The following is a 55693-nucleotide window of genomic DNA, read 5'->3' as shown; positions in this document are numbered from 1 at the left end:
CGCGCCGGAACCGGCCTTGATCGCGTTCTGGAGCTTGGCGTACTCCTCCTTGTTCGTGCCCGCGTTGACGTAGTTGACCTTGACGTTCGGGTACTCCTTCTCGAACGCGGCGACCTGATCCTTGGCCGACGGCGTCCAGCTCCAGTACGTGATCGTCCCGCCCGCCTTGAGCGCGGCGTCGACGGAATCCTGGTTGCCGGTGGCGGGCGCGGGCCCGGTGGAGGCGCCGGACGAGCAGCCCGCAGCCAGCGCTGCGGCCAGTGCCACGGCGACGACCGCCTTGGCACGACTACGAATACGTGACATCGAATGTCCCTTCACGACAGTGTGACGGCTATTGTTTGACGCTGCCCGCGCTCAGTCCCGACTGCCAGAACCGTTGCATGAGCAGGAAAGCGATGACGAGCGGAACGATCGTGAGCAGCGAGCCGGTGAGCACCAGATGGAAGATCGGCCGGGCGCCGGCGCCGTTCGCCTGCGCGCTCCACTGGTTCAGCCCGACGGTGAGCGGATACCATTTCGGCTCGCTGAGCATGATCAGCGGCAGGAAGTAGTTGTTCCAAGTGGACACCATGGTGAACAGCGCGACCGTGACCACACCGGGCACCAGCTGGCGCAGGGTCACCGTGAGGAAGATGCGGATCTCCCCCGCGCCGTCGATCCTGGCCGCCTCGAGGAGTTCGTCCGGGATGGCGTCGGCGGCGTACACCCAGATCAGGTACAGGCCGAACGGGCTGATCAGCGACGGGATGATGATGGCCAGCGGTGTGTTGGTCAGCCCGAGCTTGCTGAACAGCAGGAACGTCGGGACCGCGAGCGCCGTCCCCGGAACGGCCACCGCGCCCAGCACGACCGCGAAAACCGCCCTGCGGCCGGGAAAACGGTACTTGGCGAGCCCGTAGCCCGCCGCGGTCGCGAGCAGCGTCGCGCCACCCGCGCCGACCACGACGTAGAGCAGCGTGTTGCCCAGCCAGCGCAGGAAGATCCCGTTGTCGTAGGTGAACGTCTCGCCGATGTTGTCGAACAGGGCGAACGAACCGCCGAACGACAGGCCAGAGCTGGAGAACAAGGCGGACTGGGTCTTGGTCGCGTTGATCACCAGCCACACCAGCGGCACCAGCGTGTAGATCAGGTACAGCGCCATCACCGCGGTGAGAGTGCGGGACTTTCGGGACTTTCGCACGGTCACATCCCCTTCCTGGCGCCGCGCAGCTGGACGGCATAGGCGATGACCGCGGTGATCACGCCCATCACGATCGCGACCGTGGCGGAGTAGTTGAACTGCTGCCCGCCGAAGGAGAGGTTGTAGGCGTACATGTTCGGTGTGTAGTACGTGCCGATCACGTTCGGCTCCAGCGTGCGCATGATGTTCGGCTCGTTGAACAGCTGGAAGCTGCCGATGATCGAGAAGATGGTGGCGATCACGATCGCGCCCCGCAGCGCGGGAAGCTTGATGCTCATGATGGTGCGGAACGCGCCCGCGCCGTCGATCGCTGCCGCCTCGAACAGCTCCTTGGGGATCACCTTCAGCGCCGAATAGAAGATCAGCATGTTGTAGCCGACGAACTCCCAGGTGACCACGTTGCCGATCGAGGCGAGCATCCAGTTGTCCGACAACGGTTTCACCACGTCGCGGCCGAGCAGGTGGTTCAGGTCCGCGGCGAGCCCGAAGTGGTCGCCGTAGATGAAGCCCCACATCAGCGCGGCGACGACGGCGGGCACGGCATACGGCAGGAAGATCACGATGCGGAAGAACCCGGCGGCGTGCAGCCGGGCGCTGTCGATCGCCAGCGCGGCGATCAGCGCGAGCACCAGCATGATCGGCACCTGGACCACGAGGAACCGCAGCACCCGCAGGAACGACTCCCAGAACTTCGGGTCGGCGAGCACCTGCGTGTAGTTGTCCACGCCGACGAACGTCGTGCCGCCGAAGAACGCCTGGTCACGGAAGAGGCTCAGGCCGACCGCGTATCCGATCGGCGCCAGGAAGGTCAGCGCGAAGACCAGCACGAACGGGGCGACGAAGATCCAGCCGCGCCACTGGCGACGGCGGCGCACAGGCTTCGCCCGGCTCGACCGAGCCTTGACGAGCGGTGCCGCTGTGGACGTCATCGTCCCTCCGGGGTTCCAACTGAATGTTTACGTTAACATTTGCGGGCCGACGGTAACGTGTTCACGTAAACATGTCCAGGACGATCGAGGAGCTCCCCTGTGAAACGGCAGACCAGGTCGCCGTCGATGGCCGACGTGGCCAAGGAGGCCGGCGTGTCCGGCCAGACCGTCTCCAGGGTCGCCAACGGCAAGACGAACGTCGACGACGTCACCCGCGAACGCGTCCTCGCCGCCATGCGCCGCGTCGGCTACCGCCCGAACGGCGCCGCGCGCGCACTGCGCAACGGCCGGTTCCGCAGCATCGGCGTGATCATCTCGGCGCTCTCGACCTTCGGCAACAGCCGCACCCTCGACGCCGTCGCCTCGGCGGCAGCGGCGGAAGGCTTCTCGATCGTCCTCATGCCGGTCGCCAAGCCATCACAGGGCGAGGTCGCGGGCGCCTTCAGCCGCCTCAACGAGCAAACGGTCGACGGCGTCATCATCCTCATCGAGCAGCACCAGCTCGACGAGAGCGAAATCGAGCTGCCCCAAGGACTTCCGGTCGTCGTCATCGACGCGGGCGGCCGCCGCGACCTCCCCGTGGTCGACTTCGACCAGGCCGAGGGAGCCGCGTCAGCCACCCGCCACCTGCTCGACCTCGGCCACCGCACGGTCTGGCACATCGCTGGCCCGCCCGAGTCCTACGCCGCCGAGCGCAGGCACGATTCCTGGCAGGCGACGCTGAAACAAGCCGGTCGCGAAGTGCCCCCGGCGCTCACCGGAGACTGGTCACCGGGGTCGGGCTACGACCACGGCCTGCGCCTCGCCGCCGACCTCTCGGTCACCGCCGTTTTCGCGGCCAACGACCAGATGGCACTCGGCCTGCTGCGCGCACTCCACGAGCACGGCCGGTCCGTACCCGGCGACGTGAGCGTCGTCGGCTTCGACGACATGGCCGAATCGGCCCACTTCTGGCCACCGCTGACCACGGTCCGCCAATCCTTCGACGAAGTCGGCAAGCGCACCGTCACGGCGCTGCTCGCCGAGATCTCCACCAGCCCGGCCAAACCGGTGGCGATCACCGTCCCCACCGAACTCGTGGTCCGGTCAAGCACCGGCCCGGCCCCAGCCCCAACCGCGTGAACGCCACTTTCACAACGTTGAGCGTTGCGGAAGTGGCGTTCACGTCGCACGAGCTGGGGGCAGGTCAGCCGAAGAAGCCGACGATCCGGGCGATCTTGTTGTCCGAGGTGAACTCCACGAAGTCGATGCCGGGCAGTTCCCGGCCGTAGTCCACGCCGTCGACGACCATGGGGGTGGGCGTCGTCATCACCCAGCTGAACCTGCCGACGTTGTGGTGGGTGTCCAGGTCGCTGGTGGGGCGCAGCGTGAAGCCGGGGTACTGGTGCGCCGTGCCGAGGATGAGCTGGACCATGCCCTCGACGCCCACGATGGTGTCGGTCACCGTGTCGGTGTAGGTGCTTTCGTCGGTCCAGCATCGGGCGAAGGCCGCCGTGATGGTCTCGGCGTCAGTTCCGCTCCATGCCGCCGCGTAGTCGGCGATCGCCTGCTGACGTTCCACGTCCACTCCTGACTAGTCCAGTCTTGAATATGCCTGAACCGTAAGCCGCGATTGGCACCCTAGTCAAGACTGGACTAGGGTGCTGCCCATGTCGGTCGGCGGCTACCTCGTACTGGGCCTGCTGCTGGACGGTCCCGCCTCGGGCTACGAACTCGGCGCGCGGGCGTCCAGGGCGGTGGCCTACTTCTGGCCGATCACGCGGTCGCACATCTATGCCGAACTGCCCAAGCTGGTCGACCGCGGACACGCCACGGTGGAGCACGTCGTCCAGGAAGCGGTGCCGGACAAGCGGGTCTACACCGCGACCGACGCCGGCCTGCACGCTTTCCGCGGCTGGCTGGACGGCTTCGACACGGTGACCGAACACGCGCGCCAGCCGTTGCAGATCCAGCTGCATTTCGCCCAGCACACCAGTTCCGAGCACCTGCTCGGTCAGCTCGACCGCTGGGAAACGGAACTGCGCCACACTCTCGTGGTGTGCCGCGACCTCCTGGCCGAGTATGCCGACCACGCCGGCCGCGGCCTGACCGCGCAGTTCGCGATCAATCGCGCCGAGGCCGATCTCGCGTGGATCGCCGAGGCGCGCGCGACTCTCGCCTGACCTCGTCTCTCGATACCACCCTCGCCGAAACATGCCCCTAGGCTGTCTGAAGTTTTCGGTGCGGGTCTCCTCCAAGACCTCGGGCTTCCGGCACGACTCGATCCCCGCCGGTATCGCGGCGATCCGGCAATTGGGCGCTGCCAACAACTTCGCGGTCGACGCGAAGGCACCGGCTATGAGATCGGCAGATGCGGGTAGTCCGGCGAGCGGTGCTGGAACGACAGGATCGCCGGGTTCCGGATGACCCCTTCGCGGATCTCGACGGCCCGCCTGATCGTCTCGTGCGAGTCCCACTCGCCGGTCATGACCCGGCGCAGGTAGGGAAGCAGCGCCTCGCTGATCTCCCAGGTCGCGGAGTCCCACAGATAGGACGGGCTGTGGTCGACGCCGTAGTAGCGCACGTTGTCGCCGACGAAGAACGTCGGCTCGGTGAACGTCGTCGGCCGTGCCCAGCTGAACCCCATGCCCTCGTCGCAGGACACGTCGACGATCAGGCTGCCCGGCTTGAACGCGGCGAGGTCGTCTTCGATCAGGAAGGTCAGCGGCGACTCGGTGTCCTGCAGCACGCAGTTGACGACGATGTCGTGCTCGGCGAGGAACTCGGCCAGCGGCAACCGGCCGTGATCCGAAGAGGCGTGACTGCGGCGCGGATCCTCGTTGTCGTGATCGAAGTGCACCATCCGTGCCGAGTGGATCGGTGAGCTGACGGCCGTGACACCGCGGTTGGTCAAGATGTGGACGTCATGCACGCCGTGCGCGCTCAACGCGGTCACCGCGCCGCGCGCGGTCGCCCCGAACCCGATCACGGCCGCACGCAGGCGCCTGCCGTACACCCCGGTCGATCCCGCGAGCTGCAAGGCGTGCAGAACCGACGAATAGCCGGCGAGTTCGTTGTTCTTGTGGAAAACATGCAGATTGAACGAGCCGTCGGAGGTCCAGTGGTTCATCGCCTCGAACGCGATCAAGCTGAGTTTGCGATCGATGGCGAGCTGGGTCAGTTTCTCGTCCTGCACGCAATGCGGCCAGCCCCACAGGATCTGCCCGTCCCTGAGCTCGGCGAGGTCTTCGGCGAGCGGCTTGGGCAGCACGATGATGTCGTTCTCGGCGATGAGCTCTTCACGTGTACGCAGACCGGCGACCTGGGTCGCCAGCTGTTCATCGGACACACCGAAGCGTTCGCCGTAACCGTATTCGAGGAAAATGGTCTTGCGCAGCGACGCGTCGATCCGCTCGAAATGCCGAGGGTGAATCGGCAGCCGGAATTCATTTTCCTTGCGAGAGCGCGAAAATATGCCGAGGCTGAGCTGATTCACAGTTGTCCTTCGCCCGGATCGCGAGAACCGGCATGGGGGATAGACGAGGACGACACAAGCCCGATTGCTCGCATACGAGATGCTCTCGACTCCCCCAGTCTACCCTGCGGCCAGTGCGGGCGAACCGGCTCCGGTTGTGAGAACGTATCCGAATGCGCGTATCGGTGATTTGGCGCACGACACGGTTCCGGGTCGCGGTCGCCGCCGCGGTGTCCTCCCTGATCGCGCTCGGCGCGGTCGGGACGTGGTTCGTCGTGCAGGCACAAGACAGGCTTGAGACGACCGCGGGCCAGATCGCCGAGCAGCAACTCGTTCAGATGCACCAGGCGATGCAATCCGATATCCCGCTCGCCGACTTGAGTAAGCGGCTACTGGGCATCATCTTCGAAGTCACCGATCGGCAGGGAAACCGGCTGGCGAATTGCCCGACCCTCAAGCCAGGGCATCCACTGAGACCGCCGGGCCCGATCAAGGAGTACACCGATTTCGTCATCACGTTCGACCAGAACGGGCTGGACCGGAATTCCCGGGCCGACTACAGCTGTCTGCACGGCTTCGGGCAGCTGGACGACTCGGGAAAGGTCTCGCTGCACCTCTTCGCGCGATTCGCCGTCGGCAAGCCCTACATCCTCTACACGGCGGCGGCTGTCGACCCGTATGGACAGGCCGCCGTGGACACGGCGAGAATGGGCCTGCTGATCGGCGTTCCGCTGGTGGCGCTGCTGATCGGGGCGATCGCCTGGCTGGCGGTGCGGCGGTCGCTGCGCCCGGTCGAGGCGATCCGCTCGGAGGTCGCCGCCATCAGCGCACACGACCTCGGCCGCCGGGTGCCGGTGCCCGGCAGCGCGGACGAGCTCAGCAGGCTCGCCGAGACCATGAACACCATGCTGACCAGGCTGGACACCGCGGTGACCAGGCAGGGCAGGTTCACCGCCGACGCCTCACACGAACTGCGCACCCCGCTCGCCTCGATGCGCAACCAGGTCGAAGTGCTGCTCACCTATCCGGATGAGATCGACTGGCGGCGGTCGTCGGAGAACGTGCTGCTGGACATCGCGCGCATGGAGGACCTGGTCACCGACCTCCTCCTGCTGAGCAAGCTCGACGGAGCGAATACCGCGCCGCTGGTCCCCGTCTCACTGGCCGAAATCGTCGACGCCTGTCTCAACGGCCGGGTGCCACGCGGAGGCGTCGTGATCACCTCCGCCGTCGACGGCGAACCCGTGGTCGCCGGCAACCGAACGCGGCTCACCCGGCTGCTCCGCAACCTCGTCGACAACGCCGAGCGCCATGCCGCACACCGGGTTCGCGTCACCGTGTCCTCTTCGGACACCGAGTGCGTGCTGACCGTCGCCGACGACGGTCCCGGCATCCCCGACGAGGACCGCGAACGCGTCTTCGACCGCTTCGTGCGCCTCGACGACGGCCGCGACCGTGACGACGGTGGCTCAGGACTCGGCCTCGCCATCGTCGCCGAGATAGCCCACGCCCACGGTGGCACCGTCACCGCGGACGGCGCCGTACTGACCGTCCGCCTGCCGAGCGCTGCTAGTCCGTGACGTCGGTCCCGCGGCTCACTTTCTCCCAGTTGCTCAGGTCCGTGGCGATCGCTTCGTGGTGAGCGCGAATGGCGTCGACGGCGTCGGCGCCGAGTGCCAGCCGCAACGGCCGGTTCGGGCAGCCGACCGCCCGCAGGATGGCGGCGGCTGCCTTCGCCGGGTCACCTGGCTGGGTGCCGTCCATGTTCTCGATCGCTTCGCGGCTGTCCGACGTGGACTCCGCGTAGGCGTCGATCGTGCGGGACCGCTGCACCCGGGCGCCGAACTCCGTGCGGAACGCCCCCGGCTCGACGATCAGCACGCGCACGCCGAAAGGCGCGACCTCCGCGGCGAGTGCCTCCGACAGGCCCTCCAAGGCGAACTTCGCCGCGCTGTAGGCGCCGAAGCCGGGCATCGACACCTGCCCGCCCGTCGAGCTGATCTGCACGATCGTCCCGCTCCCCTGCGCGCGCAGGTGCGGCAGCGCGGCCTTGGTCAGCTCGGCCGCACCGAAGAACATGACCTCCATGACCGTCCGCAGCTCGGCCATGGTGAACTCCTCGACCGCGCCGACCGAGCCGTATCCCGCGTTGTTGACGACGACGTCGATACGCCCGAACGTCTCGATCGCGGTCTTCACCGCGGCCGCCACCTGCGCGGCGTCGGTGACGTCGAGCGCCGCCGTCCGGACCCGGTCGCCGCCCCGCCCCTCGAGGTCAGCCAGCGTTTCCGGGCGCCGGGCGGTGGCCAGCACGCTGTCGCCTGCGGCCAGCGCGGCCAGCGCGATCTCCCTGCCGAAACCGGCCGAGCAGCCGGTGATGAGCCACACGCGGCCCTCGGTGTTCGCCATGAGCGCTTCCTCCCGGTTCGTCTCCGGCCTCCATCCTGGCGATCTGGCGCTGTCGGTCGCACCTTCAATCCGGCCCTATGCGGCGCGGTCAACGCCCCGTTCGCGACGGTGAGCGTTGTGAACGCCTCTTTCACAACGTTCGGGCCGGGCAGTAGCTTTCACTCACGATCGAGGGGAGCTGACGCCAGTGGCACGTCTGCATGTCGGTTGCGCGATGTGGACCCACAAAGCGTGGCCAGGACGTTTCCTGCCGCAGTCGTTGCCGGCCAAGGAGCGCCTGCGGGCTTACGCGGGCTGGTGCAACGCGGTCGAGGGCAACACCACCTTCTACGCGACCCCCGCCCGTGACACCGTCGAGGCTTGGGCGCAGCAGACCGGCCCCGGCTTCCGGTTCGTGCTCAAGCTGCCCAAGGTCGTCACGCACGAGCGCCGGTTCGCCGGTGTCGAGACCGAGATGCGGGCGTTCCTGGACGCGATCGAACCACTCGGCGACCGCGCGGTCCTGTGGACCCAGTTGCCCGGCTCGTTCGGCCCTTCGGACGTCGACGCGCTCGGCCGCTTCCTGCGCAGGCTCCCCGCCGACCGCCGTCGCGCCGTAGAGGTGCGCCACCCCGCGTTCTTCACCGACGCCGGCTCGACGTCGGTGCTGGAGTCCGCGCTCGCCGAAGCGAACGCCGAGTGGGTGCCGTTCGACACCACCGTCTTCTTCCAGAGCCCGCCGACCAGCGAGGCCGAGCAGGACGCCTGGGCCAAGAAACCGCGGCTGCCCCGGCGGACGCGAGCACTGACCGACCAGCCGATCGTCCGCTACCTGGGCCGCGACTCGGCCGAGGAGACGGTCGAAGGGTGGCAGCCATGGGCCGAGGTGGTCGCGGGCTGGCTGCGCGAGGGCCGGTCGCCGACGGTTTTCCTGCACACTCCCGACAACGACGACGCGCCGGCACTCGCCCGCCGGTTCCACGACGACGTGCGAACGCTGATGCCCGGCATCGAGGCGCTGCCCGAGCCGGAGCCGGTTGAGCCCGCGACCCTGTTCTGAACGACCAAGATCGGCCAGAGGAAGGGAAATGACCATGAGCAGGACGCCGCTGCGGCTCTACATGTCCATGTCGGTCGACGGCTACATCGCCGGGCCGGACGACCGGCCGGGCCAGGAACTCGGCCGCGACGGCGGGCGGCTGTTCAACTGGCTCGACGACCGGATGGCCGAGGGCGTCAACGGGCAGGTGTACGCCGAGGCAGGCGCGACCGGCGCCGTGATCTCCGGACGCCGCACGTTCGAACTGGCCGGTCGCTGGAACGGCGACCACCACGACGGCGTGCCGATCCACGTGCTCACCCACACCATCGACCCGGCCGACGAACCACCTGGCAGCGCGAAGTTCTACACCGACGTCACCGCGTGCGCCGAAGACGCACGGGAAGCGGCGGGAGATCGAGCCGTGCTGGTCCACGGCGCGGGTGCGGCGCAGGCGTTGCTGGCAGCGGGCCAGCTCGACGAACTCGAACTGCACCTCGTCCCCGTGCTGCTCGGTGACGGACGGCGGCTGTTCGAGCCGACCGGACTCGGCCACGTCGAACTGGAGCTCGTCCGCAGGCTCGAAGGCCGCGACGTCACCCATTTGCGTTACCGCATAGTCACGACCTCTTAGTCCCGTGTGGACAGTCGGCCGTCGAAGCCGAGTGGCATCGGGACCGGGCCGATCGCCATCGTCGGCATGACCGCCCGCGGCAGGTCGATCCGGTAGGTGGTGCACAGCAGGCGGCACAGCAGCACCAGCTGGCACAGGCCGAGCCCGGCGCCGACGCAGGCGGTCGGCGCCCAGCCGAACGGCACGTAGTGCCGGCCGCCCGCCGGGCCGTGTGGCGCGCCGGGCAGCCAGCGGTCGGGGTCGAACACCTCCGGGTCACGCCAGTGCCTCGGGTCCTGGTGGACCATCGCGGGGCTGAGCACGAAGTGCTGGCCGACCGCGAGATCGTTCCCCGCCACGCGCATGGGGGTGCGGACGCTGCGGGTCAGCATCGTCGGGGAGGTCCAGCGGCGCAGCACCTCCTTCACGAACCGGTGCGCCACCGGTGCGCACCGGGTACCGGACCGGTACAGCTCGGCGGGACTCACCGAAGCGAACTCGGCGGCAAGGCGGTCCGCCCAATCCGGGCGGTTGACCAGCTCGTACATCACGCAGCCCGCGGCCGCGCCAGGCGGGCCGGCGATCGCGGTGAGCACGGCGGTGACGGCGTCGACCGCGCGGTCCATGCCGAGCTCGTCAAGGAGGTCGGTGGCGATCGGCTGGGTGAGATCCGCGCGTGCCGCGCCGGTGTCACGGGCACGGCGGCGTAGTTCGCGGCGGACCACCAGCCCGGCCTTGACCTGGATCGACACGGGTCGCCACGACCGCCACCACGGCGGGTCCTCAGCGGCCTCGCCCAGCAGCCTGGCGAGTTTCGCGATCGCGTCCTCGCTGATCTTCGCGCTGTCCGATGGGGACAGTCCGCCGAGCACGATCGGGAGCAGGGAACGGAAACTGACCTCATGCGCGAGCCAGGGCAGGTTCACCGGCGAACCAGTCCGCGCGCGCAGCACCGAGTCCATCCTGGCGTCCAGCGCGGCCAAGCCCGCTTCATCCGAGAGGGTGCGCAGCTGGGCCATCCAGGCCGATCGCACGCGCTTCCAGGAAACCGGTGTGCTCGGACGGCGCAGCAGCAGGTCACGCAGGCGGTCTGGCAGCGTGAGGTCGGCGAAATTGTCGGCGTTGGCCTGCGCGGCAGCGTCGGCGTCGAACACCATGAGCTGCCGCTCGGTCTGCCAGAACACCCCGCCCGCGGCCGCGCTCGGCCCGCGCAGGTCGCGCAGCACATCCGTGTCCATCGATACTCCGGTCGCCGGGGCCGGGAGCCCGCCGGCTGCGGCAGGCTCCCAGCCGGTCGGTCAGATGTGGTGGTAGTAGTACCAGCGGTAGTGCCGGTCGGACTTGCGGATGTTCAGCGCGGACAGCGTGGCGCGGAAGATCTTCGACAAGGTGCTCACCTCCCCTCGGCCAGTGAAACCGGGTCCAGCCGCAGGTGGAACCGCGGGGGCGCGAGCGCCGCGGAGACCTGGGGCCGGGATGAAGTGGCGGCGACGCCGAGCCGGTAGGCCGAGGTGATCAGCCCGACGAGCGTCTCGGTCACCTGCGTCGCGACACCGGCGCCGGTGCAGGCGTGCGGACCCCAGCCGAACGGGATGAACGCCTCCTGCCCCGCGCCCGAAGCCCACCGGTCCGGGCGGAACTCGTCCGGTTCGCTCCAGTGCGCGGGATCCCGGTGCACGAGGTAGCTGCACACGACGACCTCGTCGGCGGGCTTCGCGGTGAGCGCGGCGAGCTGATGCTCCCGGCTGGGAGTCCGGCCGAACTGCCATGCCACGGGCCACAGCCGCAGTGCTTCGCGCACCACCCACGCGGGGTGTGCCTGCTCGGGTGCCGCCGTGCCGACGAGGTAGAGCGACCAGCCGAGCAGGAAACCGACCGAGCCGGCGACCGCGAACAGGCACGAGAGGAACACCTCGGCGAGGTCGGCGTCCCGGGTGCGCCCGGTCGCCGCGTGCGCGACAACGTCCAGCAGGTCGGCAGGCTCCCCCGTGGGCCGCGCTCGCCGGAGGGCGATCTCCGCGCACAGGACGCGCCGCACGCGGGCGCGGAACCGGTGGCGGGCGAGCCGGGAGTAGCGGTCGCGCGCCCCGGCCAGCACCGCCCGTTCGACGACCTGGTCCACCGTCTCGCGCAGTGCCGCCGGCGGGGCGTCCCCGATCAGCGCCGGGCGGAAGTGTTCATACACAAGGCGGTTTCCCGCGTCCGGCCAGTCACTGCCCGGCGCCAGCCCGGCGACGCGCGCGGGGAGTTCGTCCGCGTGGTCTTGGCTGTATCGGCGCAGCAGCACCCGTGCGGCCCGTCCGATTTCGACCTGCGTGGACCGCGGTCCGAACATTCCCGTCCTGATACGGAAGAAATCGGAATGGTCGCGGAAAAGGCCTTCGTTGTTCGCCAATATCTCTTTCGCGAGTGCCGGATCGGAAACATAGATCTCGCCTCGCCCCTTGGTGAACACCGAACCGTGATCGCCGCGAAGTTTTCTGAGTGCGTCGAGCGGATCAGCATCCGGACCGAGCGCCGTCATACGCACTCTCCTCGAAGACCCTGCGGGGAAAGAAAATAGACGCTCAGCTAACCTCCGCCGCGCGGAGACTGTCAATACCCGGTAAAGGTGGCGGCCGAATGGCCGCCGAACACTTTCCTGCTTTCAGTTGCGGTCATTCTCGGCCGAACGGCCTCACTTCGGTCGGCGCCCGAGTAATACGTATCGGATCTCGGGCCGGTGACAGACCGCGACCGAAAGCTCACGTCAGCGATGTTGACCGGTGGGGCAGGATGGCTCACCGGGGGGCTGGGGCGACTGGAGGGATTCCCATGCGCAAGATCCTGCTCATTCCACTGGTGGTGTCCTCGCTGCTGCTCGGCCTGTCGGGACCGGCGACGGCCGCGACCAAGGTGATCGTGCTTCCCGGCGCGACCTCGGCCGAGGGCATCACGGACGCCGGGGACGGCACGTTCTATACCGGCGACCTGATCGCGGGCACGATCTTCCGCGAGAACCTCAGGCGAGGCACCGCGGAGCGGTTCATCGAAGTACCGCCCCGCACCGGCGCGGCGGGCCTGGACCTCGACCGGCGCCACGACCTGCTGTTCGTCGCAGGCGGCAACGGGGGCAAGGCATACGTCTACAACACCCGCACCAAGGCGAAGGTCGCGGACTTCACCTTCGGCGACCCGCAGACGTCGTACGTCAACGACGTGGCGGTGACCCCGTACGGGGCCTGGTTCACCGACTCGTACCACCCGCAGCTGTTCTTCGTGCCCGTCGTGGCGGGCGCGCTCGGAGCGCCGCGCACGCTTCGGCTGAGCGGCCCCGGGGCAGGCGGCTCCCCCGGCGCCTTCTTCATGAACGACATCATCGCCACGCCGTCCGGGGACACCTTGCTGGTGGCCGCCACCACGCCGGGCAAGGTGTACACGATCAACCCGATCACCGGGGCCAGCAAGGAGATCGCGGGGGTCAACGCGCCGAGTGTGGTCAGTCTCGTGCTCGAAGGCAGGCGGCTCTGGGCGGTGCAGCTCGACGACACGATCAGCCGATGGCGCCTGGACGGCGACCTGAGTCACGGCGTCGCGGCGGGCACGATCAAGGACGACCTGTTCGATCAGCCGGTCTCGGCGGCCAAGGTCGGCGGCAAGCTCGCCGTAGTCAACTCGCACATCTTCAGCGGCTACCCGCCGACCAGCCCGACCTACGAAGTCCTCATGGTCGGCGCGTGACCGAGACACGCTGAGTCACCTGGATGGCGACGAGCATCGCCAGCCCGATCGCGATGATCGTCGCCGGAATGGTGAGCGGCGAAAGCACACCGACCGTCAGGCCGATCATGGCAGGCAGGACGGTGTTGCCCGCCGTCCCGGCGGTGAGCAGGATCGAGCCTGCCGTGTGCGACGTGGGCAGCGTGTTCGCCATCCACACGAACGTGGTCGGGAAGATCGGGCCGATCGCGAAGCCGGTGATCGCGAACCCGGCCGGGCCCAAACCGGGCAGCATGGTCAAGCCAAGGCCGCACATGCTCAGCACCACGCAGATCGTGACCAGCGGCTTGGGGCTCAGGCGCAGGCCGGCGAGCGGCATGACAATCCGGCCCGCTGTCAGTCCTGCCCAGTAGAGCGCCGTGAAAGCGGCGGCCTGGGCCTCGGGGTGACCGCTGGCCACCAGGTACGAAGACGCCCACGCTCCGGTACCGGTTTCCACTCCGGCATAAGAGAAGAACACCGCCGCGAACCCGACGATGATGGGTAGGTGCTTGCGGATCGACCCGTCCGCCACAGCCTGCCGGGATTCGATGAGCTGACCGGCATTACGGGCCACCAGTGCCGGCAGGCAGGCGACGGCGGCACTCGCGAACACGATGCCGAGCCCGGTGGTCTGCGCGGCGCCTGCCGCCAGGGGACCGATGATCGCGCCGATCCCGAATATCGCGTTGAGCAGGTTCAACACGAGTACGTCGTGCTTACCGAATCCCTTGGAGAACGCGGTGTTCAGGAACAGGACCAGGCCGCCGAAGCCCGCTCCGGCGACTCCGGCCGCCGCGAGGTAGAGAAACCACCCCGAGGCCAGGCCCAGGCCTGCCGAGCCGAGCGCGAACGCCGTGAGGCTTACCGTGATGGCCCAGGTCGGATTCACGCGCCGGCCCGCGATTCCGCACACGAGCACGGTGACCATCGACCCGGCGCTGTAGACACTCACCGGCAGCCCGGAGGCGGCCACCCCGATCTCGAAGCGGTGCGCGGTGAACGGGGCCGCGGCGCCGAGCAAGGCCGTGACCAGGCCCATCAGGAACATCGACACCGCCGCGCCCGCGAGCGCGAGGCGCATCCGGCCACGTGGGGGTCCGATCAGGCCGGCTGTGATGACGCACCTCCGAGCAGACGCTGGATCTGTGGATGCAACCCCGGAACGGCGGCGCAGACCGTGAAGTTCGCCTTGGCCGCGACGTCGAGTGGCGAGTAGCTGATCGGCTCCCCGAAGAAGCCCGTGTAGGGGATGCCGGCTTCCTCCAGGATCACGTGCGGCGCGACGCTGTCCCAGATCCGGGTCGTCCGGTTGAGTGAAGCGCCGTAGGCACCGGTCGCCAGCTGCATCAGATCGAAGACGCTGTTGCCCATGCGCAGGCCCCGGCAGCGGGTCGCCAGCTCCGCCGCGAACTCGAAGTCCTGGCGAGCCAGTTCGCTTTCGCCGTCGATCCCATAGGCGATCAGGGACGCGCTGAGGTCCGAGGCGGTGGGTGGCCGCAGTCTCTGCCCGTTCCGGAACGCGCCCGCGCCGCGTTCGGCGAGGTAGACCTCACCGAACGCGGGCAGCGCGACGCCGCCCGCCACCGGCACGCCGTCGACGAGCAGGCCAGCCATGATCCCGAACAGCGGGCTACCCGCCGCGTAGTTGCTCGTGCCGTCGATGGGATCGAGCACCCAGGTCGCGCGGGCGTTCATGCCGTGAAAACCGGTTTCCTCGCCGAGGATGTCGTGCTCGGGGTAGGCGGCGCGGATGCGCGCGGTCAGGAATTCCTCGATCTCGTGGTCGGCCTCGGTCACCACCTGATTCGGTTCGCCGGGCTTGGTCACCGCGCCGCCGCCTCCGGGAGGCAGCCGCTCGGCCGCCTCCCGGAGCACAGAGTCGAGGAACGCCAGCCGGGTCATGACGGACCGAACCGCTTCACGTAGTCGTCGACGATAGGGCGTTCGGGCCCGAGAATGTCGGACGGCAGCCTGTCCAGGTCGAAGAACTCGTAGCCGGAGATCTCCACGCCGTCGACCCGAACGGAGGTGCCGGCAACGGCGGCCGTGAACGCGGCGGTGACGTTGTGCACCTCGTCGCCGTGCGGATAGCGGTAGTAGTACTCGGGCCCGGAATAGACGCCGAACAGCTCCAGCGAATCCAGCACGATCCCGGTTTCCTCGCGCACCTCGCGCCTGCCCGCGTCCTCGAAGGATTCGCCGGGGTCCATGAAACCGCCCGGCAGGCCCCAGTCACCGGTCTCGGATCGGGTGAGCAGCAGCAACCTGTTCCGCTCGTCGGTGACGAGCACCGACGTGCCGGGCAGAATGAGTGGCCGGGTCCCGACCTGTTTGCGTAGCTCGGCGATGTAGCTCATCGGGGTACCGTCGCTCCTTTGCCGTCCTGTGCGGCAACACGCGCGATTTCCGGGGCGTGCCCGTGGATACGCTCGATCGCCGCACAGATCGTATCGACTTGTGAAGGCGCCATGTGTGAATACAACGGGAGCGTGATGGCTTGTGCGGACACCAGTTCCGTACGAGGCAGCGGCGTCGTCGCGAACGCGCGATAAGCGGTCTGCCCGTGCAATGGCGGATCGAAGTAGCGACGGGTCGGTATGTTCTCCTCGCGCAAGGCACGCACGAGCGCGTCCCGGCTCGTGCCGAATTCATCGGCTCGGACCCTGAAGGCGAAGTCTTTGTACGTACTCACCGCACCGGCCGGGATGCGCTGGAACCGCAGGCCGGGAATTTCGCTCAGCCGTGCGAGATACCGCGCCGCCGCTGCCCGGCGCGCGTCGAGCCAGCCTGGCAGCCGCTCGAGATTCCGGCGGCCGAGCAGTGCGTTCCACTCGGTCATCCGCCCGTTGAGGCCGGCGAACAGGCTGTCGTACGTGCCGGGATTGCCGTACTCGCGCGCGACCCGCAGTTCCGCCGCCAGCGCGTCGTCGTTCGTCGCCACCAAACCGCCTTCGCCGGAGACGAGGGTCTTGGTGGGGCTGAGGCTGAACACCTCGGCGAGGCCGCGGCAGCCCACTTTCCGGCCGTCGGGATACACCGCGCCGAAGCCGTGAGCCGCGTCGAACACGAGCGGGATCCCCGCTCGCCGGGTGACTTTTTCCAGCGCGTCCGCATCCGCCGGAGCGCCGAAGACATGCGTGGCGAGTACCGCGCCGGTCCGTGCCGTCAGCACGGCCTCGGCCGCGGCCGGGTCGAGATTCGCGGTGTCGACATCGATCTCGGCGAACACCGGGGTCAGGCCGTTCCACAGCGCGGCATGTCCGGACGCCATGAAAGTGAAGGAAGGCAATACGACTTCACCGGAAATGCCGAGTGAACGCAGGACCAGCATCAGGCCCGTAGTGCAGCTGCTGAGCGCGACAACGTGAGCGACACCGAGAAACTCCGCGGCGCGGTCCTCGAAAGCGGCGACCCGGGAGCTGTTGGTCAGCAGTCCGCACTCCAGGATTTCGCGGAGTTCCGCGAAAAGCTCGTCGTCGACCTGCAAGGTAGGGCGAATCAGCGGGATCGGAGTGTCGAAGAGTGCGGAGCCGCCGAGAAGCGCGGGTTTGCCGAGTGACATCTCGTATCCTTTCGAGGACAAGGCGCTGGTCAACTCGCCAACCTGGTCACGGTGGCGAGCAGGTCGCGCAGAATGAGGAAGTCGCTGTACCGCTTGTCGGCGAAGTCCCGGAATTCGCCTGCCCGGAGCGCGTCCCTGAGCTCGCGGACCCCATCGACCAGCCGGCGGCTCGGCCGATGGCCCAGCAGGCGTTCGGTGCGGGCGAACCCGACGCGGTAGTCGCGAGAATCCGTTGCCCCGTCGAGGATGTCGAGTTCGACATCGCCGACCTCGCGCTGGATGACGCGGCCGACTTCGGCGAGCGGGTAGTTCTCGGCGTCGGATCCGCAGTTGTAGATCTCGGCGGCACGGGCGGGCGCGGCCGCCAGCGCGACGGCGGCCGCGGTGGCGGCGTCACTCACATGCAGGAACGGGCGCCACTGTGTGCCGCCGTGGACCGTGATCCTCCTGTCCAGCACCGCTTTCGCGGTCATGATGTTGACCGCGAGGTCGAACCGCATCCGCGGCGACAGGCCGTAGACGGTGGCGAAGCGCAGGATACCGGGCAGAAGCCGCCCCCCGCGCCGGGAAAGCAGGTAGTGCTCGGCACGAACCTTCGACTCCGCGTACACCGATTGCGGGCTCAGCGGCGAGAACACGTCCGCGATCTCACCGCGCGAAACACCGTAGTTGCTGCACGTCGACGCGAACACGAGCCTGCGGACGCCCGCACGCGCGCACGCCTCGGCCACCCGGATGGTCCCGAGGTAGTTGGTGTCCCAGGTCAGGTCGTGGTCGAGTGCGCAGGCCGGATCACCGACGATGGCCGCGAGGTGCACCACGCCCGCAGCGCCGCGGAGCACCTGCTCCCAGTCATCGGGCTCGCGGACATCGCCTTGGACGTACTGGGTTTCCGCCGTGCTCGGCGGCCGTTCCCTGACCAGCTCGTTGTCCACCACGACGACCTCGTGCCCGCCGGCCGCCAATTGCCCGGCCAGTACCGAACCGATATACCCCAAGCCGCCGGTGACGACTATTTTGGACATGAATGATCCCCCCTGGGAATGCGTGGTGAACAATGTCGATCGGTGACAGGGGCGGGTTGCCTTGCGGCTGCGGAATCCCCCACCTCGAAAGTAGCCACCCGGTGACTCGTGGTGCAACCCCGCTTTCGCGATGGGCATTTTCAAAGATGGTTACACGGCCAATGACAGCTTCTCCGGCCCTCTATATAGCTGACGTCGACGGCGAACCAAGTTGCCATAAGCGCAGGTTGGCAATGCCGATACAATTCAATCGCCGAAATATCTTGAAACGATCATGATACCTTCACGCGCCCATCCGAGCCGCTCACGAGCACTGGACCCAACACCTCTCAGCAGGCCGCCTCGAAGCGGTCGCGTAGGTCGGCGAGGCGGTGCGCCGGCTCGTTCGCGAACACGAACCGGAGGTAGTGATCCCCGCTGGGTCCCCAGCCGTGCATGGGGGTGGCCGCCACTTTGCCCAGTCTCAGCAGCCGCTCGGAAAGCTCGGCCGGGGTGGTGCCGAGTGGCGTGGTGTCGAGCAGCAGTGACCAGCCACCGTGCGGCCGCACGACCGGGTAGCCCGCCAGTTGCCGGACGACTGTTTCGGCGCGGCGGCGCCATTCCGCCGTGGCCGCCGCGATGTCGGCGCCGGCGTCCGGTGCGGTGAGCGCCGCGGCCACGGCCCGCTGGGCCAGGCCGACCTGGCAGACCACATTGGTCAAGCCCACCAAGCGGATGTCGGCCATGATGTCGGCGGGGCCGACCACCCAGCCCACCCGCCAGCCGATCATGCGGAGCTCTTTGGACGCCGAGCCGACGGTGATCACCTTGCCCGCCAGGCCTTCGTGTGCGGCCGGATGGTCCGGCACACTGCCGTCGAAGCGGATGCGTTCCATGGCCGCGTCGTAGATGAGCCAGGCGCCGTGCCGCTCGCAGGCCGGAGCCAGCGCGGACCAATGCCGATGATCGAGCAGCAGGCCCGTCGGCATGGACGGGCTCATCATGAGCACCGCCGCGGTGGCGGGCCCGACGGCCGCCGCCAGGCGATCCGGGTCCACGCCCCAGCCGGCATCCCCATCAGGCTCGGCGGGAACGAAGCGTGGGACGCCGCCCGCGAGCCGGATGCGGTTGACCAGTCCCGCGTAGGCCGGGTCGGTGAGCACGACCTCCTGGCCGGGTTCCACTGTGGCCAGCAAGGTGTTCAGCACGCCGTTGAGCCCGCCTGCCACGCTCACGCACTCGGCGCCGGGATCGTAGGTGCGCCCGGCGATCCGGCCGACATGCGCGGCGGCGGCTTCCCGGAGGCCGCTGTGCCCTTGAAACGGGAGGTAGCTGTTCGCGGCGTCGTCGTCGATGGCGGCGCGGGTGGCGATGAGCGCCGCCGGTGGCGGGCGGAGGTCGGTGTCGAGGTTCTCCATCCGGAGCACGTCGGGGTCGGCGAGCGCGTCGGCGGCGTCGCCGATGATATCCACCCCAATGCCGGGAATGTGCCGTAAGCGGCTCACGGTCATCGAAAGCTCCTCCTTTTTGTCTGCCCTTCGGTCCGCGACGAGCGGCCGGTTTTCTCAGTAGCCTAAATGCTGTTTCAATCGAAGGGAGCGATTGTGGGAAGACGTTTTCTGTCCAGGGTAGCGACGGCGATCGGAGGTTTGGCACTGGTGGCCAGCACGGCGGCGCCCGCGTCGGCATCGGCGCTGTGCTGCATATTCTCGGACGATCCGTTCGCCGGATACGGCGTGTACCATGCGGCCGACGTACGGCAGGTGACCGCGACCTGGACGCAGCCCGCGGTCGATTGCGCCGGAGTACGCAGTGCGGTCGACTTCGAGGTGACCATCTACAACTACGCCACAACGAACCCTTACTTGTACGCCGGGGTCGGCACCGTCGCGGACTGTGCGTCCGGTCGTCCGGCCTACTCGGGTTGGTATGAGACCACCGGGTTCAGCAGCCGGGCCCGGTGGGCCGATCCGGTGGCACCCGGCGATGTTCTCCATGGCACCGTCGACTATCAGGGCGACAAGCTCTATCGATTCACGCTGGAGAACGTGACTCGCGGGTGGCGTAAGACCGCTCTGCTCGCCGGGCCGAACCAACCACAGGGCACCCAAGTGGGTGTCGAGCGCCCCAACGGCCGCTTCCCCAATTTCGGTTCGGTTCCGTTCACCAATGTGCTCCAGGACGGCCACCCGATAGGCGAATATGGTCCGGTGGCGGAGTCAGCCGCTTTCGGGATTGTCGATCCTCTTCAAGTCACTCCCGGCACACTGACGGAGAATAAGAACTTCAGTCCCACATTCGTGCACGCCTGACCCGATGACGGGTATGGCCCCGCCGCCGAGGCGGGGCCATACCCGTCATTTGACCGTGCGGATCACCACGTGTTGCGGCAAGTGGACAGCGAGACCGAGCCGTACCGACGCCCAGAGCAGGTACTGCCCACCGGTGCCCCTGCGCAGGCCGATCGCGGAGTCCATGGTGTCCATCAAGGTGAACGCCGCGCGGAAGTCGGCGAAGATCGCCTCGTCCGCGGCCAGCATCCTGGTGCGCGACACCCGGACACCGGCCTCGGTCAGCCGGGCGAGCTGCCCGAGGCGCACGAGTTCCCAATACACCCTGGGATGCGTCACGATGCCGTCGCACGAGCCGCCGGTTTCTTCGACGAGCGCACAGGTTTCGGCGGCCGCGCGGTCGATGCCGATCGGCTGCTCGATGCGACGCAGTGCCGGTAGCGCGCGAATTCCGGGCAGTACCCCGTCGTAACTCCCGTTGAGCAGCGCGTCGTTCTCCTGCGTGCACAAGCGGACGACCAGTCTGTGGTCGATCACCGTCGCCAGCATCGCCGGGTGCGCGGTGAGCTCGGCCGGGATCGACAGTGACGCGGTGACCGTCGTGATCCCCGCGGTCGCGAGTGAGGTCGTGAAGCGCGCCTCCGGGGTCGAGTCGTACGACGTGCCCGAGGTGTCCGAACCGTGGTGTTCCTCGCGCAGGTAAGCCGCCGGGCCTGACACCTCGCGTGTCTTGAGCAGATGCCGCACCGTGTATCTCGGACGGGTCTTGGCCAGCGGAAAGGTCGCGGGAAGCGCGACGCGCAAAGGCACTTCCAGGTCCGTGCCCGAGTCCGTCAGCGCGGCGGCGAAGGTTTCGCCTGGCGAGAGGGTGGCGGTCATCGTGCTCCTCCCGGCAGCCCGGCGATGACCTTGCGCACGGCGCGCACCACGTCGGCGCAGTCGTCGAGGGTCAGGTTGGCGGACAGCGGGATGTCCACGGCCTGGTCCAGGTATGCCGCGGACCTGGGCAGCGCGCGCTTCGCCGCCGCCGGGTCGGGGAAGCAGAATCGCCAGTTCCAGAACGCACGGACATTGTGGTCGACAGGGTCGCCGATGTTGCGCGCCGAGATCCCCTCGGCACACAGGGCGCGCGCGAACCGTGCGCCCGCGGCGCGACCGGGGTCGAGTACGCGGAACATCAGCGACTCGCCGAGCAACGCGCCGGGCGCGACAGGGGTCCGCACCGCGATCCGGGACTCCCCCGCCAGCGCCTCGGCGACCGCCGCGTGGTTGCGCTGATGCCGGGCGACGCGTTCGTCCAGCCGGGTGAGCATCGAGTTGGCCAATGCCGCGCGGATCTCGTCCAGCCGCCAGCCGAAGATCGGGTAGTCGAGGTCGCAGACGTCGCTCGGCGGCGCGTCAGCGGCGTCGAAGTGGCGGCCCATCCTGCCCTCATAGGCTCCACAGTGGACTGTCGCACGCGCGAACAGCTCGGTGGCGTCGGTGACCAGGAACCCGCCCTCCCCCGTGTTGATCGACTTGTCCGACTGGGTGGAGAAGGCACCCGCCGCGCCGATCGTGCCGAGCAACCTGCCACGCAGCCGGGCGCCGAGTGCCGGCACCGCGTCCTCGACGACCGGGATGCCGAGCGGGTCGGTCAGCTCGCGCACCGCGTCGACATCACTGGCGAAGCCCCGCATGTGCACCACCACGACCGCGCCGACGTCCGGGGTCAGCTTGGCCGCCAGGTCCGCGATGTCCAGGTTGAGGTCGGCGTCGCACTCGACGAGCACCGGGTGGTGCCCGGCGAGCCGGATCGCGGACGGCGTCGCCGCGAAGGTGAACGCGGGACACAGCACCGCCGAGCCGGGCGGCAGGCCGAGACCCAGCAACGCGAGCGTGATCGCGGTGGTGCCGCTGGTGCAGCCGAGCGCGTGTTTCGTGCCGAAGTAGTCGCACAGCGCGGTCTCGAACCGGCCGACGTCGGTCTCGCCGAACGGCCGGTGGTCGTACCGGAAGTACAGCCGCCGCCGGATGGCGTCGATACCCGCTTGCTCGTCGGCGCCGCTGATGAAGACGTCGCCGCGGTCGTAGGTCGGCCAGACGGCCGTCCGCACGGGGACGCCCCCGTCGATCGCGAGTGTCTCCACCGCGGGAATCGAAGCGGCCAAAGGATCAATCGAGACCACGGTGGGAACCCCCATCGACGAGTAGCACTTCACCGGTGACGAAACCGGCCTGGTCACCGGCGAGGAACGCGGCCACGGCGCCGAAGTCGGCCGCGTCACCGAGCCTGCCGAGCGGGATGTCCGCGATGAACTCGGCGAGCCTGTTCTCCGGGTCGGCGCCGAGCTGGCGCTCCACCGCGGGTGTGCGGTGATATCCGGGCGCGAGGACGTTCACCGTGACCCCGGCCGAGCCGAGCTCCCGCACGAGCGACTTGGCGAAGCCGACCAGCCCCACTCGCACCACATTGGACAGTCCATAGCGGGGAATCGGCTGCTTCACGGTCTCCGAAGCGATCATCAGCAGCCTGCCCCTGCCCGCCGCGCGCAGGTGCGGCAGCGTCGCCAGCGCCAGCCCGATGTGCGGCAGCAGGCTGGTCTCCAGCGCGGCTCGGTAGTCCGCCAGCCCGAACGCGGTCACCGGCCCAGGTGGCGGGCCTGCGCCGTTCGTCACGACGACCTGCACCCCGCCTAGTTCGGCCACGGTCGCGTCGACCCAGGCAGCGACGGCGGACTCGTCGGTGACGTCGACCGCCGACGCCAGCACCCGGCCCGTACCCGCGGCGTCCACCGTCGCGGCGGCCGCCGCCAGCCGGTCCGGGTCGCGTCCGCACAACGCCACGTTCGCGCCTTCACGCGCCAACGCCACCGCGGTGCCGAGCCCGAGCCCGCTGGTGCCCGCGGCCACCAGCGCGGCCTTGCCCGCCAGTCCCAGGTCCATCACGGCACCGACGCCCGGCGGAGTGGATAGCCGTAGCGGCCCAGCAGCGGCGACGCGAGCGCGGTGGCCGTCGAACCGGCCCGCTTCGGCAGATCCCGGCGCCACCGGTCATCCCGGCGGACCTGGACCCGGCCGTGCGCGAACCGGTCGGGATTGCCGGTCACCGTGTGGTTCACGCCGAGCGTGGCCGTCCCGTCCGCGCTGATCGGGGGTTCGGCTCGCAGGCCGAGCAGCCGCAGGATGTCCTCGACACCGCCACGCGGGTCGCGGGCGAAGTCCTCATAGCGCAGCCGCGCCGAGGTCGCCGGGTTCCGCTGGCACACCAGCTCGGACGCCGCGTTGAAGCCTGTCCAGTACCAGGTGCTGCGTGCCGCGCTCATCGCGGGGATGTAGTCCTTGGGACGCAGCCAGGAGTTGGCGACCGCGCGAGGGTCACGGACCACGTGCAGGACACGGAGATCCACCTCGCCCGTGGCGGCGAGCAGTGCCGCTTCGGCGGGGAACTTCGAACTGTCCACAATGGTGTGCGCGCCGGACACCTCCGCTACAGCGGCGTACAACCGGGTCATCCGCGCCGCCAGTTCGCGCGAAGCAGGCGACTGACGCGGCCGCAGTCTGCGTGCGGTGTGCCGGGTGCGCACCAGCAGGTCCTGCGCGCTCGCCCAGAGCCGGGCCGTGGCGAGCAGGTCGGCGCCGCCTGTCAACCCGAGCACTTTACTCCACAAAGGACAATCGAGTACCGGTTCGGCGCAGCCGCAGACCGTGTTGGTGCCGGTGCCGATGACTCCGTTGCGCCACAGGTAATGCAGCTCCCCGACGTGGACGACGCCGTCGAGTTCGTTGAGCAGGTTGCCGATCATGGTGGTCCCGCTGCGGCACCAGCCCGTGACGTACAGCACCCGCGGCCCGGTCATGATCAGTGACCTGTCGGGGCCGGCTGGCCGCTGGTCGCCTGGGCGAGCAGGCCCTTGGCATAGAGGTGATCGAGAATGGCGGCGTCCACGATGTCGCCCTGAAGCCGCGCGGCGGCCTTGTCGACGCCCTCGGTTTCGTAGCCGCAGTTCACCCAGCGCGAAGCGACCTTCTCCGGCTCGTACCCCGAAGTGACCGAACCCAGGTCGTATCCTGGCTGGCCCGCGGAGTGGTAGCAGCTGAACAGGCTGCCGTCGGAGTTCACCACGGCGCCGGTCGTGCCGCCGACCTCCTCGCAGAACTGGCAGTCGACCACACGGGGCGCGCCCACGGTGAAACCCGCGTCGATCGCCTGCCGGTGCAGATCGGCGAGCCGGTGCCCGAGGCTGACCGAGTGCTGCACGGTCTTCTCATAGCCGAGGCCGACGTCATAGACGAGGCCGAAGGTCATCATGAACTTGTCAGGCTCGAGCCGATCGGCGAGACGTCCGACCAGGCCGTCGACGCTGGTGATCGAGTCGCCATTGAGGATGACGCGCAGGTGCCATTTCAGCGCGGTCTCCGACGAGGCCTTCTCGACGTTGCGCAGGATCTTCTCGAACGTTCCCCGGCCGCCGATCGTGATCCGCGACCGGTCGTGCTCGGCCTTGTCACCGTCGAGCGTGATCTGCACCCATTGCAGGCCCGCGTTCTCCAGCGCGACCGCGGCGGGCGCGGTGAGCAGCGTCCCGTTCGAGATCATCGCGGCTCCGGCGAGCCCGATGTCGCGGCACCCGTCCAGCAGTTTCACGCAGGAGTCGAGGTACATCGTCGGCTCACCGCCGAAGAGCATCAGGTTCACCGAGGTCTTGTCCAGCTCGGCCATCCGCTTGCGCGTGAACGCCATGATGTCGGCGACCTTGGTGTCATCGACGGTCGCGCCGGGAATCCGGAGCGGACCGCCCGCGCCCGGTGTCGGCAGTTCGGCGTTCTGGAAGCAGTACGAGCACGCGAGGTTGCAGCGTGTCGTCACCAGCACCGTCAGCCCGAACACATCGGAGGCCGGTGCCCTGTCGTGGTCCCGCGCCTCGAGTGACGCGGTCAGCTCGGGCGTCGGGCGCCCGTCCGCACCGAGCCGGTCCGCCGGCACGCGCGCGACGAAGTTCTTGCCGACCGCCCAGTACTGGGATTCTCCTTGGATCAAGCGCATATCAGGACCGCCAGCTTTCCTCGCGAAGTCTTGGTCGTACCCGTACCGGGCGAGGGAGGGACTTGACCCGCCTCCCCCGCCCGGCGCTGTGACCGGTCGGCTTCCTGGCGCCGACCGGCTCACCTTCAGCTCCCCGCGATCCGGTCACAGGAGCAAGCTTCCTGCGACTCGAACTCGAAAACCTCGATTTCGTTCTCCATGGTCATTCCTCCTTTCGGGATCCGATTCCTTGTCCGGCCTGCTGTCCGGACCAGCTCTCTTCGCGCGGCCGCATGGTCGCGGCGGCGATCACCAACGCCAGCACCATCAATCCGGCGGCCACAGCGATTCCGTGACTCACCCCGGTCGCCAACGCCTTTTCCGCGCTCGGCGTGGCCGAGGCGGCCGTCGCCCAGGTGACCGTCCCCAGCACGGCCAGGCCGGTCGCGCCGCCGACCTGCTTCGCGGCGCCCAGCAGCCCTGATACCAGCCCTGATTCCTCGGTGGTCGTGCCGCGCAGCACCAGCACCGTCATCGGGACGCTGCCGACACTGAGCCCCGCGTAGGTCAGCAGCGCGGGGACGAGCATTCCCGTCAGGTAGCCGTCCGAGTCGCCGATCCAGGAAAGCCAGCTCATTCCGGCCGCCGCGACCACCAAACCGGAGATGATCAGCCGGAAGGGGTCGAACCTGGTCAGCAACCATGAGCCGCATCGAATTCCGGCCACCACCACACCGGTCAGCGGAAGGTACACCAACGCGGTTTGAAAGGGGCTGAACCGCCAGACATCCTGCACGAAAATGGTCAGAAAGAAATAGAGCCCGAATGTCGCGGCGGTGGTCAGTACCGACACCGCGAGAATACCCGATCTGAGGCGGTCGGCAAAGATCCGCAAAGGCACCAACGCGTGCCGGGTGCGATTCTCGATCACCACGAACGCGGCGAGCAGCGCGACCGCGAAAACCAACGCGGTCATGACCGTCCGATCCTGCCAATGCGCCACTCCCGAGTGATCGGTGGCTCCCGCGATCAGGCCGTACACCAGCAGAGTGAGGCCGAGTGTGCCGGTCAGCGCACCGGGCAGGTCGAACCGGCCGCGCGTGCCCTCGGTCTCCGTCAGCACACGCGGGCCGATCAGCAGGACGAGCACACCGACCGGAACGTTGACCCACATCACCCAGTGCCACGAAAGAGAGGTGCTGATCAGGCCGCCTGCCAGCAACCCGATGGCGCCGCCCGCGGTGACGACCGCCGAGTAGACGCCGATCGCGCGGGCGCGCGGCGCACCTTCCGTGAAGATCGACGCGATCAGCGCCAACGCGGCTGGCACCGCGGCCGCGCCTCCGATCCCTTGCAGCGCACGGCAGACGATGAGCCACCACTGTTCGGCCGCGAATCCGCCTGCCGCCGACGCCACTGTGAAGACGAGTATGCCGGACAGGAACACCCGCCGGTGCCCGAGGATGTCGCCTGCCCGGCCACCGAGGAGCAGAAGCCCGCCGAAACTCAGGGAGTACGCCGTGACGACCCATTCGAGCCCGGACCCGGAGAAGCCGAGCGCACGCTGAATAACGGGCAGCGCGACGTTGACGATCGTCGTGTCCACTTGGGACATCAGTGTCGCGACCGAGATCACCGCCAGCGCGACGCCAGGCTTCTGCGCCTGATCCGGTTCGAGTGTCTTCGTCATGAGCGTGGCGCCGCCGCGAGTTCGAGGCGTTCGCGCAATGGTTGCCGCAGCACCTTCCCCAGCGAGTTCTTGGGCAGGATGCCGACGAACTGCACACGGTCCGGCCAGAAAGCCTTCGCCACTCCTTCGCGCGCCAGGTAAGCGTGCAGCTCGTCAAGGGAGATCGCCGGGAACACCGGGACGACGACCGCGCACACCTTGCTTCCACCGGGAATCTCCGGGTGCGGGTAGCCGACCAGCACCACCTCGGTGATGGCAGGATGACGCTGCAGCAACGACTCGACCTCGAGCGTCGACACCTGCATGCCGTCCGGCCTGGTGATGATGTCGGCGCGGCGCCCTACGATCCGGATGCCGCCGCGGCCGTCCGGCCTGGCGAGGTCGCCGGTGTCGAACCAGCCCTCGGCGTCCACACAGGCGTCGTAGACGTCCCGCTGCCCCAGGTAGCCGAGGCACTGCGACGCGCCGCGCACCAGCAGTCGTCCCGCTTCCTCACCGGGTTCGGCGTCGATGCGGACCTCCATCCACGGTGTCGACCGGCCGTCGCTGTGCGCGGCCCAGCCCGCCGGGTCGTCCGGCCGGGTGACCGTGACGGCGCCGTTCTCGGTCATCCCCCACAACGCGTGCAGTTCCACGTCGAAGACTTCGCGCACCTGGGTGATCAGCTGCGGGTGAACCGGCGCCGAGCCCGTCACGATCTGCTTGAGACTGGACGTGTCGCGTGCTTCTTTTCGTTGTGCGGCAAGCAGGTTGACCAGGAAGACGGGCGGCGTGTACAGCCACGTCACGCTGTGCGCCTCGATCAGGTCACGCAGCAGGTCCATGTCGTTGGTGTGTTTCTGGACGACACCGGTGGCGCCGAGGAAAAGCGGCAGGTAGAGCGCGTAGGTCAGGCCCGCCATCGCGGTGCAGATGCCGGGAAGGGAGATGACATCGTCCCGCGTCAGCCGGTGCGGCTCGGACACCGCCCTGACCGCCGCGTAGAGGGTGTTCTGGCTGTGCACGACCAGCTTCATCTTTCCGGTCGTGCCGGAAGTGTGCATCAGCTGCGCGGGTTCGTCCGGGCCGAGCCGGTCCTCCTCGGGGACGGGCGTGCGGTTTTCCCATGGTGTGCGGACGAAGAACTCGTCGAAGTCGATCGCGCCGGTCGCCGCCGCGTCGCCCACCACGACCCGGTGCGCCAGAGTCTCCGGAGCCGCCTCGGCGAGCAAGGCCGCACAATGGTGTTCGCCGTTCCTCTCGACGGTCACACAGACTTTCGCCCCGGTCACCCGCAGGACATGGCCGAGTTCGCGGGTGCCGACAACCGGGAAGATCGGCGAGCTGACCGCGCCGATCCGGTGGCAGGCCAGGTAAAGCGGAGCCAGCAGCCACAGGTTCGGCAGGTAGCAGGCGACCACATCACCCCGCCCGACGCCGAGTTCGCGCAACGCCGACGCGAAGCGGGCGACAGCGTCCGAAAGCTCGACGTAGCTCAAGGTCCGGGGTTTTTCGTCGCCCTCATGGACAATCAGCGCGAGATGGTCGCCGCGGTCGCGGACCGCGTCGGCGAGATCGTCGAGAAAGGTCGAACTCCGCCACCAGCCCTGGTCCTGGAATCCGGCGGCCGGTACGGCACTCGTGTCCCCAGTGGTCACAGTCGGCTCCCCCCGGCGGCGTAGTGATTTGCCGACGAACTTTAAGCATCGCGAAGCGGATCGCGGTACCCCGATTCGTGGCAGGACCCGGTTTGCGGCCCTTTCGGGCAGCCGAAGGGGGAACGGTTCGGCCCTTTCGACCGGTGACAGCGGCGTGCCGGCCGGGGAAAGTCAGCGGATGTTCGCGCCGCTCGGCTGAGGAGGCCACTGGTGAAGATCGGAATTCTCGGCTGGGACGACGGTGTGCTGGGCCCGGCCACCCCGGGAGGCGAATACGATCCGGACGGCCCCGTGCTCGTCGAGCACGGCAGGCGCCGCGGCCACGAGACCACGTTGTTCACCCTTGAGACCGTCACCTACGCGCCGGGAGGCCGAAGCATGGAAGTCATGCTGGGCGGGCATCCCGCCAGCTCCTTCGACGCGATCATCTCCCGCGCCAGGCTTTTCGGGGACGACTGGCGTGACCGGGGACTCGACTGGCGCGACCGGGTAGAGCGGCTGACCATGATCAGCGAAACCCCGGGCCTGCACATGTTCGACTCCGCCGAGGTCTGGCAGACGTCCTACAGCAAGTTCCTGACCATGCGGAAGCTCGGTGAGGCAGGCCTGCCCGTGCCGCCGTGCCGATCGGCCACCACCCCGGCCGAGGTCGAACTCGCCTGCCGGGAATGGGACGACGTCATCGTCAAGCCGTCCTACGGCTATCGCGGCAAAGGCGTCACGCGTGTCACCGATTTCTCCGCCCGGAAAGCGGAAATCCAGGACCAGCTGGACGAACACGGCACCCTGGCGTGCATTCCGTACTATTCCACCCAATGGGGTGAGTATCGGGTCATGGTGGCCGGTGAGGCCGTGCCCGAGGTTTCACTCAAGCTGCCGGCGGTCGGGCAGTGGCGTCCCCACGTCAAGCTCGGCGGAAGCTTCGAGCGGATCGATCCGCCGCCGGGGCTGGAAGCTCTCGCGCTGCGAGCCGCGCGTGTGATGGGACTGACCATGACAGGCCTGGACATCATCCCGACGGCGGACGGTTTCGTCATCCTCGAGGCCAACAGCGTCACGGGAGGCTTGGACGTGTTCGGCGAGGAGACCCACCGCGCCATCCTGGACGGCGTCTACGACTGGGTAGAGAAGCGGGTCGCCTGAGATGGCCGACGGAAGGACAGTCCTGCTGACCGGCTTGCCGAGTGCGGGCAAGACGACCGTGGCAACGGCCGCACGTGAAGCGCTCCTGGCGGCGGGCCGCCGCGCCGAGGTACTGGACGGCGACGTCGTCCGCCGCGAACTCTGGCCAGAGCTAGGCCTGTCCCCTGCCGACCGTGAGAGCAACCTGGTGCGCATCGGAACGGTAGCGCTTCTGTTGGCGCGCAACGGGATCACCGCCATCGTGGCGGCCATCGCCCCGTACGGCCACAGCCGGGAAGCGCTGCGCACCAGGCACACTGACGCCGGTGTCCCGTTCTCCGAGGTGCACATCGCCACGCCGGTCGAGGTGTGCCGCCGTCGCGACGTCAAGGGTCTGTACGCCCGCCACGCTCGTGGTGAGATCACCGGGCTGACCGGGGTCGATGCCGTCTACGAGCGGCCACTCGCACCCGAGCTGCGCATCGACACCTCGCTCGAGACCGTCGACGAGACAGTGGCCAGGCTGGTGGACTTCATCGCACTCGGCCACCCGGCACCCAGGAGTTCTTTCTCCAGCCCCAGAACGGGTTGAACGCCGCCTTGAACCACAGTAAAACCTGCTCATTCCTTGGCGGCGACCAGAGAGATCGGCCGTTCCTTCGTGACGATGATCGCGGTGACGCCGCTCGTCGCCGCCACGATCACCACCGAGCCGAGCGCGACGGCCGCGAGCAGTGTCCATGGCACGTAGACCACGGTCACGCCGAGCGCCTGCCGGATGGCGCCGCCGATGCCGGTCAGGCCCGCACCGGCGACCACGCAGCCGAGCACCAGCCCGATGATCGCCACGGCGATGGCTTCGATCACCGCCGTCCTGACGACCTGAATGCGGGTCAGCCCTGTCACCCTGGCGACGGCGAGCTCGCGCCGTCGTTCGGTTCCGGCGATGACCACCGCGTTCACGACGGCCATCAGCGCGTACAGCCCGGCGAGGCCCATCAGCACGGTCAGGATCTTGACATTGCCGTCCTGGGCGGTCTCCGCGCGGGCGGCCGCCCAATCGGCCACCGTGCGCACCTCGAAGCCCGCCTGCCTGATCCGCGCGGCGACGACGTCGGGGTGGTGTCCCGGCTCGACCTGGACAACGGTTTCGGTCGGTGCGCCTGACCAGACCTCCCTGGGCAGGATGTCGCGCGGGACAAGGAAACTGTCGCCCGTTTCGACGGTCTCCGGCAAGCCGCCGACCGCCGTGAGCCGCAACGGCCTGCCCGCGGCTTCGGCCTCGAGCACCTGGCCGGGGCTGATCCGGTCGGCGTGCCGGGCCGGGCCGGTGACCACGGTGTCGCCGGTCAACGCCTCGAGGTCACCCGGCGGCAGGTTGTGCGTGCGCGCGTAGTCGGCCGCGTCCACCGCGATGATCCCGGTGTAGAAGGTTCTCCGCGCGGTGATCGTGATGTCCACGGTGTTCTGCCGGGAGGCGACGGCCACACCGTCGATCGCGGGCAACCGTTCGGCCTCCTCACCGGTGGATGTCACCACGAGGTGGGCGTTCACGGAGCGCTTCGCCTCTTCCCCACCGGCCGCGGCGAGCGAGCCGAAGGTGCCCGCCAAGCCGAGCAGCAACGAGACCAGCACGATCAACGGGGAGGCCGTGGCGGCGGCGCGCCGCACCCCGTCCCGCAGGTTTGCCTTCGCCAGTGCGCTTCCGGGCAGCGACCAGGCCACGAACGGCACGACCAAAGGACTCAGCATGCTCATGGCGACCGCGCCGGCCATCGAGATACCGAGTGCCGCCATCATCGCGCCGATGAGGTTGGCGCCTTGCGCCCAGACCACCATCGCGACGGTGCACCCGGCGAAGGACAACCCGAGCAGCCACCGCGAAGCGGTCATCACCCTCGCGGCCTTTCCCGTCTCCCGCAAGGCTTCCAGTGGCCGGATCTTCGCGGCCCGCAGCGATGCGGTGAACACACCCGCCACCGCGACGCCGACGCCGGCCACTCCGGCGGCGATCACGGCCCACGGCCGCCACGGGGCCGTGAAACCTTCCGGCAGCAGGCCGATTCCGCTGAGCAGCCGGAGCTGCGCGTATTTCGCGATCAGCCCGAACGGCACGCCCAGCGCCGATCCCACCAGCCCGAGCAGCAGGGATTCGGACAGCAGCAGCGCACGCAGCTGGCCGCGGCTTCCCCCGGTGAGGCGCAGCAGAGCGAGATCGCGGCGGCGTCGCGCGACGGTGAAGGCGAAGGTGGAACTCACGATGAAGACCGCGAGGAACATGGCGAGGAACGCGGTCATCCCCATGACGGTCGCGGCGCCGACGAAACCCTCGCGGATCCTGTCCTCGTCCTGCCGCGACGATCCTGGCGGGATGCTCGGAGTTCCCGTGGCCGCCAATACCAGCAGCGAGGCCTGCACGAGCGCGGCACCGACGGCCACGCTGAGAATGGCTCCGGCGAACAGTTCCCACCGCTCGCGGAACGTGCTGAACGACATCTGGAACACGGGCTCAGCTCTCCAGCCGCGCGAGCCGCCCGGCGACTTCGTGGATCGCGGGCCTGTCCACCCGGTCCACGATCCGGCCGTCGGCCAGGAAGACCACGGTGTCCGCACTCGCCGCGACCGCGGGGTCGTGGGTGACCATGACGATGGTCTGCCCCACCGTCCGCACCATCGCGCGCAGCAGCTCCAGCACCAGCTTCGTCGAAGCGGAGTCCAGCGCGCCGGTGGGCTCGTCGGCGAACAGCACGGCCGGACGGGCGATCATCGCGCGGGCGATGGCGACCCGCTGCTGCTGGCCACCGGAGAGTTCACGCGGCCGGTGCCCCGCCCGGCCGTCGAGCCCGACGCCGGCCAGCGCCTCGCGTATGTCGCTTTTGGACACCCGCACGCCCGCGAGTTTCGCCGGGAACGCGACATTCTGTTCGGCGGTCAGCGATCCGATCAGGTTGAAGCTCTGGAACACGAAGCCGACCGTGCGGCGGCGCAGTTCGGTGAGCGCGCTGTCCGGCGCCGCGGTGATGTCATGCCCCGCGAGCATGACGCGTCCGCTGGTGACCTGGTCCAAGCCCGCGGCGCACTGCAGCAGGGTGGATTTTCCGGACCCCGAGGGGCCCATGATGGCGGTCCAGCTGCCCGCCGGACAGCTCAGGCTGACGTCGTCGAGCGCGGCGACCCCGGTGTGCTTCGCTCCGTAGAGCCGGGTGACGTGGCGCAGTTCTACCGCTGCGCGGTGATGTGCTGATTCCATGGCCTCGCCAGCCAACCGCGGGTAGTGGGCCGCTGTCACTGACGTTGACTTCCCGATCGGGGGTAGAGAAACCTCTACCCCGGGTGTCATTGGCTACGGTGTGCGTAATGTCCGTTCGCACCATCTGGGGATCGCTCGCGCTTCGCCGGTTTCTGCTGACCCGCTGGCCGTGGCGTGGCTTGTCGTACGTGCTGAGCACACCGCTGGTGGCGGCGCTGGCCGCCATCCCGGTCGCCGCGGTGTGCCTGCCCTGGCCCTATCTGGTCTCCCGGCTGCTCGGGACCGAGCCGGTCACGCTGGGCGAGACTGTGCTGACGGGGCTCGGCGGGCTGCTGCTGATCGCGGCGGCGGGCCCGCTGGTGGCGCTGCCGGTGGCCCAGCTGGAACGGCTGCGGCTACGGCTGGTCCACAACGGACCGGCGCCCGCGCCGCGCCGGCCTGCTGGGGGCTGGACACGCCGGTACACCGCGCCATCGGCCTGGCGGGAATTCGGCTACCTGCTCGTGGTGCCGGTGGCGGCGGTGCCGAGCGTGGCGCTCGCACTGGTCATGACCATGATCGTCTCGCTGATCATCAGCCCGCTGGTGGTCGCCCCGGACCGTCCACTCGCGCTCGGACTCGGGCAGGCGAGCACGGTGGCCGAGGCGCTGCCGTATTCGCTCTTGGGCGTCGCGTTGTTCCCGGTCGCGTTGTACCTGTTCGCACTGCTGGCAGGCCTGCAGGCGACCGCGGCCAAGGCACTGCTGAGCGGAGCGGCCGGCGAACGGCTGAGGCTGGAGCTGGTGGAGGTCTCCCAGTCTCGGGAACGCCTGGTCACCGCCTTCGAGGCGGAACGGCGACGGATCGAGCGCGACCTGCACGACGGAGCGCAGGTGCGGCTTGTCAGCCTCATCCTGCAGCTGGGGATCGCAAAGGTGGAGATGCCGCCGGACTCGCCCGGCGCCGAATCAGTGGCCACCGCCCACACCCAGGCCAAGCAGCTGCTCACGGAACTACGCGAGTTCATCCACGGTATCCATCCGCAGGCGTTGTCGGACTTGGGGCTGCCCGCCGCGTTGCACGCGCTCGCGGATCGGTCGGCGACCCCGGTGACGGTGGACTGCGCCATCCCGGAGCGCCTGTCCACTGTGGTGGAAAGCGCGGCCTACTTCGTGGTAGCCGAGGCGTTGAGCAACGCGGGAAAACACAGTGAGGCCACCGAAATCCTGGTCGACGCGAAGGTCCGGCACGCCACACTCACGGTCGAGATCACCGACAACGGGCGGGGCGGCGCGGACGCACGCGGAGGCGGCGGGCTCACCGGCCTGGCCGACCGGACGGCGGCCATCGGCGGCAGCCTTTCCCTGTCCAGCCCGCCCGGCGGGCCCACCATCGTACGAGCGGAGTTCCCATGCGACCGGTGATCCGTGTGGTACTCGCCGAGGACGGCGCGCTGCTCCGCGAGGGCCTCGCCGCCTTGCTCGACCGTTTCGGGTTCGAGGTGGTCGCCGCGGTCGGCGACGCGGAAGCACTGGTCACGGCCGTCGCCGCGCATGACCCGGACCTCGTCGTCACCGACATCCGCATGCCGCCGGGGTTCTCCGACGAGGGGCTGCGCGCGATCGTGCGGCTGCGCCAAGACCGGCCGGAGCTGCGAGTGGTGGCGCTGAGCCAGTTCGTCGAGCCCGGCTATGCCTCGGACCTGCTGGATTCAGGCGGCGGAATCGGCGTCGGCTACCTGCTCAAGGACAGGGTCGGCGACGTGTCGGAGTTCGTCGCCGTGCTGCGCCGGGTGGCGGCGGGCGAGACGGTCGTCGATCCGCAGGTGGTCCGCAAGCTGCTCAAACGCAGCAGCACTCCACTGGCGGCACTGACGAACCGCGAACGCGAGGTACTCGCACTGATCGCGGAGGGATACTCCAACGCGGCCATCGCGGAGGACCTCGTCGTCTCCGAAGCCGCGGTGAACAAGCACATCGGCAACATCTTCACGAAACTCGGGCTCGCGCCCGGCGAGGATCGCAACCGGCGCGTGCTCGCGACACTCACCTACCTGCGGGACGGCGCCGGGCTGAATCCGCGGTAAGACAAGGCTCCACCCACAACCACTACTAGAATCCCCGCGAGGGGGTGATGCATGAGCACCGCACACCAGGTCAGCAAAATGCTGGACCAGTGGGAGCAGCTGATCGAGTTCGTCGAAGACAGCTACCACGACAACATCGACGAGTACCGCTACGACATCAGCGTCCGGACCGCGCTGGAGAACTCCGTCCTGTTGCCGGACGCGCCCGCCTGGACCAGGGAAAAGCTGGCCGAGCTCGACGCGCGTTTCCAGGCGCTGCTGCTGCCGGGGCGGGTGGACGACGATCCGGCGGTGCCGTGGTGGTACGCCAGGATTCCCCGGTACGCGGGTAGGCAACTCGCCGATGCCTTCGAGGTCTGGTACCAGGTCAGCGTGGAGATTCGCTGACGCTCCGGCGTTGTCCGGAGTCGCTCGTCGTGCGCCGGGCGTCAATCATCGGACAACCGGGCCACCCACGCGGCACTGCCGTTCCCCCGCGTTCGGTCGCCACCAGCGGCTAAGCGCCTTCGCGACCCGCCGCCGGTGCCGCCCGGTGCCGGCGGCGGGTGGGAGCGACGACGAGCTCGGCGCCGCTGGTGGTGAGGATCTCCGCGTCGGCCGCGTAGTGCTCGCGCACCGCGGGTGCGGTCAACACCTCGGCCGGGGTACCGGACGCCACCACCTCGCCCCTGTTCAGCAGCAGCAACCGATCCGCGTACTGCGCGGCGAAGGTCAGGTCGTGCACGGTGGCGACGACCGTCGTGCCGTCTTCGGCCCGCAACCGGTCCACGAGGTCCAGCAGTGCCTGGGCGTGCCCGATGTCAAGGCCGGTCGTCGGCTCGTCGAGCAGCAGGAGGCGGGGCTGCTGCGCCAGCACCCTGGCCAGCACCGCCCGTTGCCGTTCACCGCCGGACAGCGCGTGCAACGGCCTGGCGGCCAATGGGCCGAGATCGAGCCGCTCGAGTGCTTCGGTGACCAGCCGGCGATCCCGGCGGCCTTCCCTGGCAAGCAATCCGAGGTGCGGTGTCCGTCCTAACAGGACGTAGTCGGTGACCGAAAGCCCATCGGGCAGCTGGGGTGTCTGCGGGGCGTAGCCGATCAGCCTGGCGCGCTCGCGTGCGGGCAGTGCGCTCAACGGGCGCGCACCAGCCTGGATCTCGCCCACGTGCGGGAGCAGCCCGGCCACCGCCTTGAGCAGGGTCGACTTCCCCGCCCCGTTGGGACCGATGATGGTCAGCCAGCCGCCGTCCGGGACCTCGCCGTCGACGCCGCGGACCACGAGCTCGCCCGCGTAGCCCGCGCCGACGTCGCGCAGCACCAGGCCGGTCATCGCAGCTTCCCTCGGTTGCGGCGCAGCACCAGCACGAAGAACGGCGCGCCGGTGAACGCGGTGATCACGCCCAGCGGCAGTTCGGCGGGCGCGATCACGGTGCGCCCGATCTCGTCGGCGATCACCAGGAAGATCCCACCACCGACCAGCGACAACGGCACGATCACCCGGTAACTCGCGCCTGCCAGCAGCCGCACGAGATGCGGCACGACGATGCCGACGAACCCGATCAGCCCGCTGACCGACACCGCGGCGGCCGTCGCCAGCGAGGCCGCGCCGAGCACCGCCAGCCGCACCCGGCCAGGGCGTACGCCCAGCGAAACAGCCTCGTCGTCGCCCAGCGCGAGCACGTCCAGCAGCCGGGAGCACAGGCACAGCACGATCACCGACGGCACCAGATAGGGCAGCGTGATGAGCACGTCCTGCCAGCCCGACGTGTTCAGCCCGCCGAGCATCCAGGTGTAGACCTGCTTGATGGTGTTCGTGTCGAGCTGCTGGACGAACGTCTGCACCGCCGTCAGGAACGCCGCCACGGCGACACCCGCCAGCAGCAGGATCGCCGTGCCGCCGCCGGTGGCCGACCGGCCGAGCAACCAGGTCAGGCCGACCCCCGCCAGCGCGCCAGCGAAGGCGGCCAAGGGAATCGGGCCCACGATCCAGGTACGGGCCTCCGGCGCGAACACCACGGCGACGGTCGCGCCCAACCCGGCGCCCGCCGCCGCGCCCAGCAGGTACGGGTCGGCCAGCGGATTGCGGAAGACGCCCTGGTAGGCGGCACCCGCGACGGCGAGCGCCGCGCCGACCAGCCCGGCCAGCACGACCCGTGGCACGCGCAGCTGCCACAGGATGTCGGCCTCACGCTGATCGAGCGGCGACCTCGTCCCGCTCACCTGAGCCCACAGCTCGCCCAGCACCCGATCCCAGCCGAGATCCGCGGCGCCGACGCAGATCGCCGCGACGAGCACGACGCACAGCACCAGAACCGCTATGACGAGCCTTGCCGCGGTGAGCCTGGCGCGCCGCTCAGCGGCCACCCGGCGCCGCCTTGGCGACCGCGGCGGCGACGGCCTTGGCGAAGTCGAGCAGCCGCGGCCCCCACCGCGACGCGATGTCGTCGTCGAGTGCCACGACATCGCCGTTCTTGACCGCGCTGATCGCGGCCCAGCCCGGCCGCGCGGCCACGGCGGCCGCGTCCTGCTTACAGCACTTGGTGTCGGCGAGGAAGATCAGCTTGGGGTCCGCCTTCACCAGCGCCTCGGCCGACAGCTGCGGGTATCCGCTGCTCGAAGGCGCGCTGTCGGCGACGTTGACCAGCCCGAACAGGCCGTACACCTGGCCGACGAACGTGTGGGAGTTCGCGCTGTAGTAGTCCTGGCTCAGCTCGTGGTAGTAGCTCAGCGGAGCGGCGGGCTTCGGCGTGGCCGCGACCAGCGCCGCCAGCTCGCTCTTGATACCCGTCACCAGCCGATCCGCCTCGGGGCCGTGGCCGGTTTCCTTGCCCAGCGTCGTCATCTGGCCGTACGCCTCGTCCAGCGTGCCCGCCGACGGCAGGACCAGCGACTTGATCCCCAGCTTCCCGAGCGCGCCGACCAGGCCGCCGGTGTCGGCGGACGCGACCACCAGATCGGGCTTGTACGCGGCGATCGCCTCCGCGCTCGGCGTGAGGCCGGACAGCGCGGTACGCGGCGCGTTCGCCGGATAGTCGGACTGGTCGTCCACGGCGACCACGTGCGCGCCCGCACCGATCGCGAACAACGTCTCGGTGGTCGCCGGGCTCAGCGAAACGATGCGCTGCGGGCCGCCGGCCGCAGGCGTCGGACCGGCGGCCGGAGCGGGTTCCCGCCCGGCACAGCCGGCCAGCACGAGCAAGGAGAGCAGGAATACCGGCACAGCGAGCCGGGCGCGGGTCATCGGTAACCTCGGGTCTTCTCACCCGGCACACGAGGACAGCGCCCCGTGGGTCGCCGCTGCCTCTGTCCCGGAGGCGGATGGGCGTCGACGCGGCGGCGAGATCTGGCTCGGCCGGAGGCCTCACAGTTACGGCATAGCGCCGGATTCACACCGGACTTCACAACCGCGCACGTCGAGCGGACGCTATCACGCGCACCACGGCTCCACCGGGCTCAGCCGGTACCTCCTCGGACTGGGCGCGCGGCGCAGGCTAGTTTGCTCGGGTGAGTCTCCTCGATGATGTGGCCGAACGCGACGGCTGGCGCTGCTGGGTGTGCGACGAACCGGTCGACCCCGACATGTCGGTGAACGACTCCCGGGGGCCGAGCGTCGACAGCCGGACCGCCGACCGGAAGGCCAAGATCGCCGAGCGGCTCGCGCACCGCGGCTGCAACACCCGCAAGGGCGCGGTCAAGGTCGTCATCGCCTGGCCGGACAGTCTGCACGTGGTCGAGCCCGCGCCGCTGATCACCGTCGCCGGGCGGCTGGAACGCAAGGGCGGCCGCGAGATGGTGGCCCGCTGTCCGACCGAACAGGACGCTCAGGAAGCGGCTGACTGGCTGGTGGACCGATTCTCCCGGCTGGTGCCGGGGCTGCCGGTGAGCGCCAGCGTCGAACCGGGCGGCGGCCAGTTCCTCGTCATCTTGGCCACCGGCCGCCGTTAGGCAACCTAGCGGCCCCCTCCGGCGTGTGGGTGATCAGGAACGCGCCGAGAGCCGGTGCGGCTAGGGGGTTACACCGCTATGAAACGTACTGTCACCACGATGATGGCCACCGTCGGACTCGGGCTCGGGCTCGCGCCGGTGGCGTTGGCCGCGACCGCGCCCAGCCTGGAGGTCTATCCGGCCGAGGTGCGGCCGGGCGCCGTCTTCGGCACGGGGATCAAGGGCGGCTGCGACCACTTCTCGGCCGTCACCTCGCCCGGTTTCACGGCGCCGGTCAGCCTGGTCGCGGTCGGCGGCGATCGGAACAACCTGTGGGGCAACGGGAACGCCGTCACCACGCCGGGCACCTACACCGCGACCGCCACCTGCGACGGCAAGAAGCTGAGCACCAGGTTCACCGTGCTCCCCCACCCTGCGCCGTCCTGGTGGCTGAACCCGACCGAGGTCCAGCCGGGCGGAGAGATCACGGCTGGTTCGGACACCATCAACGCCTGCCCCGGCGGCCCGGCGGGCCCTGTCACCTCGCCAGGCTTCGCGGCACCGCTGGAGTTCACCATGGGCGGCAACTTCGGCCGGATCAGCGGCAAGACCACGGTGACCACCGTGCCGGGCAAGTACACGGCGACCTTGAAGTGCAAGGGAACCCCGGTCACGGGCACACTCCAGTTCACGGTCCTCGGCACGCCGCCGACGCCGAGGCCTACCAAGACGACCGCTCCTCCGGCGACGAAGAAGCAGCCGCAGGTCGTCGTGCCCAAGGGCGCGCCGGAAACCGGTGGCGGGCCGAACTGATCCCGGGTCAACCTCCGTGGCAGGCCAGGGCACTCCCCCGGTATGACGCCCTGGCCCGCACGGCTCGCTAGGCTCGGCCGATGGACGGCGCACGCGGGCTCATGACGCGCCCGGTACCCAGGTGGGCCGTCGACGCCGGGGTCGCCGTTCTCGTCTTCCTGATGATGAGCCTCGTCGCGGGCGGCTTCCGTGAGCAGCCGTGGCGCTGGTTCGACGGCTGGGCCTACCTGCTCACGGCCGCGATCTGCCTGCCGCTGGCCGCGCGCCGACGGGCGCCGCTGCTCGTGCTGGTCGTGATTTCGGCCGCCTATCTCGTTTATCTCGCGCGCGGCTACCTGCCTGGCCTGCACCTGTGGGGGCCGGTGCTGGCGCTGTACAGCGTCGCGGCCATGACGACGCCGCGCACCAGCCTCGCGTCCGTCGTGGTCGCCGGGCCGGTGCTCTACGCGGGCGCCGCCACGCTGCGGATCCCGCCGGTGGGCGCGATCGCGCAGACCGTCGTCATCTGCGGCGTCGCCGTCGTGCTCGGCGGGTTGTCGCGCCAGCTGGCCCAGCGCAACCGGCAACTCGCCGCCGCGACCGAGGAACTCCGGCGCGAGCACGAACAACAGCTCGAGCGCGCGATGGTCTCCGAACGGCTGCGCATCGCGAGGGAACTGCACGACGTCATCGCGCACCACATGTCCGTGATCTCGATGCAAGCGGGACTGGCCGCGTACGTGTTCGACAGCGATCCCGCGACAGCGCGCACGGCGGTCGGCACCGTCGGCGACATCAGCCGCGAGAGCCTCGACGACATGCGCCGCGTGCTCAATCTGCTGCGCCTGCCCGAAAACTCCGGTGAGGTCGAGTTCACCTCGGCGCCGGGCCTGAACCAGCTCCCCGAACTGGCCGAGCGGATCCGCGGGCTGGGCGTCGCCGTCGAGCTCGCGTTGACCGGCCCGTTCGGCGATCTGCCTTCGGCGTTGCAGCTCACGGTGTACCGCGTCGTGCAGGAAGCGATGACCAACGTGATGAAGCACGCCGGCGCGTGCCGCACGACGGTGACCGTGCGCCGGGAACCGGCCCGGATCATCGCCAGGGTGGAGAACGACGCTCCCGAGGTCGCCACGCCCGGCGGCGGCCCCGGCTACGGTTTACTGGGCATGCGGGAAAGAGCCAAGCTCTACGGCGGGCAGTTGACCGCGGCGGCGCGCCCGGACGGCGGTTTCGCCGTCGAACTGGTTCTGCCCACGGTCTGAAGGGTGCGCAGGGGAAGCAGGTCATGACCACTGTTCTCGTCGTTGACGACCAGCCACTGGTACGCGCGGGGCTGACCGCGCTGCTCACGGCCAGCCCCGACTGCGAGGTCGTGGGTGAAGCGGGCGACGGCGCCGAGGCCGTCGACCGCGCTCGCGAAACCCGGCCGGAGGTGATCCTGATGGACATCCGCATGCCGGGCGTCGACGGCGTCACCGCGACCCGCCGGATACTCGGCGACGAACTCGACCCCGAGCCGAAGATCCTCATGCTCACCACCTTCGACCTCGACGAGTACGTCTACGAAGGACTCCAAGCCGGCGCGTCGGGATTCCTCTTGAAGGAGGCCCAGCCCGCCAGCCTGCTCGCGGCGATCCAGTCCGTGGCGGCGGGCGACAAGCTCTTCGCGCCCACGGTGACCCGCAGGCTCATCGACGCGTTCGTCGACCGCTACCGTCCGCCGGCATTGCCCGCGGCACAGGAGGAACGACTCGAACCGCTGACCACGCGCGAGCGCGAGGTCCTCAGCCTGGTGGCCACCGGCATCACCAACGGCGACATCGCGCGCGACCTCATGATCTCCGAAGGCACGGTCAAGACGCATTTGTCCCGAGTGATGACGAAACTCGCGCTGAACAGCCGCGCGCAGGCGGTCGTACTCGCCTACGAGACAGGTCTCGTAGGCATGCCACGGCCGTGATCTACACCTCTGGTTGACCTCGCGCTCCGGCTACCCACTGCGTGGTAGCCATAAATCTGTTTCCCGGCTGACGACCGGCGCGCTCCCCCATCGATAGCTTTCCCTTGCCCGGAAACGGATATCGAAATGGCGAAGCAACGCCAGGCCCCGTGTCGGCGAAACGGAGACCAGCGATGCACCGGAAACGCATGCTCGGCCTGACGGCCGCGGCCATACTGCTAGCGGGCTGCGGCAACGCTCCACCACCCGCTCCCGCCGAACCCGTCCGCAACCTGAGTGACAGCACCTACCGCGGTTTCGGCCGCCCCGGCCACGAGACCTGGCGTTTCGGCACCGAACCCAACAAACCGGCAAACCGCGGCCCGGCTTCCCGCGCCGCGACCGGCTGGCTCAGCCGCTTCGGCGTCCCCGAAAGCGGCCGCGCCGACGCACTGGTACTCAGCGAGCAAGACTCGATCCGGGTCACCCCCGCCAAGCCCTGGGCCGAGGACGCCGCTGGCACCGTGTCCACGGCGGTCCGGTGGTTCGATCGCGACCGCACCGACCGGCGCGGCACCTGAAGGCTTCCGAAGGTGGCGTGCCCTGGGCAGTTTGGGCAAGAGGTGCCCGCTCGATCAACGAGGTGAGCAATCTTCGGCTGAAATAGCGGGCTTGCTCTGGGTTTTGGGTCTGTTGGGGTTGGATCCAGGGCGGTCCCGTATGGACATTTCCGCTGCCTGGGCCGGGTTGTGTGGTGGGTCGCTGCGGAAATGTCTACACGGACCGGGGGCACGTTGTCGCGACCATGTCGTGGCTCGCTGGGCCCCAGCCGGGGTTCTGGTGGTCGCCCGGGTGGTGGGTCGGGCCGCCCCAACCGGGGGCGTGATGACAGCAGTGAGGTGCGCCGGTCGTTGTGTGGGGTTTTCGCGGTTCAGTGGCCGGAAATCCTGCGCAAGCGCTGCGCCGTGGTCCGCGGTACGCCTACGTCCGGTGTCAGGTTCGGCTGGTGTGCAGGGTATTGCGGCGAGGAGCACGTGCCGGGTCGATGAACTCCGGTGGAATGAATTCCGGGTAGCCGTCGGCGGCGATCCGCACTTCCCAGTCGCTGGAGTGGATGAGCCGGTGGTGTCGTCCGCAGAGCAGCACGAGATTATCGATCTGGGTTTCCCCGTGATGTGCCCAAAAGACGATGTGGTGTGCGGTGCAGCGTTGGGGTGGGGCGTCGCATCCGGGGAAGGCGCAGCCGCCGTCGCGGATGGCGAGTGCGAGGCGTTGTGCTGGGGTGGCGAGGCGTTGGGTGCGGCCGACATCCAGCGGCGCACCTTTAGCATTCAACGTGACGGGGATGATCTTGCAGTCACACGCCAAGATCCGAGCCTCGGTGGCACTGATGTCCCCGACAAGGTCGAGGCAGGCCCGCCCGATCCCCGTCTTGAGTTCCTCGAGGCCGATGGTGACCACGACGTGCACGCTGTCGCCGGCCTGGGTGGGGATCTTGGGGTTGCCCATGCCGAAGGTGACGAATTCGGCGAACGCGTCCCCCAGTCGTTCCCATTGTGATCGGGTGTCGCGGCCTTCTTCTTCGGTGGCGGGGCGGGGTTTCGCCAGTGGGTCGAGGACTGCTTTCAGGCGGGCGATGGTCTCGGCGTCGGTTGTGATCTTCACGCCGTGGGTGCCGTCGCGGTGGTTCACGAACCCGAGCTCATGCCGCGGCGCGGCCGGGTCTGGGTCTTTGGGTTCACGTCCGTCGGGGTCGAGCCGATCCCGCAAACTCGTCGCAGCAGCGGTGATCTGGCGTGGCCCGGCGGTACGGGCGAGATCGACGAGGATCTGCTCCCCGGTCTCGCGTTCCCCCGGCGACACCCACGCGGGCAGGGCGGCGAGTCCGGCGATGATCGGATCCAGCTGCGCCGCCCCCAGATCCCCATCGAGCGCGGCGGCTGCGGTATAGGGCGCCAGTGCGGGAATGCGTGTGCCGCCGTCTTGGCGGGGGTTGAGTGCTCGGGCGCGGTCGACGCGGGCTTTGGCTTCGGCGGGTTTGATCTGGACCCAGTCGACCAGTGCCTGTGATAGCACCGCGCATCCGGTTACGTCCTTCACACCACGGGATTCGATCTCCGCCAGGATCTGGCCCTGCTCCGCCTCCAGACGGCGCTTCTCCCGTTCGCGCGCGACGTAGTTCATGAGCAGCGCGTCCTTCTCGCAGCGCCACCACTCGGGCGGTGCTGCGACGGAAGGACTTTCGGTGCTGACCATGACTCCATCTTACCTGCGACTAGAGTCATATGCCACTAGGCATAACAGGTTTTCTGCTTTTCTTGGTCTCGCGGGACCTCGGCCGGGGATTTCGGTACCCCGCAACGGATTGTGGCCAGCGTGCCCTCGGTCCGTATGGATACTTCCGCGGCGACCCACCACGAAATCCGGCCCAGGCGGCGGAAATGTTCATACGGGACCGCCCTGGATCCACCCCAAACAGACCCAAGACCAAGGTGACTGCCCATCACCTGGCAAGAAATCCGGTGTTCACGACCAAGGCCTCGAATCACGATCAGCGCGACTGTGTCCTCACGACAACGCCCTGCCTTTGCGGCGCACGGCGACGGCCTGCCACTCTGGACGGCGTGCACCGGTTCCCGAGCCGCGATGGACTGGACCTGTCCCACCGCGAACTGGGCGACGCCGACCGCCCTCTGCTGCTGTTCCACGGATTCACGGCCGACGGAACACAATGGACCCACGCCGCCGAGATCGCCGCGCATGGCTACCGCGTCATCCTGCCGGACCTGCGCGGCCATGGCGCCAGCGCGAGTCCGCACGACCCGGCGTCCTACCCGCCCGATGTTCTCGCCGACGACGGGATCGCGCTGATCAACTGGCTGGGACTCGAAGACTACGACCTTGGCGGCTATTCGCTGGGTGCTCAGACCGTGCTGCGCATGCTGGTCCGGGGCGCGCGGCCCGCCCGCGCGATCGTGGCCGGTTACGGACTCGCGGCGGCGGGCAATCCGGGTGGTGGACGGCTGCGCCGCGTGCTGACCGGCATGATCGGCGGTGAGGTTTTCGAGCCCGGGTCGCCGGAGGCGCAGCAGGCGCACTGGATCAGGCGACTCGGTGGCGATCCGCAGGCGCTCCTTCACATCCTCGGCACCCAGGTCGCGACTCAACCCTCCGCGCTCGCCGGGATCGCGACGCCCACGCTCGTGGCCGTCGGCGACCAGGACCAGGGTCACGCCACCGCCGGCGCACTCGCCACGACCTTGCCCAACGCGCGCTTCACCCAGGTACCCGGTGACCATTTCAGCGCGCTCACCAGTCCGGAACTCGCGGCCTCGATCATCTCCTTCCTCGGAGAACCGGCCTGAACGTGGGCTATCTGCTGAGTGGCGACTGGTACATCGTCACCTTCTCGCCGGAAAGGATCTCGGGGACCGGTTTTGTGAGATAGACCCGCTTGGGCAGCATGAGGCGGTCGCCGTAATACCTGGCGCATTCGAGTTCGGTCAGTGTGGTGCAGTCAGGGTGCTGCAGACCGAGGACGTGTCCCGTTTCGTGCGCGGCCGCCCAGGGCTCGGCGGCGTAAATGAACACGGCGCCGGGCTTGCCGTCCGGATGCCGCGAACAACCGGCGAAACTGCTCGGGCTGATCTGGGGCACCACATACAGAGCGATCTCGTTGGCTTGGACATTGTTGCGGTGGTCGAACAGCTTCACCATGTCGGAGGTCGGTGGATGCGGCGCTTCGCAGAACCCGACGTCGACCACATCCTTCTTCGCCGTGTCGGTGACCGTGATGTGCTCGACGCTGACCAGGTCGACGCCGATCTCGGCTTGAGCGAAAGCGGTCACCATGTTCTTGATCTTGGTGTCGATCACCGCGTAGTCGGCTCCGGGCAGGTTGACGACCTTGACGTGGACGCGGATCCGTTCGAGATGCCACCAGTTGGTGCCGATGCTGCCATCCGGCCGAATCCAGAACGCGTCGAGCAGGTCGGGATGGCGAGTGGTGAGACTGACCGCGTTCGCCTGAGCGCGTCCCGCGCCGGTGACCGGTGCCGCGGCCCAGCTTCCGGGGAGCTTCTCGTCGAACGTCAGGTTGCGGATCGCGCCGTCGGGTGCCACCCACACGAGGTCGAAGCGCCCCGCCGACCGGCTGACCGAGTCGAGTGCGCCCGGCTGCGCCGCGCCGGGTGAGGTGATCGGCCAGGGCGCCGGCCAGTCCAGCCGCGTGTTCCGGACGGTGGTGCCGACCGCACCGTCGGGCCCGATCCAGAAGACGTCGACCTGGTCCTCCCTGTGGGACACCGCGGTCAGCGCGGGCCGCACCGCATCACGGGACGAGCCGATGCGGACGTGACCGGCGCCGGTGATCGCACGGGAATTCCATGGGGTGGCGGGGTTCAAGGTCAGTACGGAAACACCCGCGTCCGGGCGCACCCAGAACACATCGAGGTTGTCGCGAGCACGGGAGACGACGGTCAGCGCGCCGGGATTCTGCGCGACACCGGCCCCGGTGAGCCGCCACGGTTCCCGCCAGGCGCCGCCGAGGCTCCACGCGGTGGTGCCGATCGAGCGGTCGGGCTCGATCCAGAACACGTCGAGCTGATCCGGGTTGCGTCCGGCCGCGGTGAGCGTTCCCGGGAGCGCGTGCCGGGCGGACGCGATGCTGAGCGCCTTGGGCCAGGCGGTGTAACCGGTGTGCCACCACGAATTCGACACGCCGCCGTCCGGCCGGATCCAGAACAGGTCCAGTAGATCGTTGGCGCGTGCCACGACCGAGAGCGCGCCTGCCACGGCCGAGCCCTCGGGTGCCACGGGCCGGGTGATCCAGCGACCGCTGGCAGCGGTCCACGCGGCGTTGCTGATCGCCCCATCGGGATGGACCCAGAACACGTCGAGCGCGCCGGCGCCGCGAGCGATCGAGGTGATCGCGCCCGGTGCGGCCGGTGCTGGAGCCGGAAGCGTGAACTCGGACTCCCATGCCTGCGCCGACTGTGCCGGAAGCAGAACGCCCATGGCCACCACCAGCGCCGCGATCGGCGCGAACCGTCTGTGCCGTTTCTCCCGCATGGCGAAGAACCCTCCCTTGTGGACAGATGGGTGCCAGTGTCCCGCGATGTCCCGGACCGATCTCGGTCATCTGACGCATACTGGGCGTTTCACTCGCATGGAGCACTGAAACGCTCGGGCGCTCCGCGACGACTCTGCCCTCGTGACCTCTGACGAAACCTGGCCCGAGTGCCCGGTGCACGGATGTGCGGGCGCGGCACTGGACTCGGAAACGAGGTGCCTGCTGCATGTCAGCCGTGCCGACCGCGACGACTACCTGCGCTGGGTGACCCCGATCGACGGCCGTGGCGTGCGGTTCACCGCCGAGCTGATCCACGAGGTGTACGTCAACCTGCCTTCGAAGGAACGACCGGCGCGGACGGTGCTGTTCACGAACGCGGTCTTTCCTGACAACGCGAGCTTCGGCGACGCCCGGTTCGGCGACGGGAGCAGCTTCGCCGGTGCGACGTTCGGTGCGCGTGCCTACTTCCGAGGTGCGACCTTCGGCGAAGAGACCACCTTCGACAGAGCGAAGTTCGGGGGACGTCCCACCTTTCGCGGCGCGAGATTCGGCAAGAGAGCATCGTTCAGAGGCACGGACTTCGGGCACAACCCCTGGTTCAAAGGCACGGTCTTCGGAGCACAAGCCTCCTTCGCCAATGCCCGGTTCGGTGACTACTCGTACTTTCGATACACCCGGTTCGGAGCCGGGGCCAGTTTCGGCGAGGCGTCCTTCGGGAAAACGGCGAGGTTCGTCGACACCGTCCGCTTCGAGGGCGACGTCACCTTCATCTCCGCGACCTTCGGAGGCGAACTCGAATTCGGCAAGGTCCTGTTCCTGGGGCGGGCAGCGTTCACGAACGCCTCGTTCGGTGCCGAAGCCAGGTTCGACATGTGCAGCCATGAGGCACTGAGCATGGCCAATGCCCGGTTCGGCAAGCACACCCAGATCAAGTTCGCCGGCAAGTCATTGAACCTTCACGGCACCGACTTTTCCGAAGGCGGCAGCATCCGTGCCTGGGGAACCGACATCGACCTCACCAGGTCGAAATTCGGCGCGCCGTCGCTGGTGACAAAGCGGGACCCGGTGACCGGACTCGGCGGCTTCGCGGACGCCTTCGGCACGCCCCGCCTGTTGTCGCTCGACGAGGCCGACGTGCGCAACCTCGTCATCGACCAGGTGGACCTCGGCGGCTGCCGCTTCAACCAGGCCCACAACCTCGACCAGCTCAGAGTCGGCAGCAGCGACCAGTTCCTGCTCCCGCGACGGAGGTTCGGCCAGACCCGCCGTCGCGTCGTGCTCGAGGAGTACCTCTGGCGCACCAGGGAAACCCACGGCAATCCGCGTACCGAGGCCCGGCAGGTCGAGCAGACCTACCGGGCACTCCGGAAAGCTTTCGAGGACGTGAAGAACGAGCCTGGCAGCGCGGACTTCTACTACGGCGAAATGGAAATGCGCAGGCGTGGCACCGAATCCCGTACCGAGAGATTCCTGCTGTACTGCTACTGGTTGCTCGCAGGTTATGGCTTACGCGCTTGGCGCGCGCTCACCGCGCTGGCGGTCACAGTCGCCGTCGCCACGGTGATCTTCATGTCGGCCGGGTTCGCCACCACCGCCACCACAGCCTACGTTCCGACGGCCGGCGGCACGTATGTCCAGACCACGCTACCGAGTCCCCGACTGGGCTGGCCCGACGCGATCTCCTACTCGTTGCACAGCATCACCTCGCTGATCAGGCCGACCGGCACGATCCCGCTCACCACCATCGGCAACTACACGGAGCTGACTCTGCGGATACTGGGACCGGTACTGCTCGGCTTGGCCTTGCTGTCGATACGCGCACGGGTCAAGCGGTAGCTCCTACTGGTCGACCACGAGCATGCCCTCGGGTACACCGGCGACCTCGACCTGGCGCCAGATCGAGCGCCTGCCGGGGAGTTCGAGGTAGTGGCGCAGCCCGGCGATGCCACCCAGCCAGCCTCCCCAGCCCGCGTAAGGCGGGTTGGCGGGGTCGAACCCGCTGTGCATCATGGTGAGCCTGGTCTTGCCGTCCGAGCCTTCCAGCTCCCAGCTGGTGGTCTCGCCGTCGGCGAACAGCAGCGCCGCCTTGCGGCCCGGCTCGAACTCGACGAACTTGGCACCGCCGGGATCCAGCTCGAACCCGCCCATCGCGAAGCGGCCGCCCAGCCGGGGTTCGATGTCCACGTGGGCGCCGAACCACTTGCGGAACACCTCCGGCTGGACTATCGAATCGAACACCTTCTCCGGGGCGGCGTCGATGGTGACCGACGCGCGGAGTTCGCTCACCGTGAAGTCGACCATCGGAGTCAGCTCGCGGCCTGCCAGATAGTCGGCCAGGTTGGCGATCGCCAGCGACCAGAACGTGTGCAGCGCGCCACGGGCACCGGCCTTGTCCCCGATCACCTCCTCGAAGCTGGGCAGGTCGCTGTGGCTCAGCGTGACCAGCGTGCCGTCTTCGTCCTCGGCGAGTTCGAACTCGACCGTGGCCTCCACGCCCTCCACGGTCCAGCCGAACCGGATGACGCGCTCGTCCGCGTGCAGCACGCGCTGGCGTGGCTCTGCGCCGTCCGGCGTGAAACGGCCCCAGAACTCGTATTTGCCCGGCAGGTCGACCTCGGCGTGCTCGGCCAGCCACACGCGCAACGCGGCCGGGTCGGTCAGCGCCTCGTACGTGACCTTCAACGGGGCCGGGACGACCGCGCGCAGGCGCAGGTCAGGTTCGGTCATCGGGATCTCCCTTCGGATAGCAGGCGACGGCGAGCCGGAACGCGTCGCCTTCGGCACCGCCGTAACGGGTGAACAGGTCCTGCAACGTCTGGTTCAGCTCGTCGAGGAACGCCTTGCGGTGCTCCGGCCGCACCCGGATGTCCCCGGACACGCCGATCGACGGCAGATCCGGCCGGGTGCGGTCGAGCGCGGCGATATCCGCCTGGACGTCCTCCATCAGGTCGACCAGGAAGCCCAGGCTGAGCCGGTCGCGGGTCTGGCGGAGCCCGATCCGGCCCACCAGCCGCGGGGACAGCCAGTAGGACCGGCCTGCCGCTTGGTAGATCCCCTCGGTGATCCCGCGCACCCGGCGTTCGGCGACCTGACGCACCAAGTCCGCCTCCAGGAGGCGTTTCACCTGGTAGTAGACCCGCTGCGGGGTCTGGTCGAGCTGGACCGCCACCTCGGTGCAGGACCGGGGCTCGGCGAGGTGCCGCAGCACTTCGATGCGCTGCGGCTTGAGCAGAGCCTCGGCCTGCTCGAGCTGGTCAAGATAGACGACATCTCTCATGGCGAAAAACAGTCTTTACGTAAAAAAGTTTTTTGTCAATGGTCAGTGGAAGAGCAGGTCGTTCGGGGTGGCCATGCGGTGGGTGACGCCGTGCTTGGCCACCCAGTCGCGGACGGCCGCGATCGACTGCGAGCACTGCCAGCCGTCGTTGTACTCGGTCACCTGGTTCTTGGCCCAGCCTGCGATGATGCCGTCGACCCCGGCCTCACCCAGAAGTTTGTCGACGTACCAAGGATCGTTGTAGTCCGTCGTCCACGAGAACGTCGCCGCGAGCGAGCCCGAGTTCCGGGCGCCGGCGGCCTTCTTCAGCTCCGCGCAGGTGTAGTACGTGGGCTCCGCGCAGTTGCCGAACCCCTTCGTGATGTCCGAGTCGCCGTAGTCCATCGCCCGGCGCCCGTTCGGCAATCCCGCGCCGTGGTTGGCGTAGGTGTTCTGGATCGACGAGAGCGAGCCCGTGGTGGTGATGCCCTCAAGCCTGCCGAGCCTGCCCTGCAGGCTTTGCCAGCCACGTCCGCCCACATCGGGCGTATTACCCCCGTGGTACTCGTAAAAGCCGTAGAGCACCTGGATTCCGGCGGCCGTCAGCTTCTGCGCCTGGTCGCGCAGCCCGGCGACACTGCACGCCCGGTTGGGCGCTTCCCCGCAGTAGTTCGGATCCTTGATGTCCAGCCAGACCAGCGAAAGCCGCCGCCCCGCCCGCGCCTCCGACACGATCAGGTCGAACATGCTCGCCACGCTCGGCCCGTGGCGCGTGTCCCCCGCCGACGAGCAGTCGTGCCAAGCCCGCCACTCGTTCGGATTCCACCAGGAGCACACATCGATCTCGATGGCATTGGCCCCGTGCTTGAGCGCGGCCCGCACCCCGTCCGCGGTGTTCACGCGATGCGCGATGGCGTAGATCGGCCGCTGCCCGGCGGCACCGGCCGAGGTCACCCCCGCGAATCCGGCTCCTGCCACCGCACACAATGCCACGAGTACCGCGGCCACCCAACGATGTTTTCTGTATCCCATAGGGCGATTCTCTTCGCGAACGAGCACCGCGGACCGGTTCGAGCCCCGACTCTGCCCCTGCGCATCGAAACCCTGTCCCAAGAGACAGAACCGGGCTCACGACGAGCGGAGCGCGGCGCGGCAAACCTCAACCGGGTCAAGGACATCGGCCGCCGAAGCGCCTGCCAATGCAGCCGCGGCCGCGAAACTCGGGTCGCCGAGCACACGTGTCACCGCGGCACGCAGGGTGTCCACTGTGGACGGCCGGACGAGCACGCCGCTGCCATGGCGTGCCACCCGGTTGGCCATTTCCCATTGATCGCCGCCACCGGGTACGAGCACCGCGGGCACCTTGGCCAGCAACGCCTTCGCGAGCAGGCCGTGCCCTCCCCCGCACACGACCACCGCCGCCTCGCTGAGCAGTTCGTCCTGCCTGCCCTGGCCCGACCGCGCCCACTCCGGCAAATCAGCGGGCGCCGGACCGAACGTCGACACCACCGCCCGCACTTCCATGCCCCGCAAGGCGTCGATCGCCATCTCGGCCAGCCCCGCGGCTCCGGACGACGCGGTCGACGGAGCGATCACGACCAGCGGCGCGTCACCCGGTGGCGGGGCCAGCCGTTGCCGGGCCGCCTCCCACAGCAGCGGGCCGACCACGTAGGTGTTCGACGGCCAGTCCGGGCGCGGCACCTCGAGCGCGGGAAGCGTCGCGATCAGGCGGACCGCCGGTCCCGGACCTCGCGCGGCCAGCCCGATGCTCTGGCGTGCGCGGGCGCGTTGCTGGTCACCTCGGCGAATCGACCTCGACGCGGCCGCTCGCAGCGCCGCGTCGCGCAGCTTCCCGGTGACGCCCACGCCTGCCGCGAGCCCGGCGCCGATGGGTGGCAGGCCCCGCGACGGTTCGTACAGCGGATGCGGCGAGAGCTGGACCCAGGGCACCCCGGCGAGCTCCGCGGCCATGCCGCCGCCCTGCGCGATGACGTCGCAGACCACCAGGTCGGGCTCGAGGTCGGTCAGCAGCGGGGCGAGCGCGGGCGCCAGCATCGCGGCCCTGTCGTGCAGCGCGCGGCCGAGGTCCAGCTCGCGGCCTGGCGCGAGCCCGTTCAGGCGGACCACGCCGATGCCCAGTTCCGCCGCGGCGTCCACCCACGGGTCGACCGTGCACAGGGTCGGCACGTCGCCTGCTTCGAGGAAACGCAGGCACAACGCGATCGCCGGGAAGACGTGTCCGGGATCGGCACCGGCGACTACAGCCACTCGCACACGGGCACACTTCCACAGCACCGCCGATACTGCCGTACAGTGGGGTTACTAACGAGAAGAAACTATTGGAAGTGGCCCATGCCTGAAACCGACCTGCCCGAAGAACCCACGCTGGTCATCGTCGGCGAGTCCGACGCGCCGGTCTGCGAAGACGGAGTGTGCGCGCTGTGAGCCTGCAGATCGACGTCTGGTCGGACGTCGTGTGCCCCTGGTGCTTCATCGGCAAGCGGCGCATGGAGACCGCGCTCAGCCGGTTCGAGCACGCCGACGAGGTCGAGATCCGCTGGCACAGTTTCCAGCTCGACCCGGCACACGCGAAGGGCCACCGGGTCCCGGTCCAGGAGATGCTCGCCACGAAGTTCGGCGCGCCGCCCGCACAGGTCGACGCGATGCAGCGGCAGGTCACCGAGCTCGCCGCCGCCGAGGGCCTGACGTATCACCTCGACCGTGCCATCTCGGTCAACACACTGGACGCGCACCGCCTCGGGCACCTCGCCGCCGAGCACGGGCTCGGCGACCAGATGCACGAACGGCTCCTCAAGGCGCACCTGGCCGACGGCGAGCTGGTCGACGATCTCGACACGCTGGTCCGGCTCGGCGCCGAGGTCGGCGTGCCCGCGGACGAGGCCCGTGATGTCCTGCAGGGCAGCAAATACGCGGCCGAGGTCCAGGCCGACATCGACCAGGCCAAGCGGCTCGGCATCACCGGCGTCCCGTTCTTCGTGCTGAACGGCACCCACGGCGTCTCCGGCGCCCAGTCCGCCGAAACGTTCCTGTCCGCATTGGAACAGGCACGCTGACTTCCGCGCGTCCGTCGGGCCGTGCGGCCCGGTCCGGCGACGCGTGGCGGATGAAAACCAGGTCGGGGCGGCCGAGAATCGGACCGGTACCCGACGCCATGGAGGACCCGATGACCTACGCGTTCGACCCGGAGATCGCCGCAGCCATCCCGATGCTGCCGCCGCAATCGGACCTGACCGATCTGCCTGCCGCGCGCGAGCAGCTCAAGGAGCTCATCGCCGAACTGCGTGGCGGGGCCGACGCCACCGGCGTCCTCGTTCGCGACGAGCTGGTGCCGGGCCCCGAAGGCGCGCCGGACGTTCCCGTCCGCATCTACGTCCCCGAGCAGCTCACCACGCCCGCCGCGATCCTCGACGTCCACGGCGGCGGGTTCATGGTGGGCGACCTGGACTTCGACCACGCGGCGAACCTCGAGTTCGCCAGGAAACTCGGCGTCGTCGTCGTTTCGGTCGAGTACCGGCTCTCCCCGGAGACGCCGTTCCCCGGCGGGCTCGAAGACTGCTACGCGGCGCTGGTCTGGACCGCGAAGAACGCGGCCGAACTCGGTTTCGACCCGGCCAGGCTCGCCATCCACGGTGTCAGCGCCGGCGGCGGGCTCTGCGCGGCACTGGCGCTGCTGGCCCGCGACCGCGGCGGCCCCGCGATCGCGTTCCAGTACCTCGGGGTGCCCGAGATCGACGACCGGCTCGACACCCCGAGCATGCGCGCGTTCGTCGACACGCCGATGTGGAGCAAGCCGCGCGCCGAGATCAGCTGGGACTGCTACCTCGGCTCCGGTGTCCGTGGCGGCGCGGACGTCCCGGTGTACGCCGCGCCCGCGCGGGCGGCCGACCTCGCGGGCCTCCCGCCCGCGTACATCTCGGTGATGGAGTTCGACCCGTTGCGCGACGAGGGCATCGCCTACGCCCAGGCGCTGCTCGCCGCGGGCGTGACCACCGAGCTGCACCTGTTCCCCGGCACGTTCCACGGTTCGTCGCTGGTGCCGCACGCCGCGGTCAGCAAGCGCGAAGCCGCCGAGGCGATCGCCGTGCTCGGGCGGGCGCTCGGCGTCGACTAGCCGCGCTGAGCGAGGCGGCGGGCGAGCAGTGCTAGCCGGGCACGGAACCGGTCGCCGGGCTCGTCCAGCCGCCAGCCGAGCGCTTCCTCCACATGCGCCAGCCTGGTCGCCACCGAGCTGTGGTGGCGATGCAACGCGAGCGCCGCCTGCCGCAGCGAACCCGTGCGGCAGAAGGCTTCCAGTGTCGCGACGTCGGCCGCGCCGGTCGGCGTCGCGGCCAGCGTGTCGAGCGCGCGCACGTCGTCCTGCGCACGCAGCCGCGCGACCGGGATCTCCGCGAGCAGGGTCAGCGAGCCGAGATCGCCGTGCACCACGACCGGCTCGACGCCTGCCACCGCGAACCGCTCGGCCAGCTTGGCCTGCACCCACGACCGCCGGACGTCGAGTCCCGGCACGGCATCCCCGACGCCGACCCTGATCGGACCGGCGGTGCTGCGTTCGCGTGCCCGCTCGTCGAGCGCGGCACGCAGCGACTCGATCACGGTGTCCGCGCGTGGCTGCGACACCACCGCGGCCACCCCGCCGATCACGGCCACGTGCAGCTTGGGCAGCGGACCGCCGCGCGCCAGCAGCCCGACGGCGGCCGCTCCGGGGTCCCCGCCGTCCTCGCAGCCGACCGCGACCACTCGCACGGGACGCGCGGCGTCGAGTCCGAGCAGCGCCAACGCCCGCGCGCGGTCCTCCGGCCCTGCCTGCTCCCCCAGCAGCAATTCGACCAGCGCGGGGTCGGCCAAGTGCGGCGCGGGCACGACCTGATCCGCCCGGCCGAGCAACCGCGCCGCGATCGCGAACCGTTCGAGCACGAGATCGTCGAGCGGGCTGGGCGCGCCCTGCCGTTCCAGCCAGACCCGGCCAGCCGGTTCACCCAGCTCCGCCGACGTCGGCTCGGCGACGGCGGTACCGGCGCGCTCGCCGTCCGGGCCGAACCGCAGCGGCGCGCCGCCGTCCCGTTCGAGCCCGGCGACGCATTCCGCCAGCGACGCCGCCGCACGCACGAGCTCGGGCAGCCGTCCCTGCCTGGCCACCAGCTCGTCGAAGTAGGCGATGACCCTGACCGCGGCTTCCGCGTCCGCGTCCACCGCGGACAACCGGAGAAGCAGGCCTTTCATGAGGCCAGCCTACTTCTTGACCGAGTACCTCAGGTGGGTCACGCCGGTGCCCGAGACCACGGTGTGCGGGCCGTCGAACTGCACCGGCGCACCGCTGAACTCGGCGAACAACGGCTTGCCCGCGCCCAGCACGACGGGCACCAGCTCGACGCCGACCTCGTCGAGCAGTCCGGCTTCGAGGCACTGCCTGGCCATCTGGCCGCCGTTGACGACGACGTTCTTGCCGTCCGCCAGCTCCCGCGCCTTCGCGACCGCGGCTTCGATGCCCTCGGTGACGAAGACGAAGTTCTCGTCGTCCTCCGGCCGGTCGGCGGGGCGCTCGTGGGTGAGCACGACCGTGGTCACGCCCAGCGGGTGCCTGCCGCCCCATGCCTTGGTCATGTCGTAGAGGTGCCGCCCGACGATCAGCGCGCCGATGCCCGCGTACTCGGCCTTCACCAGCTCGGCACTCGCGGCCGAGACCCGCGACGCGGGCACGCTCGGGCTCTCGGACGGGATCTCGACGTCACCATTGCCGT

General features: G+C 69.0%; 55 protein-coding genes (2 of these 55 only partly in view). 21 read left to right on the top strand and 34 right to left on the bottom strand.

The annotated features are described in order from the left end of the window. The 3 genes in view from ACFV15_RS05480 to ACFV15_RS05470 are tightly spaced (at most 41 nt apart) and all read right to left on the bottom strand, a layout consistent with a single transcriptional unit that may run on beyond the window. Positions 1-306, bottom strand: the 5' portion of a protein-coding gene (locus ACFV15_RS05480; RefSeq protein WP_378348918.1) for an ABC transporter substrate-binding protein. It extends 1032 nt beyond the left edge of the window; only the first 306 of its 1338 coding nucleotides appear in the window; the start codon lies at positions 304-306; its stop codon lies beyond the left edge, outside the window. Between the two features lie 28 nt (positions 307-334). Further along, positions 335-1144 (bottom strand): carbohydrate ABC transporter permease, encoded by an 810-nt coding sequence (locus ACFV15_RS05475; protein ID WP_378348960.1) that lies wholly within the window; start codon positions 1142-1144, stop codon positions 335-337. A gap of 41 nt (positions 1145-1185) precedes the next feature. Then, on the bottom strand, positions 1186-2112 hold the full coding sequence (locus ACFV15_RS05470; protein ID WP_378348917.1) for a carbohydrate ABC transporter permease: 927 nt from the start codon (positions 2110-2112) through the stop codon (positions 1186-1188). Between the two features lie 126 nt (positions 2113-2238). Here ACFV15_RS05470 and ACFV15_RS05465 point away from each other — a divergent pair, with 126 nt between their 5' ends. After that, the gene (locus tag ACFV15_RS05465; RefSeq protein WP_378348959.1) at positions 2239-3234 is read left to right on the top strand and encodes a LacI family DNA-binding transcriptional regulator; all 996 of its coding nucleotides are present in this window, start codon (positions 2239-2241) and stop codon (positions 3232-3234) included. A 64-nt stretch (positions 3235-3298) separates the two neighbouring features. Here ACFV15_RS05465 and ACFV15_RS05460 read toward each other — a convergent pair whose 3' ends face one another. Then, a complete protein-coding gene (locus tag ACFV15_RS05460) occupies positions 3299-3673 on the bottom strand; it encodes a hypothetical protein (RefSeq protein WP_378348916.1) in 375 nt (124 codons plus the stop codon). 88 nt (positions 3674-3761) lie between these two features. Between ACFV15_RS05460 and ACFV15_RS05455 the strand changes: the two genes are divergently transcribed. Continuing rightward, positions 3762-4274: a PadR family transcriptional regulator gene (locus tag ACFV15_RS05455; protein WP_378348915.1), complete on the top strand. Its 513-nt coding sequence runs from the start codon at positions 3762-3764 to the stop codon at positions 4272-4274. 173 nt (positions 4275-4447) lie between these two features. Here ACFV15_RS05455 and ACFV15_RS05450 read toward each other — a convergent pair whose 3' ends face one another. Beyond that, positions 4448-5587 carry a N(5)-(carboxyethyl)ornithine synthase gene (locus tag ACFV15_RS05450; protein WP_378348914.1) on the bottom strand — a complete coding sequence of 380 codons (1140 nt, stop codon included), beginning with the start codon at positions 5585-5587 and terminating at the stop codon, positions 4448-4450. A 152-nt stretch (positions 5588-5739) separates the two neighbouring features. On the opposite strand from ACFV15_RS05450, the gene ACFV15_RS05445 reads away from it, so the two are divergent. Further along, the gene (locus tag ACFV15_RS05445) at positions 5740-7146 is read left to right on the top strand and encodes a sensor histidine kinase (RefSeq protein WP_378348913.1); all 1407 of its coding nucleotides are present in this window, start codon (positions 5740-5742) and stop codon (positions 7144-7146) included. Here ACFV15_RS05445 and ACFV15_RS05440 read toward each other — a convergent pair. Further along, a complete protein-coding gene (locus ACFV15_RS05440) occupies positions 7136-7975 on the bottom strand; it encodes an oxidoreductase (protein WP_378348912.1) in 840 nt (279 codons plus the stop codon). The genes ACFV15_RS05445 and ACFV15_RS05440 overlap by 11 nt on opposite strands. Positions 7976-8189: 214 nt before the next feature. On the opposite strand from ACFV15_RS05440, the gene ACFV15_RS05435 reads away from it, so the two are divergent. Next, positions 8190-9014: a DUF72 domain-containing protein gene (locus tag ACFV15_RS05435; protein WP_378348911.1), complete on the top strand. Its 825-nt coding sequence runs from the start codon at positions 8190-8192 to the stop codon at positions 9012-9014. 34 nt (positions 9015-9048) lie between these two features. Beyond that, positions 9049-9627, top strand: a complete 579-nt coding sequence (locus tag ACFV15_RS05430) for a dihydrofolate reductase family protein (RefSeq protein ID WP_378348910.1) — start codon at positions 9049-9051, stop codon at positions 9625-9627. Here the strand turns inward: ACFV15_RS05430 and ACFV15_RS05425 are convergent. Both ACFV15_RS05425 and ACFV15_RS05420 read right to left on the bottom strand, forming a co-directional pair. Next, on the bottom strand, positions 9624-10844 hold the full coding sequence (locus ACFV15_RS05425) for a cytochrome P450 (RefSeq protein ID WP_378348909.1): 1221 nt from the start codon (positions 10842-10844) through the stop codon (positions 9624-9626). The genes ACFV15_RS05430 and ACFV15_RS05425 overlap by 4 nt on opposite strands. Before the next feature lie 155 nt (positions 10845-10999). Then, complete coding sequence (locus ACFV15_RS05420; RefSeq protein ID WP_378348908.1) at positions 11000-12130, bottom strand: cytochrome P450; 1131 nt, start codon at positions 12128-12130, stop codon at positions 11000-11002. Between the two features lie 290 nt (positions 12131-12420). On the opposite strand from ACFV15_RS05420, the gene ACFV15_RS05415 reads away from it, so the two are divergent. Further along, positions 12421-13326 carry a hypothetical protein gene (locus tag ACFV15_RS05415; protein WP_378348907.1) on the top strand — a complete coding sequence of 302 codons (906 nt, stop codon included), beginning with the start codon at positions 12421-12423 and terminating at the stop codon, positions 13324-13326. Here the strand turns inward: ACFV15_RS05415 and ACFV15_RS05410 are convergent. The 6 genes from ACFV15_RS05410 to ACFV15_RS05385 all read right to left on the bottom strand — a co-directional run bounded on the left by ACFV15_RS05410 (position 13310) and on the right by ACFV15_RS05385 (position 19424). Next, positions 13310-14428, bottom strand: a complete 1119-nt coding sequence (locus ACFV15_RS05410) for an MFS transporter (protein ID WP_378348906.1) — start codon at positions 14426-14428, stop codon at positions 13310-13312. The two genes, ACFV15_RS05415 and ACFV15_RS05410, sit on opposite strands and share 17 nt — an antisense overlap. A 20-nt stretch (positions 14429-14448) precedes the next feature. Next, positions 14449-15249, bottom strand: coding sequence for an inositol monophosphatase family protein (locus ACFV15_RS05405; RefSeq protein WP_378348905.1), 801 nt, complete (start codon positions 15247-15249; stop codon positions 14449-14451). Further along, positions 15246-15704, bottom strand: a complete 459-nt coding sequence (locus ACFV15_RS05400; RefSeq protein ID WP_378348904.1) for an NUDIX hydrolase — start codon at positions 15702-15704, stop codon at positions 15246-15248. The genes ACFV15_RS05405 and ACFV15_RS05400 overlap by 4 nt, the downstream gene beginning before the upstream one ends. Further along, positions 15701-16909, bottom strand: coding sequence for a DegT/DnrJ/EryC1/StrS family aminotransferase (locus ACFV15_RS05395; RefSeq protein WP_378348903.1), 1209 nt, complete (start codon positions 16907-16909; stop codon positions 15701-15703). The genes ACFV15_RS05400 and ACFV15_RS05395 overlap by 4 nt, the downstream gene beginning before the upstream one ends. A gap of 29 nt (positions 16910-16938) precedes the next feature. Continuing rightward, complete coding sequence (locus ACFV15_RS05390) at positions 16939-17934, bottom strand: NAD-dependent epimerase/dehydratase family protein (protein WP_378348902.1); 996 nt, start codon at positions 17932-17934, stop codon at positions 16939-16941. Between the two features lie 329 nt (positions 17935-18263). Beyond that, positions 18264-19424, bottom strand: coding sequence for a pyridoxal phosphate-dependent aminotransferase (locus ACFV15_RS05385; protein ID WP_378348901.1), 1161 nt, complete (start codon positions 19422-19424; stop codon positions 18264-18266). Between the two features lie 66 nt (positions 19425-19490). Here ACFV15_RS05385 and ACFV15_RS05380 point away from each other — a divergent pair, with 66 nt between their 5' ends. Next, positions 19491-20225 carry a G1 family glutamic endopeptidase gene (locus ACFV15_RS05380; protein WP_378348900.1) on the top strand — a complete coding sequence of 245 codons (735 nt, stop codon included), beginning with the start codon at positions 19491-19493 and terminating at the stop codon, positions 20223-20225. Between the two features lie 45 nt (positions 20226-20270). On the opposite strand, the gene ACFV15_RS05375 is transcribed toward ACFV15_RS05380, so the two are convergent. The 7 genes from ACFV15_RS05375 to ACFV15_RS05345 form a co-directional block, all read right to left on the bottom strand. Beyond that, positions 20271-21083, bottom strand: coding sequence for a family 3 encapsulin nanocompartment shell protein (locus ACFV15_RS05375; RefSeq protein ID WP_378348899.1), 813 nt, complete (start codon positions 21081-21083; stop codon positions 20271-20273). Then, a complete protein-coding gene (locus tag ACFV15_RS05370) occupies positions 21080-22333 on the bottom strand; it encodes a DegT/DnrJ/EryC1/StrS family aminotransferase (RefSeq protein WP_378348898.1) in 1254 nt (417 codons plus the stop codon). The genes ACFV15_RS05375 and ACFV15_RS05370 overlap by 4 nt, the downstream gene beginning before the upstream one ends. Before the next feature lie 25 nt (positions 22334-22358). Then, entirely contained in the window at positions 22359-23129 is a 771-nt protein-coding gene (locus ACFV15_RS05365; protein WP_378348897.1) for an SDR family oxidoreductase, read from the bottom strand. Next, positions 23129-24043, bottom strand: coding sequence for a sulfotransferase (locus tag ACFV15_RS05360; RefSeq protein WP_378348896.1), 915 nt, complete (start codon positions 24041-24043; stop codon positions 23129-23131). The genes ACFV15_RS05365 and ACFV15_RS05360 overlap by 1 nt, the downstream gene beginning before the upstream one ends. Positions 24044-24045: 2 nt before the next feature. Next, on the bottom strand, positions 24046-25230 hold the full coding sequence (locus tag ACFV15_RS05355) for a radical SAM protein (RefSeq protein WP_378348895.1): 1185 nt from the start codon (positions 25228-25230) through the stop codon (positions 24046-24048). Positions 25231-25432: 202 nt separating this feature from the next. After that, positions 25433-26899: an MFS transporter gene (locus ACFV15_RS05350; RefSeq protein ID WP_378348894.1), complete on the bottom strand. Its 1467-nt coding sequence runs from the start codon at positions 26897-26899 to the stop codon at positions 25433-25435. Beyond that, complete coding sequence (locus ACFV15_RS05345; RefSeq protein WP_378348893.1) at positions 26896-28536, bottom strand: AMP-binding protein; 1641 nt, start codon at positions 28534-28536, stop codon at positions 26896-26898. The genes ACFV15_RS05350 and ACFV15_RS05345 overlap by 4 nt, the downstream gene beginning before the upstream one ends. A gap of 210 nt (positions 28537-28746) precedes the next feature. Here ACFV15_RS05345 and ACFV15_RS05340 point away from each other — a divergent pair, with 210 nt between their 5' ends. Both ACFV15_RS05340 and cysC read left to right on the top strand, forming a co-directional pair. Beyond that, the gene (locus ACFV15_RS05340; RefSeq protein WP_378348892.1) at positions 28747-29679 is read left to right on the top strand and encodes a RimK family alpha-L-glutamate ligase; all 933 of its coding nucleotides are present in this window, start codon (positions 28747-28749) and stop codon (positions 29677-29679) included. 1 nt (position 29680) lies between these two features. Continuing rightward, positions 29681-30250 (top strand): adenylyl-sulfate kinase, encoded by a 570-nt coding sequence (cysC, locus tag ACFV15_RS05335; protein WP_378348891.1) that lies wholly within the window; start codon positions 29681-29683, stop codon positions 30248-30250. A gap of 29 nt (positions 30251-30279) precedes the next feature. On the opposite strand, the gene ACFV15_RS05330 is transcribed toward cysC, so the two are convergent. Both ACFV15_RS05330 and ACFV15_RS05325 read right to left on the bottom strand, forming a co-directional pair. Further along, positions 30280-32154, bottom strand: coding sequence for an ABC transporter permease (locus tag ACFV15_RS05330; protein WP_378348958.1), 1875 nt, complete (start codon positions 32152-32154; stop codon positions 30280-30282). Positions 32155-32167: 13 nt separating this feature from the next. After that, complete coding sequence (locus ACFV15_RS05325) at positions 32168-32908, bottom strand: ABC transporter ATP-binding protein (RefSeq protein ID WP_378348890.1); 741 nt, start codon at positions 32906-32908, stop codon at positions 32168-32170. Between the two features lie 107 nt (positions 32909-33015). Between ACFV15_RS05325 and ACFV15_RS05320 the strand changes: the two genes are divergently transcribed. Genes ACFV15_RS05320 through ACFV15_RS05310 form a run of 3 tightly spaced genes read left to right on the top strand, consistent with a single transcriptional unit; the run spans position 33016 to position 35360 of the window. Next, positions 33016-34311: a sensor domain-containing protein gene (locus ACFV15_RS05320; RefSeq protein ID WP_378348889.1), complete on the top strand. Its 1296-nt coding sequence runs from the start codon at positions 33016-33018 to the stop codon at positions 34309-34311. Further along, on the top strand, positions 34299-34973 hold the full coding sequence (locus tag ACFV15_RS05315; protein WP_378348888.1) for a LuxR C-terminal-related transcriptional regulator: 675 nt from the start codon (positions 34299-34301) through the stop codon (positions 34971-34973). Before ACFV15_RS05320 ends, ACFV15_RS05315 begins: the two co-directional genes overlap by 13 nt. 51 nt (positions 34974-35024) lie before the next feature. Next, positions 35025-35360: a hypothetical protein gene (locus ACFV15_RS05310; RefSeq protein ID WP_378348887.1), complete on the top strand. Its 336-nt coding sequence runs from the start codon at positions 35025-35027 to the stop codon at positions 35358-35360. A gap of 109 nt (positions 35361-35469) precedes the next feature. Here ACFV15_RS05310 and ACFV15_RS05305 read toward each other — a convergent pair whose 3' ends face one another. The 3 genes from ACFV15_RS05305 to ACFV15_RS05295 are packed head-to-tail and all read right to left on the bottom strand — an operon-like array spanning position 35470 to position 38193. Further along, positions 35470-36282 carry an ABC transporter ATP-binding protein gene (locus ACFV15_RS05305; RefSeq protein ID WP_378348886.1) on the bottom strand — a complete coding sequence of 271 codons (813 nt, stop codon included), beginning with the start codon at positions 36280-36282 and terminating at the stop codon, positions 35470-35472. Further along, on the bottom strand, positions 36279-37316 hold the full coding sequence (locus ACFV15_RS05300) for a FecCD family ABC transporter permease (protein WP_378348885.1): 1038 nt from the start codon (positions 37314-37316) through the stop codon (positions 36279-36281). Before ACFV15_RS05300 ends, ACFV15_RS05305 begins: the two co-directional genes overlap by 4 nt. Continuing rightward, a complete protein-coding gene (locus ACFV15_RS05295) occupies positions 37306-38193 on the bottom strand; it encodes an ABC transporter substrate-binding protein (protein ID WP_378348884.1) in 888 nt (295 codons plus the stop codon). Before ACFV15_RS05295 ends, ACFV15_RS05300 begins: the two co-directional genes overlap by 11 nt. A 263-nt stretch (positions 38194-38456) precedes the next feature. Between ACFV15_RS05295 and ACFV15_RS05290 the strand changes: the two genes are divergently transcribed. From ACFV15_RS05290 to ACFV15_RS05270, 5 genes are all read left to right on the top strand, one after another. Beyond that, the gene (locus ACFV15_RS05290; protein ID WP_378348883.1) at positions 38457-38897 is read left to right on the top strand and encodes a hypothetical protein; all 441 of its coding nucleotides are present in this window, start codon (positions 38457-38459) and stop codon (positions 38895-38897) included. 78 nt (positions 38898-38975) lie between these two features. Further along, positions 38976-39689 carry a hypothetical protein gene (locus ACFV15_RS05285; RefSeq protein ID WP_378348882.1) on the top strand — a complete coding sequence of 238 codons (714 nt, stop codon included), beginning with the start codon at positions 38976-38978 and terminating at the stop codon, positions 39687-39689. 80 nt (positions 39690-39769) lie between these two features. Then, positions 39770-40930, top strand: coding sequence for a sensor histidine kinase (locus ACFV15_RS05280; RefSeq protein WP_378348881.1), 1161 nt, complete (start codon positions 39770-39772; stop codon positions 40928-40930). Between the two features lie 23 nt (positions 40931-40953). Continuing rightward, positions 40954-41628: a response regulator gene (locus ACFV15_RS05275; RefSeq protein WP_378348880.1), complete on the top strand. Its 675-nt coding sequence runs from the start codon at positions 40954-40956 to the stop codon at positions 41626-41628. A gap of 173 nt (positions 41629-41801) precedes the next feature. Then, entirely contained in the window at positions 41802-42188 is a 387-nt protein-coding gene (locus tag ACFV15_RS05270) for a hypothetical protein (protein ID WP_378348879.1), read from the top strand. A gap of 412 nt (positions 42189-42600) precedes the next feature. Here ACFV15_RS05270 and ACFV15_RS05265 read toward each other — a convergent pair whose 3' ends face one another. Continuing rightward, positions 42601-43863 (bottom strand): DUF222 domain-containing protein, encoded by a 1263-nt coding sequence (locus tag ACFV15_RS05265; RefSeq protein ID WP_378348878.1) that lies wholly within the window; start codon positions 43861-43863, stop codon positions 42601-42603. A 368-nt stretch (positions 43864-44231) separates the two neighbouring features. On the opposite strand from ACFV15_RS05265, the gene ACFV15_RS05260 reads away from it, so the two are divergent. Next, positions 44232-44972, top strand: coding sequence for an alpha/beta fold hydrolase (locus ACFV15_RS05260; RefSeq protein ID WP_378348877.1), 741 nt, complete (start codon positions 44232-44234; stop codon positions 44970-44972). A gap of 7 nt (positions 44973-44979) precedes the next feature. Here the strand turns inward: ACFV15_RS05260 and ACFV15_RS05255 are convergent, their stop codons facing one another. Continuing rightward, the gene (locus ACFV15_RS05255) at positions 44980-46677 is read right to left on the bottom strand and encodes a hypothetical protein (protein WP_378348876.1); all 1698 of its coding nucleotides are present in this window, start codon (positions 46675-46677) and stop codon (positions 44980-44982) included. Positions 46678-46819: 142 nt separating this feature from the next. On the opposite strand from ACFV15_RS05255, the gene ACFV15_RS05250 reads away from it, so the two are divergent. Further along, a complete protein-coding gene (locus ACFV15_RS05250; RefSeq protein WP_378348875.1) occupies positions 46820-48514 on the top strand; it encodes a pentapeptide repeat-containing protein in 1695 nt (564 codons plus the stop codon). 3 nt (positions 48515-48517) lie between these two features. On the opposite strand, the gene ACFV15_RS05245 is transcribed toward ACFV15_RS05250, so the two are convergent. The 4 genes from ACFV15_RS05245 to ACFV15_RS05230 form a co-directional block, all read right to left on the bottom strand. Continuing rightward, positions 48518-49405, bottom strand: a complete 888-nt coding sequence (locus ACFV15_RS05245; protein ID WP_378348874.1) for an SRPBCC domain-containing protein — start codon at positions 49403-49405, stop codon at positions 48518-48520. Then, positions 49392-49955, bottom strand: a complete 564-nt coding sequence (locus tag ACFV15_RS05240; protein ID WP_378348873.1) for a helix-turn-helix domain-containing protein — start codon at positions 49953-49955, stop codon at positions 49392-49394. The genes ACFV15_RS05245 and ACFV15_RS05240 overlap by 14 nt, the downstream gene beginning before the upstream one ends. A 42-nt stretch (positions 49956-49997) precedes the next feature. Further along, positions 49998-50942: a hypothetical protein gene (locus ACFV15_RS05235; protein WP_378348872.1), complete on the bottom strand. Its 945-nt coding sequence runs from the start codon at positions 50940-50942 to the stop codon at positions 49998-50000. Positions 50943-51062: 120 nt separating this feature from the next. Beyond that, positions 51063-52208: a glycosyltransferase gene (locus tag ACFV15_RS05230; protein ID WP_378348871.1), complete on the bottom strand. Its 1146-nt coding sequence runs from the start codon at positions 52206-52208 to the stop codon at positions 51063-51065. Between the two features lie 167 nt (positions 52209-52375). Here ACFV15_RS05230 and ACFV15_RS05225 point away from each other — a divergent pair, with 167 nt between their 5' ends. Both ACFV15_RS05225 and ACFV15_RS05220 read left to right on the top strand, forming a co-directional pair. Further along, positions 52376-53008 carry a DsbA family oxidoreductase gene (locus ACFV15_RS05225; RefSeq protein ID WP_378348870.1) on the top strand — a complete coding sequence of 211 codons (633 nt, stop codon included), beginning with the start codon at positions 52376-52378 and terminating at the stop codon, positions 53006-53008. A gap of 110 nt (positions 53009-53118) precedes the next feature. Beyond that, positions 53119-54066, top strand: a complete 948-nt coding sequence (locus ACFV15_RS05220) for an alpha/beta hydrolase (protein ID WP_378348869.1) — start codon at positions 53119-53121, stop codon at positions 54064-54066. On the opposite strand, the gene ACFV15_RS05215 is transcribed toward ACFV15_RS05220, so the two are convergent. Then, entirely contained in the window at positions 54063-55175 is a 1113-nt protein-coding gene (locus tag ACFV15_RS05215) for a PucR family transcriptional regulator (RefSeq protein WP_378348868.1), read from the bottom strand. The genes ACFV15_RS05220 and ACFV15_RS05215 overlap by 4 nt on opposite strands. A 9-nt stretch (positions 55176-55184) precedes the next feature. Continuing rightward, a protein-coding gene (locus tag ACFV15_RS05210) for a dihydrofolate reductase family protein (RefSeq protein WP_378348867.1) crosses the window boundary here: on the bottom strand, positions 55185-55693 show its 3' portion. Its footprint extends 91 nt past the window's final position; the window shows 509 of its 600 coding nt (coding positions 92-600); the start codon falls outside the window, past its right edge; the stop codon is at positions 55185-55187.

Source organism: Amycolatopsis sp. NPDC059657, from assembly GCF_042734395.1.
In the GTDB taxonomy this organism is placed as follows: Bacteria; Actinomycetota; Actinomycetes; order Mycobacteriales; family Pseudonocardiaceae; genus Amycolatopsis.
Note: the sequence above shows the minus strand (reverse complement) of the source record. Positions and strands in the feature narration are given on the sequence as shown.

Bases quoted from the DNA above. Each gene is read 5' to 3' on its own strand.
- ACFV15_RS05475 (WP_378348960.1), bottom strand. From the start codon at position 1,144: ATGGCGCTGTACCTGATCTACACGCTGGTGCCGCTGGTGTGGCTGGTG.
- ACFV15_RS05470 (WP_378348917.1), bottom strand. From the start codon at position 2,112: ATGACGTCCACAGCGGCACCGCTCGTCAAGGCTCGGTCGAGCCGGGCG.
- ACFV15_RS05465 (WP_378348959.1), top strand. From the start codon at position 2,239: ATGGCCGACGTGGCCAAGGAGGCCGGCGTGTCCGGCCAGACCGTCTCC.
- ACFV15_RS05455 (WP_378348915.1), top strand. From the start codon at position 3,762: ATGTCGGTCGGCGGCTACCTCGTACTGGGCCTGCTGCTGGACGGTCCC.
- ACFV15_RS05445 (WP_378348913.1), top strand. From the start codon at position 5,740: ATGCGCGTATCGGTGATTTGGCGCACGACACGGTTCCGGGTCGCGGTC.
- ACFV15_RS05440 (WP_378348912.1), bottom strand. From the start codon at position 7,975: ATGGCGAACACCGAGGGCCGCGTGTGGCTCATCACCGGCTGCTCGGCC.
- ACFV15_RS05435 (WP_378348911.1), top strand. From the start codon at position 8,190: ATGTGGACCCACAAAGCGTGGCCAGGACGTTTCCTGCCGCAGTCGTTG.
- ACFV15_RS05430 (WP_378348910.1), top strand. From the start codon at position 9,049: ATGAGCAGGACGCCGCTGCGGCTCTACATGTCCATGTCGGTCGACGGC.
- ACFV15_RS05425 (WP_378348909.1), bottom strand. From the start codon at position 10,844: ATGGACACGGATGTGCTGCGCGACCTGCGCGGGCCGAGCGCGGCCGCG.
- ACFV15_RS05420 (WP_378348908.1), bottom strand. From the start codon at position 12,130: ATGACGGCGCTCGGTCCGGATGCTGATCCGCTCGACGCACTCAGAAAA.
- ACFV15_RS05415 (WP_378348907.1), top strand. From the start codon at position 12,421: ATGCGCAAGATCCTGCTCATTCCACTGGTGGTGTCCTCGCTGCTGCTC.
- ACFV15_RS05410 (WP_378348906.1), bottom strand. From the start codon at position 14,428: ATGCGCCTCGCGCTCGCGGGCGCGGCGGTGTCGATGTTCCTGATGGGC.
- ACFV15_RS05405 (WP_378348905.1), bottom strand. From the start codon at position 15,249: ATGACCCGGCTGGCGTTCCTCGACTCTGTGCTCCGGGAGGCGGCCGAG.
- ACFV15_RS05400 (WP_378348904.1), bottom strand. From the start codon at position 15,704: ATGAGCTACATCGCCGAGCTACGCAAACAGGTCGGGACCCGGCCACTC.
- ACFV15_RS05395 (WP_378348903.1), bottom strand. From the start codon at position 16,909: ATGTCACTCGGCAAACCCGCGCTTCTCGGCGGCTCCGCACTCTTCGAC.
- ACFV15_RS05390 (WP_378348902.1), bottom strand. From the start codon at position 17,934: ATGTCCAAAATAGTCGTCACCGGCGGCTTGGGGTATATCGGTTCGGTA.
- ACFV15_RS05385 (WP_378348901.1), bottom strand. From the start codon at position 19,424: ATGACCGTGAGCCGCTTACGGCACATTCCCGGCATTGGGGTGGATATC.
- ACFV15_RS05380 (WP_378348900.1), top strand. From the start codon at position 19,491: ATGCTGTTTCAATCGAAGGGAGCGATTGTGGGAAGACGTTTTCTGTCC.
- ACFV15_RS05375 (WP_378348899.1), bottom strand. From the start codon at position 21,083: ATGACCGCCACCCTCTCGCCAGGCGAAACCTTCGCCGCCGCGCTGACG.
- ACFV15_RS05365 (WP_378348897.1), bottom strand. From the start codon at position 23,129: ATGGACCTGGGACTGGCGGGCAAGGCCGCGCTGGTGGCCGCGGGCACC.
- ACFV15_RS05360 (WP_378348896.1), bottom strand. From the start codon at position 24,043: ATGACCGGGCCGCGGGTGCTGTACGTCACGGGCTGGTGCCGCAGCGGG.
- ACFV15_RS05355 (WP_378348895.1), bottom strand. From the start codon at position 25,230: ATGCGCTTGATCCAAGGAGAATCCCAGTACTGGGCGGTCGGCAAGAAC.
- ACFV15_RS05350 (WP_378348894.1), bottom strand. From the start codon at position 26,899: ATGACGAAGACACTCGAACCGGATCAGGCGCAGAAGCCTGGCGTCGCG.
- cysC (WP_378348891.1), top strand. From the start codon at position 29,681: ATGGCCGACGGAAGGACAGTCCTGCTGACCGGCTTGCCGAGTGCGGGC.
- ACFV15_RS05330 (WP_378348958.1), bottom strand. From the start codon at position 32,154: ATGTCGTTCAGCACGTTCCGCGAGCGGTGGGAACTGTTCGCCGGAGCC.
- ACFV15_RS05325 (WP_378348890.1), bottom strand. From the start codon at position 32,908: ATGGAATCAGCACATCACCGCGCAGCGGTAGAACTGCGCCACGTCACC.
- ACFV15_RS05320 (WP_378348889.1), top strand. From the start codon at position 33,016: ATGTCCGTTCGCACCATCTGGGGATCGCTCGCGCTTCGCCGGTTTCTG.
- ACFV15_RS05315 (WP_378348888.1), top strand. From the start codon at position 34,299: ATGCGACCGGTGATCCGTGTGGTACTCGCCGAGGACGGCGCGCTGCTC.
- ACFV15_RS05310 (WP_378348887.1), top strand. From the start codon at position 35,025: ATGAGCACCGCACACCAGGTCAGCAAAATGCTGGACCAGTGGGAGCAG.
- ACFV15_RS05305 (WP_378348886.1), bottom strand. From the start codon at position 36,282: ATGACCGGCCTGGTGCTGCGCGACGTCGGCGCGGGCTACGCGGGCGAG.
- ACFV15_RS05295 (WP_378348884.1), bottom strand. From the start codon at position 38,193: ATGACCCGCGCCCGGCTCGCTGTGCCGGTATTCCTGCTCTCCTTGCTC.
- ACFV15_RS05285 (WP_378348882.1), top strand. From the start codon at position 38,976: ATGAAACGTACTGTCACCACGATGATGGCCACCGTCGGACTCGGGCTC.
- ACFV15_RS05280 (WP_378348881.1), top strand. From the start codon at position 39,770: ATGGACGGCGCACGCGGGCTCATGACGCGCCCGGTACCCAGGTGGGCC.
- ACFV15_RS05275 (WP_378348880.1), top strand. From the start codon at position 40,954: ATGACCACTGTTCTCGTCGTTGACGACCAGCCACTGGTACGCGCGGGG.
- ACFV15_RS05270 (WP_378348879.1), top strand. From the start codon at position 41,802: ATGCACCGGAAACGCATGCTCGGCCTGACGGCCGCGGCCATACTGCTA.
- ACFV15_RS05265 (WP_378348878.1), bottom strand. From the start codon at position 43,863: ATGGTCAGCACCGAAAGTCCTTCCGTCGCAGCACCGCCCGAGTGGTGG.
- ACFV15_RS05255 (WP_378348876.1), bottom strand. From the start codon at position 46,677: ATGCGGGAGAAACGGCACAGACGGTTCGCGCCGATCGCGGCGCTGGTG.
- ACFV15_RS05245 (WP_378348874.1), bottom strand. From the start codon at position 49,405: ATGACCGAACCTGACCTGCGCCTGCGCGCGGTCGTCCCGGCCCCGTTG.
- ACFV15_RS05240 (WP_378348873.1), bottom strand. From the start codon at position 49,955: ATGAGAGATGTCGTCTATCTTGACCAGCTCGAGCAGGCCGAGGCTCTG.
- ACFV15_RS05220 (WP_378348869.1), top strand. From the start codon at position 53,119: ATGACCTACGCGTTCGACCCGGAGATCGCCGCAGCCATCCCGATGCTG.
- ACFV15_RS05215 (WP_378348868.1), bottom strand. From the start codon at position 55,175: ATGAAAGGCCTGCTTCTCCGGTTGTCCGCGGTGGACGCGGACGCGGAA.